The organism is Nesterenkonia cremea (assembly GCF_014642675.1).
Taxonomy (GTDB): Bacteria; Actinomycetota; Actinomycetes; order Actinomycetales; family Micrococcaceae; genus Nesterenkonia; species Nesterenkonia cremea.
The window spans coordinates 1-55,708 of the sequence record NZ_BMIS01000012.1 but is presented as its reverse complement, the minus strand read 5'-3'; the positions used below and the strand labels follow the sequence as shown (position 1 = coordinate 55,708).

Genomic DNA, 55,708 nt, shown 5'->3' with positions numbered 1-55,708 from the left:
CGGCCCGCTGCTCGACGTCATCTCCGACCGCAGCTCACCGCTGTCCAAGGAGCTCATCTCACTGCCCCCGACCTCCGCGCTGCAGCCGGGCGCACAGCTGATCGAGGTGCTGCTGACCGAGTCCGGGACGATCGGCCACTTCGGCGATCTGTTCAGCCTGCTCAGCCGCAACGGCCTGCCCACCCGCGTGGAGGCAGGCTCCATCGAGACCATCCAGGGCCGCCAGGTCGGCCGGCTGCACATCCGTCCTGAGGACTCCTCCACCGCGCAGAAGACGCTTCAGGTCCTCACCGACGCCGGACTGCACGCCGAGCTGACCACTGCCGCCGCTCTGGAGACCGAGGCCGGCCTGAAGGAGGAGGAGGCCTGATGCTGCTCGCCGAAGAACGCTGGCTCAACAACCCGGTGGTGGAGAACCAGCTGCTCGAGGCCGTCCTCGAGACGCTCTACATGACGCTGGCCACCGGCTTCTTCACCGTCCTGTTCGGACTGCCGCTGGGCGTGCTGCTGCACAACCTGGGGCCCAAAGGCCTGAACCCGATGAGCCCGCTGTACCGGGCGCTCAGCCTGGTGGTGGACTTCGGCCGCGCGGTGCCGTTCATCGTCCTGATGCTCTGGATCATCCCCTTCACCCGGTTGATCGTGGGCACCGCCATCGGCTGGGAGGCCGCCGTGGTGCCGCTGACCGTGGGCGCCATCCCGTTCTTCGCCCGCATGGTGGAGAACTCTCTGCGCGAGGTCTCCTGGGGCAAGGTGGAGGCGGTGCGCATGATGGGCGCCTCCGATCTGCACGTCACCTGGAACGTGCTGCTGCGTGAGGGCCTGCCCGGGATCATCGGCGGCCTGACCATCACCCTGGTGACCCTGATCAGCTTCACCGCCATGGCCGGCGCTGTGGGCGGCGGCGGCCTGGGCCAGCTGGCCATCAACTACGGCTACAACCGCTACCAGGCCGACGTCATGCTGATCTGCGTGATCCTGCTGGTCGTGATCGTGACCGCGGTCCAGTACACCGGAAACTTCATCGCCCGACGGCTCGATCACCGCTGATCCGGCCCTCGACTCCACGCATCACCATCCCTTCGTACGAAAGAGGTCCTGCTATGTCCCATACCCGCACCCACCGGAGGCTGAGCCTCGCCGCCGCATCCGCCGCGACCCTCGCCCTGACCTCCTGCGGTCTGGCCGGCGGCGACGATGAGTCCACCATCGGCGAGGCCGAGGACGGCATCACCACACTGACCGTGGGCGCCTCCCCCGCCCCGCATGCGGCCATCCTGGAGTTCGTGGACGAGAACCTGGCCGAGGAAGCCGGACTCGACCTGGAGATCGAGGAGTTCGACGACTACCAGATCCCCAATGAGGCCCTGAACGACGGCGACCTCAACGCCAACTTCTTCCAGCACGAGCCCTGGTTCGACAGCGAGGTGGAGGAGAACGGCTACGACATCGTCCGCTTCGAGGATGTCCACATCGAGCCCTTCGCGCTGTACTCCAGCCAGCACGAGGACGTCGAGGACCTCCCCGACGGCGCCACCATCGCGTTGAACAATGACCCCTCCAACCAGGCCCGGGGCCTGGTGCTGCTCCAGGAAGCGGGTCTGATCACCCTGGCTGAGGGCATCAACGTGGACACTGCCACTTTCAACGACGTGGAGGACAACCCGCAGAGCTTCGAGTTCACGGAGGCCGATGCCTCGTCTCTGACCCGCACTCTGGACGATGTGGACGCCGCAGTGATCAACGGCAACTTCGCCCTGGAGGCCGGGCTGACCCCGGCGGAGGACGGTCTGCTGGTCGAATCCGCTGAGGACAACCCCTACGCCAACTTCCTGGCAGCTCGTTCCGTGGACGAGGACCACGAGGCCATTCAGACCTTGGACGAGCTGCTGCGCTCCGACGAGGTCCGCGAGTACATCGAGGAGACCTGGCAGGACGACGAGGTCGTCGCAGCCTTCTGATCTTCAGAAGCTGCACTGAGCTCCGACTGAGCTGGTCCCTGTGGAGGAGGGGCGGTCCGCTGAATGCGGGCCGCCCCTCCTTTTTTGCGCTGCGGGCTGGTTTGAGTCGTGCTGAGGACGGAAGGTTTCCGCCACAGCCGGGCCGGCCGGCGTCGGGACACTCCCGGGGCTCCACAGATCAGGCCCGATCCCGCTGCGAGCACCGCTGCCGCGGTGATGCTGGAGGTGCTGTCCGCAGCCGCGGGCAGGGAACCCGATGGGAGAAGGAATGAGGGCGATGACAGAGAGCATCCGAGCCCCGGAGACGAGTCTGGCGCAGCTGCACACAGAGGAGGAAGGACTGGCCACCGCAGAGTACGGGATCGTCATGCTCGCGGCGGTGGGCTTCGCGGGCCTGCTGGTCACCGTGCTGTCCTCGGACACTGTGCAGGGCCTGCTGTCCGGGCTCGTGGAGAATGCGCTCAGCTACTGAGGCTGAGCGCCGTGGAGGGCAGGAGGACCGGCATGGGTGAGTTCGACGGCGCCTGCGAGCGCGGAGGCACCGGCGGGGAGGCTGATGACAGGTCCCGCTGCGCCGAGCCGGAGCGCGGCTCGGTGAGCACGGAGTTTGCTGTAGCCCTGCCCGGCGTCGTGCTGATCCTGGGCCTGCTGCTGAGCCTGGGGATGCACGGGGCCGCTCAGGTCTCCCTGGAGGAGGGCGCCCGGGCGGCGGCCCGTGAGCTGGCCCGAGGGGAGGATCCCGCCGCTGCGGAGCAGATTGCGTCACGCGTGGCGGGAGAGGAGGTCAGCACGGCCATCTCCCAGGACGGCAGCTACTCCCATGTGGAGCTGACCCGGCCGGTGCGGCTGCTGGGCCTGGTGGAGCTGGATATGGAGCAGACCGCCCAGGCCAGCGCGCGCACCGAGCATGTCCCGGCGGCGGAGGACTCACCATGAGCGGGCGGGAGACGGACACCGTGCCCGCCCGCGGCGGCACCGAGAGGGGTTCCGGGACCGTGATGGTCCTGGGGATGATCGCCGCCCTGGTGCTGCTGGTGGGACTGGTCCACCTGCTCAGCGCGTCGGCGACGGCCGCGGCCCAGGCTGCTCGTGCGGCAGACCTGGCAGCCCTGGCCGGCGCCGACGCCGCCCGTGGCCTGACCTCGGAGGACCCCTGCACTCTGGCCGAGGAGGTGGCCGCCGCCAACGGCGCACAGCTGAGCTCCTGCTCCGTGGGCGGAGAGTTCGACACCGAAGTCACCGTGGAGGTCAGCCGGGATCTGCTGGAGGTCAGCCCGCTGAATCCCTCCTGGCTGCCGCTGCCGGAGATCCCTGCCAGCGGAGACTCCCGCGCCGGCCCGCCTGAGGCCTTGGAATGAGCGGCGGTGCGGGGCGGTTGCCAGGAGTGTGAGTTCAGCAGCGGTCGGCACCTCGGCATCCCATACCCCGGCACCCCATACGCCGGATCCGGAGAATCCGACGCCGGCACCCCAGCGATCCGTCCTGCCGGTCCTCGCGATCGTGGTCACCGTCCTGATGTGGGCCTCCACCTTCGTGATCATGCGCTGGTCCGCCACCGACATCTCCCCCGGTCCGCTGGCGCTGATCCGCCTGCTGGCCGGCTCCCTGACGCTCACCGCACTGATCCTCTGGGTCCGCCGTGGACAGAGGCTGATCCCACGCGGCCGCGGCCTGGCCAATACGGCCGCCTTCGGCGTGATCTGGTTCGCCGTCTACACGCTGGTCTTCAACTGGGCCGGGCACTTCCTCGACGCCGGGACAGTGGCCATGATGGTCAACCTCGCCCCGCTGATGGTGGGCGTGGGCGCCGTGGTCTTCTTCAAGGAGGCCTTCTCGCGGCGACTCTTCCTGGGGATGCTGATCTCGCTCTCCGGCATCGGGTTCATCACTGCCGCCGGCAGCACCGGCCAACTGGCCTGGGCGGGCCTGATCATCGCCTTCGGCGCCGCCGTGCTCTACGCCGCAGGCATGATGGTCCAGAAGCTCGCCCTGCGGGACGTGGATCCGCTCAGCGCCACCTGGCTGGGCTGTGTGGCCGGAGCGCTGGCGCTGCTGCCCTTCCTGGGCCAGACCGCCGGGGAGCTCGGCGACATCAGCACCGGAACCCTCATCGGGGCGATCTACATGGGGATCGGCCCCTCAGCGCTGGGCTTCTGGTTCTGGGGCTACGCGATGAACCACTTCCCCACCGGGAAGGTGGCCTCGGCGACGCTGGCCGTGCCCGCCGTCGTCGTGCTGATGTCTGCGCTGACCCTGGGCGAGGTTCCCCCGCCGCTGGCCATCCTGGGCGGTGCGGTCTGCCTGGCCGGTGTCGCGGTGGCCCAGCTGCGCAGGCCCCAGCGGCGGCGCAGCGTGACCCGCGCCGCCTGAAGCCGGAGCCGCGCAGCTGAGGACAGCCCTGCTGAGCTCAGTGCTCCTGCAGGTAGTCCTCCACCCGCTGGACCTTCTCGGTGAGCTGGTTGTCGTGGCCGGGGCGGATGTCTGCCTTGACCACCAGGCTGACCCGGGAGCTGACGGCGGTGACCGCGTCGGTGGCCTCCCTGATCACGGCGAAGACCTCATCCCACTCACCCTCGATCGTGGTGAACATGGAGTTGGTCTCATAGGGCAGCCCGGAGTCCCGGACGATGCGCACGGCCTCAGCCACTGCCCGGCTGACGGAGCCGTCCTCGCTGGAGGATGCGGCCGGTGCTACGGAGAATGCGACGAGCATCTTCACTCCCTTCCTCGGGTCCCTCCCAGGCTACGCGCGTGCCCGGCGCAGATCGAGAGCCCTAAGATGCTCAGTGATGACCCTCTACATCGACCCGCCGGTCTGGCCGGCCCACGGGACCCTCTTCTCCCACCTGATCTCGGATGAGTCCCTGGCGGAGCTGCACGACTTCGCGGCCGCGTCCGGCATCAGCGAACGCGCCTTCGATGAGGACCACTACGACGTCCCGGAGTTCCGCCACCCCGAGCTGGTAGCCCGCGGGGCCGTGCCCGTCAGCGGCAACGAGCTGGCCCGAATCCTGACCCGCTCCGGACTGCGCGTCCGCTCACGCGATCGCAGCGGCAAGGTCCGGCCCCGGCTGAGCCGTGCCTGGTCCCGGCTGGGTGGTCGGCTGCTGGAGACCCCGGCGACCCCTGCGGAATGGGAGGACCTGGGCGAGGGCCTGCTGCTGCGCTGGTCCGAGCACCACCGCAGCTATCACGCGCTCCCGCATCTGGCCGCTGTGCTGCACGGGGTCGCGTTGTTGGAGCGCCACGGAGAGTGCGCCGCCGAACAGGGCCCTGCCCTGCTGCTGGCCGCCTGGTATCACGACGCCGTCTACGCGGGCACCGCTGGGGAGGACGAGGAGGCCTCCGCCCGGCTGGCCGAGGATCAGCTGAGCCGGATGCTGCCGGATCACCTCACCGCAGAGACGGCTCGGCTGGTCCGGCTGACCGCCTCGCACTCACCCGAGGAGGGTGACCACTCCGGGGCGGTGCTGGTGGATGCCGATCTGGAGGTCCTGGGGCGAGAGCGTGCGCTCTACCGGCGCTATGCCCAGCAGGTGCGTCAAGACTATGCCCATGTGCCTGAGGAGCAGTTCCGGGCCGGCCGCGCCCAGGTGCTGCAACGCCTGCTGGAAGCGCCGCCGCTGTTCCGCACGACCACCGGCCGGCGGCTCTGGGAGGGGCAGGCCCGGAACAACATGGAGCAGGAGCTGAGGGAACTCACCTCCGGCTGAGCGCCGGCTCCTCCTGCTCGTAGGCCTCCTGGGAGGACTCCTTCTGCTCGATGCGCTCCCGCTCGGCCTGCTGGGCGCTGCGTTCGCGACCCTTGCGGATGGTGGCCCGCACCCACTGGTGGGGCAGGGTGGCCAGCCAGATGATGCCCTCGCCGTAGCGGCGGATGCCCTTATCCCACAGGGGCAGAGCGAAGAGCCAGGTGGTCAGCGCCGAGAGGATGAAGCAGACGATCACCATGATGGGGCCGGGGACGACCTCCAGGATGTCGTCCAGCGGGCGGTTCAGCGCCCGGACCATGAAGCCGTGCATCAGGTAGACCGCCAGGGAGCGGCGGCCCACCGTGGCCCACATGCCGGCGCCCCGGGGGGCCCAGGCCAGAACAGCCAGCGTGCTGAGCATGGCGCAGAGCGCGATGATCCCGCGCAGGGCGGAACCTTCGGCGGCAGTGGCGTCCATGAACTCGAAGCCGCGGCTGCCGTAGAACCAGAGCTTGTCCACGTCGAAGTGGTAGAAGACGCCCACCGGCACCATCGCGGCGCCCAGCAGACCGGCCCGTCTGCCCAGGCCGCCCGACCCGGCCCAGGCGAGGATGCGGTGGCCGTAGAGCTTGCCGATCACGAAGAAGGGCCAGAATGCCAGGGCCCGAGCGATGGAGAGCTGATAGTCGTATTCGGGGATGAGCCCGCCGAAGAGGCCGGCGGCCAGCGAGAGGCTGAGCATCGTGCGCGGGAAGCGCTCGATCAGCGGCACCGTCAGCAGCCACCACACCAGGGCGAGCAGGAACCAGGTGATCCAGTAGGGCACCAGGAAGTCGAAGTCTGGATCCAGCCCCAGCATGCTCATCCACCCGTAGTACAGCGGCAGAGCCGTTACCAGCAGGATCAGCAGGAAGGCCACACGGTGCGGGATCTTTCCCGAGCGCGCCGTCATACCGGTCAGGAAGACGAACGCCGGCATGTGGAAGGCGTAGATGGCGGTCTGGAAGATCCGCAGCGAGGCGTCATCCCATGGGGTGACTGCGGCCATGATGTGGCCCAGCACCACCATGAAGATCAGTACGCCCTTGGCGGCGTCGAGTCTGTGGTCTCGCGAGGACATCCAGGGAACATAGCAACCGAGTTCAGACCTTGCCTCGATAGCTCCTCAACACTTCCTGAATGCGTGAGACTGCTGAATGACTCAGTCCATCTGCCCCAGAGCCTCCGGCACGAGCGCCAGGACCACGGGCACCACCCCCAGCAGGACGAAGGCCGGCAGAAAGCAGATGCCCAGCGGGATGACCATCTGGACCCCCAGACGAGCGGCGCGCTGCTCGGCCTGCTGACGGTGCTCCGCCCGGGCCTGCCGCGCCCCAGTCTGGAGCAGCTCCGCCGTGGGCGCCCCGGTGGCGTGGGCGAAGGCCAGCTGCCGGCCGAAGAGCCGCAGCTCGGGATGATCCCCGACGCCGGCCCAAGCCGTCTCCCACGGGGCCCCGGCGGTCAGGCTGCGGTGGACATGGGCCAACGGCTCCGCCCCGGGAACACAGGCCGCCAAACGGTCCAGGGCAGCCTCGATCCCCACACCGGAGGAGAGCAGGGCACCGGTGAGGTCCAACAGTCCGGCGGCGTCCACCGCCTGGGCGGCCTCCTGCTGAGCACCACGACGCCGGAGCAGCCGCCTCAGCAGGCCGGGTTCAGGGAGGTGCTGGGTGACCGGTGAACTCTGGTGGGCCGTGGGCCGGGCCGAACGGACTGAGGCGCTTCGGCGTCGGGCTGTTCGACCCCGGGCTGTTCTGCGCTGTGCTGCTGCGGAAGACCGGGCTGCTGCGGGAAGGAGCAGCAGCACAGCGGCCGCGGCCAGGAACATCCCGGCAGCGGCGGGCAGCAGCGAGGGGACCATCGGCGTGATCAGGGGTGAGAGCGGCCTTGGGGAGGCGCTCCCCATCATGACCTGGGCAGCCCCTGCCACCATCAGTGCGGGCTCAGACATCACTGACCACCCCGCGGATGAGCCGGGTGCTCCACCACCAGCCGAAGGCCAACAGGCCCAGACCCAGCAGCAGGCACAGCCAGCCCAGTGAGGTGCCCGTCAGTGTGGCCAGCGGACTGACGCCCATCAGCTGTCCCAGCCCCAGGCCGCCCAGGGGCAGCAGCGCCAACACCACCTGGGTGAGCTTGGGGCCGGCGGCGGCCGTCTGCACCGCGGCATGCAGCTCGGAGGCCTCATCCATCCCCTCGGCCAGCTGCTCCACCAGCCGCGAGAGCGGGGCGCCGGTCTGCTCGGAGAGAGAGGTGACCGCGATCAGCTGCTCCACGCAGCGCCTCACCTCCGGCGGGAGCTCCCCAGCGTCGGCTCGCAGGCAGCGGCGCAGACCGGCGGCACTGCCCTGCCCGAGCTGCTCACTGGTGGCCACCTGACCGCAGACCACGGCGAAGGGATGCTCCTCGGCAGGATCCGCAGCGCCCTCCAGGGGACCTCGGGCGATCCAGTGGCTGCGCAGATCGGCCCAGGCCTGGGCTTCGGCACGGCCTGACTGCAGCAGGGCGGAGAACTGACGCAGCAGCACGGCTCCGTCCCGGCGCAGCGCACCGCTGTGGTCTGCGCCCAGCGCCTGGAGCCTGGCCAGGATTCCGCGCAGCGTGATCGTCCTGGACCGTGGGCTCCGTGAGGCTCTGGCCGCCGGGAGCAGCAGGAGCACGGCCGCCGCGGCCACAGCGAAGACGGCGATGATGGTGAGCGGCTCAGACATCGAGACCACCACCCTGCAGTCCGGTCCGGGAGGCGAAGGCTCCCCATCCGGGTCCGCGGCGCGTCCGGCCCTGGTCTTGGATGAGCACCGGCTCCATGACCAGCCGCCCCTCGGCATAGCTGACCGCTGAGACGGCCACGGGCATCCGGGCCCCGGCCACCCGCTCCACATGGACCACCACGTCCAGGGCGGCTGCGGCCTGCAGGGAGACGGTCTCCGGGCTCAGCCCCGCCAAGGCGCCCATGGCCACCAGCCGGGCCGGCACCGACTCCGGAGAGTTGGCGTGCACCGTCCCGCCGGCTCCCTGATGTCCGGTGTTCATGGCCGTGAGGAAGTCCCTGAGCTCCGCGCCGCGGCATTCGCCGACCATGAGCCGGTCGGGACGCATCCGCAGAGTCTCGCGGACCAGACGTCCCATATCCACCCTGCCGGCACCCTCCACATTGCCCTGCCGGCCCTGAAGGTGCAGCACATGCGGGTGATCCGGGTGCAGCTCCGTGGTGTCCTCCACCACCACGATCCGCTCCTCGGCCCGGCACTCCCCCAGCATTCCGGCCAGCAGGCTGGTCTTCCCGGAGCCGGTGGCCCCGGAGATCAGCCAGTTCATCCGCCCGGCGATGATGCCCCGGACGGCGGGCACCCAGAGCTCGGGCTGGGCCCACTGCCGGGACAGCTCGGCCACGCTGGTCACCGAACTGCGCGAGACCCGCACCGAGATCATCGTCCCCTCCACCGCCACCGGAGGGATCACCGCGTGGATGCGGCAGTCACCGATCCGGCCGTCGGCACAGGGATGTCCCTCATCCAGCCGCCCACCGGACATCGCGATCAGCCGCCGGGCCAGCCCCCGCACCTGCTCCTCGCTGCCCACCTGCACCTCAGTGGACTGAAGGCCGGCTGTCCCATCGGTATAGATCCGCCCCCGCACGCCCACCAGAACATCGGTCACACCCTCCTGATCCACGAACTGTTGCAGCGGTCCCAGCCCCACCAGCTCATCGCGCAGCGAACGGACCAGCTGCTGGGTGGTCCCGGAGCCCAGGGCCAGTCCGGAGCTGCGCACGGCCTCGGCGATCCGGGCGGCGGTCAGCGGCTCCGAGGAGGCGGCCAGCTCCTCGCGCAGACTCTGCAGCTCATCCATCGACCACACCTGCCGCCTGAAGGATTCCGCCGATCATCGCCGCCCCGCGGCCCGAACGCAGCAGCTCGTAGCTCGCACCCAGCTCATCGGACCTCCGCAGCCAGCGCTGCTCCGGGATGTCCGCCGCGACCTCCACACCCAGGGCCTCGCGCATCTCGGCCGCCCGCCACCCGGGCCGGGCTCTGCCGTTGAGCACCAGCTGAAAGGACACTCCGGAGACTGCAGCCATCAGCTCATCGGCGGCATCCACGGATCGGGCCGAGGCCGGGGCCACCAACAGCGCACACTCCATGCGGTCCGCGGCGGCGCGCAGCAGCTCAGGCCGGCGGCCGGCGTCGAGGATCACCAGATCGAAGGCTCGCTTCCCCGCCCCGATGACCTCCTCCGCGGTGCGCAGCGGGGCCGGCTCCGCCTCCGCACCTGCTGTGGCCCCGGCAGCCGACTCGGTCTCGCTGACCACATGGATGCCCTCCAGAACGGGCAGGGCCGCCTGCAGCTGGGAGGAGGAGAGCTCACCCTCGATCTGAGCCAGGGCCGACCACCCCAGCGACTCATCGACCGAAGCCGACGGAACCTGCTCCCTGAGCAGGGCGCGGATCCCCGATCCCGGATGCGGGTCCCCGTCCACCAGCAGCGCACTCATCCCGCGGGCCGCAGCCTCAGCCGCGAGCAGATAGGACAGCGTGGTCGCTCCCACTCCCCCGAAGACCCCGGCGACGCCGAGCACACAGCCGGGCGCCCGGTCCATGACGCGTCCGCCCAGATGCTCGCTGAGCCACACCTCCGCCTGGGGCAGCGGCACCGCCTGCATCCCCGGGCGCGAGGCGGCCAGCCGCCAGAGCGCATCCGGCGGCGCCTCCGCATCCTCCCCGTGGCCCAGCAGCAGGATCTGCTCCGTGGGAGCCCCTGCGGGCGGCAGGGCATCCGGACCGCACATCACCGCAGCCCAGTCCTCCGGCGGAACCTCGGCCCAGCCGGGCCTGCAGTCCAGCCGACCTCCGACGACGGCAGCGATCAGCGCCACGTCATCGCGCAGCTCCTCATCTCCGGTCACCAGCAGAAAGGTCGGCTCCGCAGAGTCATCGGAGCCGGCACGGGCCGCCGAGGCCGGGAGGAAGGGGACGCGGGATGAAGCCATGGGCCCACTCTGCGGCCCCGGCCGGGACCGGGTGGAGAACTGGGGCTGATCTGTGGAGAGCCGCGCGCGGCGTCGGCGTCGTGGGTAGGGCTGTGGAGGAGACGAGCGCTGTACACATCAGCACGCCACAGCTCCGCGCAGCAGACGGGAGCTCAGCCCAACCGCTGGTGCTCCCGCGGATCGAGCGATCGGGACTCATCCCAAGGCTGACTCCAGCCCAGACGGTCCAGCACCCGGTCCAGCAGGATTCCGGTGAAACCCCAGATCAGCGCCCCGTCACAGAGGAAGGCCGGCGAGCGCCGCTCCACGCCCTTCCAGCGGATCGCCGCACTGCGGCGGTTCTGCGGATCGATCAGCGCCTGCAGCGGCACATGCAGCACCCGTTCCACCTCCCCGGCCTGCGGGGTGAGCACTCCGGGATCCGCTGCTGTGGCCACGATCGGGGTCACGATGAAGCCGCTGACCGGGACCGGGGCAGGCGGCAGCGTGCCCACCAGGCTGACCCGGCTGACATCCAGGCCGATCTCCTCCTGGGCCTCGCGCAGGGCACAGGCGGCGGGGCCGGCGTCGAACTCCTCCTGCTTCCCTCCGGGCAGCGAGACCTGGCCCGGGTGCTTGGCCAGGCCAGCCGACCGCTCAGTGAGCAGCAGATAGGGTTCCGCACCGTCCTCGGGCAGGCAGACGAGGAAGAGCACAGCGGCCCGGCGCCAGGAGCCGACCACGGCGGGATCCCAGTCCTCGTCGTCGGGGCGCAGCTGCCAGGAGGCGCTGCCGGGGCCGGGAAGCTCGGCGGGCATCCGCTCCCACCAGGCGCCCTCCGCGGCACCCTGAGGGTGCCGACTGCTGTAGTCGGCGGCGTCGCGCACCAATGCCTCCAGCTGGGACTCCAGCTGGCTGCGACTCAGGGCGTGGGCGGAGGGTTCAGGCACTCAGCGGATACCCCTCTTCGCGCAGCTGGCGGCGGGTACAGCCGGCGCGCATCTTCTCCAGCAGCTCCTCGCGGCCGGGGGCGAGCTCGTACTTCAGCAGGTCCTTCGCGGCCTCCTCGCTGACCTCGCCCATCCCATAGGAGGGGCACCATTTCGCGATCGGGCAGGCGCCGCAGGCCGGTCGACGCGAGTGGCAGACCCTGCGGCCGTGGAAGACCAGGCGGTGGGAGAGCATGGTCCAGTCCTTGGGCTCGAAGAGCTCGGCGACGTCGTGCTCCACCTTCACCGGATCATCCTGCTCAGTCATGCCCAGCCGACGGGCCAGCCGCCCGAAATGTGTGTCCACCGTCAGCCCGGGGCGGCCGAAGGCGTTGCCCAGCACCACGAAAGCGGTCTTGCGCCCGACGCCGGGCAGCTTCACCAGCTCGTTGAGCTCACCGGGGACCTCGCCGTCGTGCTGGTCCACCAGCGCCCCGGCCAGGCCCAGCAGCGCCTTGGTCTTGGACTTGTAGAAACCGGTGGGGCGGATGATCTCCGCGATGGCATCCTCCTCGGCCACGGCCATCGCATGGGCGTCCGGGCAGCGGCGGAAGAGCTCGGGGGTGATGGAGTTGACCCGCACATCCGTGGTCTGAGCGGAGAGCACAGTGGCCACCAGCAGCTCGAAGGTGTTGTCGAAGTCCAGCTCGGCCACGGCGTAGGGGTAGGTCTCCCCCAGGACGCGATTGATCTTCCTGACGCGGCGCTTGGTGGCCAGCGGTGTCTCCTCAGCTGTCATCGGCTTTATTCTACGGATCGGCGAAAACGGCCGCTCATCGCAGAAAAAGCACCGCTCGTCGTGACCCGACTCCGGCAGTCTTCCTCGGGCGACCTACACTCCTGACAGAACGTGACGCACGTCTCGCAGGATGTCAGTGCAAAGCTGTATGGTGATCGGCGACACAGTTCCCCGCCGACGCATTTCGTCAGTACCCAAGGAGGAGCGCATGGAGAGCATGCAGAAGGAGACCCGGGTCTTCCCACCGAGCGAGGCGTTCGCCGCGGACGCGGTCGCCAAGGCGGACAAATACGAGAGGGCCCAGGCCGACCGCCTCAGCTACTGGGCCGACGAGGCCCGTGCGGCGCTCAGCTGGGACAAAGACTTCGCCGAAGTCCTCGACTGGTCCGAGGCACCCTTCGCCAAGTGGTTCGTCGGCGGCGAGCTCAACGCCGCCTACAACGCCGTGGACCGCCACGTGGAGGCCGGCAACGGCGAGCGAGCAGCCATCCACTTCGAAGGCGAGCCCGGCGACAGCCGCACCTTCACCTACGCAGAGCTCAAGGACGAGGTCTCCCGCGCAGCCAACGCCTTCGAATCCTTGGGCGTGACCAAGGGCGACCGTGTGGCCATCTACATGCCGATGATCCCCGAGACCATTGTGACCATGCTGGCCTGCGCGCGCATCGGCGCCATCCACTCCGTGGTCTTCGGCGGCTTCTCCTCCGACGCCCTGCGCTCCCGCGTGGACGATGCTGAGGCCAAGCTGGTGGTCACCGCCGACGGCTCATACCGCCGCGGCAAGCCCTCCCCGCTGAAACCCAACGTCGACGCCGCACTCTCCGCACCGGGTCACACCGTAGAGAACGTGGTGGTGGTCAAGCGCAACGGCGAGGACGTGGAGTTCACCGCCGAGCGTCCCGACGGCGCCAAGGAGCTCTGGTGGCACGATCTGGTGGACGGCCAGTCCGCTGAGCACGCCTACGTGGCCCACGACTCCGAGCACCCGCTGTTCATCCTCTACACCTCCGGCACCACCGGGAAGCCCAAGGGCATCCTGCACACCACCGGCGGCTACCTCACCCAGACCGCGGTCACCCACCGGGACACCTTCGACCTGAAGCCCGAGACCGACGTCTACTGGTGCACCGCCGACGTCGGGTGGATCACCGGCCACTCCTACATCACCTACGGACCGCTGGTGAACGGCTCCACCCAGGTGATCTACGAAGGCACCCCAGACAGTCCGCATAAGGGCCGCCTGTGGGAGATCGTGCAGAAGTACGGGGTCACACAGTTCTACACCGCCCCCACCCTGATCCGCACCTGCATGAAGTGGGGCCGCGAGATCCCGGATGAGTACGACCTCTCCACCCTGCGCGTGCTGGGCACCGTGGGTGAGGCCATCAACCCCGAGGCCTGGATGTGGTTCCGCGAGGTCATCGGTGCCAACAACGGCCCGGGCAAGCCGCCCAAGGAGGACCCGGCGCCCATCGTGGACACCTGGTGGCAGACCGAGACCGGCGCCCACATGATCTCCCCGCTGCCCGGCGTCACCCACACCAAGCCCGGCTCCGCACAGGCCGCGGTGCCCGGCATCGACATCGGGATCGTGGACGAGCTCGGCGAGCCCCTGGGCGTGGGCGAGGCCGGCCTGCTGGTCGTCAAGGAACCCTGGCCCTCCATGCTCCGCGGCATCTACAACAACTCAGAGCGCTATAAGGAGACCTACTGGTCCCGGTTCGGCGATGTGTACTTCGCCGGCGACGGCGCGCGCACCGATGAGGACGGCGACATCTGGCTGATGGGACGCGTGGACGACGTCATGAACGTCTCCGGACACCGCCTCTCCACCACCGAGATCGAGTCCGCCCTGGTCTCCCACGAGGCCGTGGCGGAGGCGGCCGTGGTCGGCGCCAAGGATGCGACCACCGGTGAGGCCGTCGTCGCCTTCGTCATCCTCCGCGGAGACGCCGAGGACGCCACAGGTCTCGAGCAGGAGCTGCGCAACCACGTGGGACAGGAGATCGGCCCGATCGCCAAGCCGCGCAACGTCCTGGTGGTGCCCGAGCTGCCCAAGACCCGCTCCGGCAAGATCATGCGCCGCCTGCTCAAGGACGTCGCCGAGGGGCGCGAGGCCGGAGACGCCTCCACCCTGGCCGATCCCACTGTGATGCAGCAGATCGCAGAGGATATGCGGGCCAAGCACGGGGCGTAAGTCCCAGAACAGCGCGTCGGGGCCGCGGGACCTCTCCTCCCTGCTGAATGAAGCGCGCCGCGCGGGCAAGCCGCCCGCGTCGCTGTGAAGCTTCATTCAGAAGGGACCCTCCGAGGTCGCGCGGCCCCTTCTGCGCGTCCTCAGCTGTACGCTGAGGGGAGCATCGTCCCGTTCATGTCTTTCTGAGGAGTGTTGTCATGGCTGACAGTCCGTCGCGGATCCTGGTGGCCAATGGGCCGAACCTGAACCTCCTGGGAACACGGGAGCCCGGACTCTACGGTGCCGCCACACTCGCCGACGTCGAGACGCTCTGCGCGGAGACAGGACAGCGGCTGGGGCTGGAGATCGACTTCATGCAGTCCAACCACGAGGGAGCCCTGGTGGATGCCATCCAGGCCGCCCGTGGAACCGCCCAGGGGATCGTAATCAACCCTGCGGCCTACACCCACACCTCGGTGGCCATCGCCGATGCCCTGCGCGCAACGGAGCTTCCAGTGGTGGAGGTCCACATCAGCAACGTCCACGCCCGGGAGGAGTTCCGGAAGCACTCCTACGTCTCCCCGGTGGCGACGGCAGTGATCGCAGGCGCCGGGCTCAACGGATACCGCTTCGCGATCGAGCACCTGGCCTCTGTGCTGGAAGGCTGAGCGGTCCAGTCGGCCCGACAGCAGGACGACGACGCCGGCTCAGCGATCCACGCATCGGCCGGTGGAGACCGTCTCGGTGAAGCCCTCGGGGTTCGTCAGGACCTCCCCGGCCTCCTCCGCCGTCAGGGCGAAGCCGACTGCGCTGCCCTCCACCGCACGGGCGAAGACCACGCCGAGCAGACGGCCCTCCTCGTCCACCAGCGGACCGCCGGAGTTGCCCTGCCGGACATCGGCGTTGAGCTGATAGATCTCCACCTCAGAGGGTGAGCCTCCGTAGATGTCGTTGACCTGGGAGACGTCGCGGGCCTGGACGATGGCCGGGCCGGCCACGAAGGGGCCGCCGGCCGGATAGCCCATCACGAACCCGGAGGCCCCGGAGTCGGCCGGCTCGCCGATCTCCACCTCGGGGACGTCCAACGGGTCCACCGCCAGCACGGCCAGATCGTTGGCCGGGTTGAAGTAGACGGTGCGCCCGGTGACCACCTCGCCGGTGGCCATCTCCACCGAAGGCTCGGAGACTCCGGCGATCACATGGGCGTTGGTGACCACCCGGGTGGGGGTGATGGCGAATCCGGTGCCCGTCTGGCTCTGGCCGCAGTGCTCGGCCACACCGCTGATGCGCCCCACCGCACCTGCGGTGTGCTCCGCGGCCTCGGTGAGATCGACGTCGTCGGGAAGCTCGGCAGATTCGGGCACCAGCGGCTGAGCGAGCTCCGGGATGTCGGACTCCATCACCGCAGTGCGCAGCTGGGCGAACCATGCCTCAGTGCGCTCCGGGACCAGAGAGTTGATCCCCTGCAGCACGGCCGACTGCTTCATGTGCTGGTTCACCGTGGGGAAGCCCATGGCTGAGACGGAGAAGGACAGGGCGGCGATGACGAAGACGGCCACCACCAGATTGGCCAGGCCGCCCACCAGAGAGCCCAGCGTATGCAGCGTGGGCGAGCGGAAGAGGCGCTGGATCTCAGCACCTGCCGTGGTGCCCAGGGCATGGCCGGCGACCACCAGCACGATGGCGGCGGCCAGGACTGCCACCACCCGCCAGACCGGATCCGAGACCCATTCGGCCACCAGCGGCATGGCGAAGAAGGCCGCCACTGCGCCCACCAGGAACCCGGCGGCGCCGCCCACAGTGATCCACAGACCCTTGCGCAGGCCGACGGCCAGGAAGCCGATCAGCACAAGCACCAGAATCACATCGAGCAGGGTGATCCCCATGCCTCACTCCTGTCCGCAGTCTCTCCATCGTCAGGGCCGGGAGTCCTCGGCCAGACCTTGATCAGGATGACATACGCTCTGCAGAGAATCCTGGACGTTTCCCGGTCCGGGCTTGACCTGGTAACTTCGTAGGAAGTATCCGACGTCACGTTGCCGGAGTCGGACAGCAGTTCTCTGGCAACATCAGATATGCTTGACATCTTTTCTGTGCCTCGAGAGGAAGAACGGAAGACCTATGGATCTTGAAGTGCTGCGTCGCGCCCCCCTTTTCGCGACGGTGGATGACGACGTCTTCGCCGCTCTGACTGCGGAACTCTCCGAGGTGGACCTGTCCCGCGGCTCCTCGATCTTCCACGAAGGAGATCAGGGTGATCAGCTGTACTTCATCGTCTCCGGGAAGATCAAGCTCGGCCGCACCACCCCGGACGGCCGGGAGAATCTGCTGGCCGTGCTCGGCCCGGGTGAGATCTTCGGCGAGATGGCGCTGTTCAACCCCGCACCCCGCACCGCGACGGCGACGGCGGTCTCCGAGACCCGCCTGGCCGGCCTGAAGCATGACAGCCTCCGCGAGGTCATCAATCAGGCCCCGGACGTGTCGGTCCAGCTGCTGCGCGCCCTGGCCCAGCGCCTGAGCCGCACCAACGAATCCCTGGCCGACCTGGTGTTCTCCGATGTGCCCGGCCGTGTGGCCAAGGCCCTGCTGGACCTGGCCGACCGTTTCGGCCGCCCGGCACCGGACGGTGTCCTGGTCGCCCACGAGCTCACCCAGGAGGAGCTGGCCCAGCTGGTCGGCGCCTCCCGCGAGACCGTGAACAAGGCCCTGGCCGAGTTCGTCCAGCGCGGCTGGCTGCGCCTGGAGGCCCGGGCCGTGGTCATCCTGGACATCCAGCGCATCCGTCAGCGCAGCCGCTGACCTGTTGCGCACATGAAGAAGGGGCCGGAGGAATCATCCTCCGGCCCCTTCTTCATGCCGTGACCTTCACCGCCGTTGCCTTCACGCCCTTACGGCGTGAGTCCGGCTCAGAGTCCGTCGCGCCAGGAGGCCGAGGCGTACTTCTTGCGGTAGCGGGCCGCCCGCACCGCCAGCCAGGCCTTGCGCAGAAGGGACTTGTCCCCGCCATAGTGCAGCGGGTTGCCGATCTTCTTCTCGCGGATGAACCGCACGACGTCCTCGCGCACACCGGGCTCGGTGACATACTCCTTGAGGATGTACTGGGGCACCACGGTGAAGAGCACATCCTGATCCACAAAGGTGCACTCGCCGCCGCGCCGTCCGCGGACCAGGTCCTCCACCAGGTGCCGGGCCAGGTTCTGACCCTGCATCGTGGCGTAGTAGCTGGAGCGGCCCTGGCGCACGTTGACCTCGAGGACCTTGAAGACGCCGTCGCGGGAGTCGTACTTCAGATCGACGTTGGCGATCCCGGTGTAGCCGATGGCCTCCAGGAAGCCCTTGAGCTGCTCCATGACCTCGCGGTCGAACCGGGAGATGATGGCGGTGTAGTTGCCGATGGCGCTGGCCTCGTGCTCCTGCAGCACCACCTGGCCGAAGTTCACGAACTCGGCCTCGCCGTCGCTGTTGAGGTAGAGCACCGAGTCCCAGATGTAGGTGTCATCGCCGGGGATGAAGTCCTGGATGATCAGAGTGTCCCGGTAGCCGCTGGCCTCGATGGTGGCGATGACCTCGCGGACCTCCTCCATGGAGTTGACCCGGTAGACCTTCTCCTGGCCCTCAAACTTGTTCCGGTAGTACTCCACGCCGTTGCTGGGCTTCAGGATGGCGGGGAACCGAGAGATCTCAAGGTCCACCGGCTCGCCCACCTGGTGGATATGGGTCTCCGGGATGTTCAGCCCGTGCTTCTCAGCCAACGGGTAGAAGGCCTCTTTGACCTGCAGCTGGTTCAGCAGCTCCTCGTTCGGACAGTTGAACAGGAAGCGGGCGCTGAGCTCCTCAGCATGCTCGATGATCAGCCGGACGTAGTGGTCGTTGGTTCCCACCAGCACCAGCGGGGTCCGCTCGCCCTCTGCCGAACCGGCGTCGAGCTGTGCGGCGCAGTCGAGCAGCGCGGAGACGAAGATCTCGGCCTCGTCGAGGTTCTCCACCAGCGTCACCGACTCGATGATGGTGCTGTAGTGGGTGAACCCCATCTGCACCTTGCCGAGCACATGGGGCTTCACCCCGTAGGCCTCATGGAAGGAGGCCGCCATGTGGTACGCGTTGAGATCGGTCCCCACGATCACGGGGACAAAGTCAGTCTTCATCCTTCAGATGATCCCAGGCTCAGGCGAAATGAGCGATCAGATCGACTTCCACCGGTGTGTCCAGCGGAAGGACGTTCACACCCACAGCGCTGCGGGCATGCTGGCCGGCGTCGCCGAAGGCCTCCCCCAGCAGCTCAGAGGTGCCGTTGATGACCCGGGGCTGACCGGTGAAGTCCGAGGCTGAGGCGACGAAGCCCCCCACCTTGGCGATCCGCGTGATCCGGTCCAGGCCGCCGTCGTAGTCCTGCAGCGCGTGCTTCAGCGCGGCGATCAGGTTGACCCCGCACCGGCGCGCCAGGTCGAAGGCCTGCTCCTCGGTGACCTCGGCCCCCACCTTGCCGGTCAGCGGCAGAGAGCCCTCCACCAGCGGGAGCTGGCCGGAGACGTAGACGGTGCCGCCGCCGTCGGGATTCTCCACCACGACGGCGGGCTGGTAGGAGGCCACCGGGGGGACCACATCAGGGATGGTGATCCCCGCCTCGGCCAGACGCCGTTCGACCTGAGATGAGCCGTTCATCACACCCGCCGTTCAGCCCTTGGGGCGCTTGAGGTAGGCCACCGGCGCATTGCCCTCCGGGCCGGGCAGCACGGTGACGAGCTCCCAGCCGTCCTCACCCCACTGATCGAGGATCCCCTTGGTGTTGTGGATGATGAGCGGAATGGTGGCGTATTCCCACTGGATCGGTTCCGAATCAGACATGTCCACCACCCTAGTGGACTTGACCGTCCGGATACCATAGAGGCTATGGCGTCTCGTAAGTCCCCTCTCTTTGACACAGCCACCACGGTCGGCAAGATCATGTCCTTCCTGGGCGTGAGTGCGCTGTGCGGCCTGTTGGCCGCGGGGCTCATCTTCCCCCTGGCAGCCACCGGCGGCGCCGCTGCCGCCGCCGGTTCCGACATCCTCGACGAGCTCCCCACCGAGCTGCACGAGGAGCCGCTCTCGACGCCGTCGCGCATCTATGCCAACGACGGCGAGACCGAACTGGCCACCTTCTACGCGGAGAACCGCGAACCGGTGGGCATCGATGAGATCTCCCAGGACATGCAGGATGCGATGGTGGCCATCGAGGATGAGCGCTTCTACGAGCACGGGGGCGTGGACGCCCGGGGCGTCACCCGCGCCGCTGTGCACAACTTCACCTCGAGCAGCGAACAGGGTGCCTCCACCATCACCATGCAGTACGTGAACAACGTGCTGGTCAACGCCGCCTACCTGCGCGGCGAGTCCCGCCTGACCATCTCCGGCACAGGCGAGAAGACCTACGCCGACAAGCTGCAGGAGATGCGCCTGGCCGTCTCCGTGGAGAACGAGATGACCAAGGAGGAGATCCTCGAGGGCTACCTCAACATCGTTCTGCTCGGCGGCCGGAACTACGGCGTGGAGGCCGCCGCCCAGTACTACTGGGGCGTGCCTGCCTCGGAGCTGGACATCCAGCGCTCCGCCGTCCTGGCCGGCATGGTCCAGTCGCCCAACGGCTATAACCCCGAGGTCAATCCGGAGGCCTCCCAGACCCGCCGCGACGTTGTCCTGGACGCCATGCTGCGCACCGATAAGATCACCGAGGAGGAGCACGAGGAGGCCGTCGCCGTCGATGTGGCCGATGACCTCGAGATCAACCCGGAGGAGGCCGGCTGCGTCTCCGCAGACATGGCCCACTACTTCTGCGACTACGTCGAGGAGGTCATCCTCAGCGATGACACCTTCGGCCCGGACCGCGGATCCCGCGAGGAGCTGCTCAACCGCGGCGGCCTGCGGATCGTGACCACTCTGGACCCCGGCGCCCAGCAGGCGGCCGAGGAGGAGGCCCGTGAGGCCGTCCCAGCCGATGACCCGCAGGCCGTCGGCACGGCGCTGAGCACGGTGGAGCCGGGCACCGGCAACATCGTCGCCATGGCCCAGAACACCAACTACGATCCCGACGCCGAAGGCACGGGCAACACCACCATCAACTTCAACGCCGACTTCGACTATGGCAACAGCGGGGGCTTCGCGGCCGGTTCGACGCTGAAGCCCTTCGTGGCCGCCGCCTATGTGGAAGAGGGCGGCGCCATGGATGACGAGATCGACGCTTCCGAGGACCACTACCCCCAGTACGACTCCTGGGACGCCCACTGCCTGCCCAACGGCACCGCCACAGTCCTCGACGACGACGGATGGTCGATCGACAACGTCGCCGATGACGCCGAACGTGAGATGACCGTGGACTACGGCCTCTACTACTCGGTGAACACCGCGACGGCGGCCACCGCCAAAGGCGGCGACCTGTGCACGATCACGGAGCTCACCGACCGCCTGGACATCCACCACGCCTACAGCGGCGCCGGCCTGGACCCGTCCAACCCGTCCTTCGTGCTGGGTGCTGAGGAGGTCGCACCGCTGAACCTGGCCGCGGCCTACGCAGCCTTCGCCGCCGACGGCGAGTACTGCAGCCCGCGAGCGATCAGCGAGGTCACCGACACCCACGGCAACGAGTACGAGATCGCCGAGCCCAACTGCGAGCAGGTCCTGGACGAGGACATCGTGGCTCAGGTCAACGACTCGATGATCAACATCGCGGAGGGTCAGATCGCCAACAATGACCCGAACTTCCCGATGGCGGGCAAGACCGGCACCAACGACACCGCCTCCTCCACCTGGTTCATGGGCTTCTCCCGCGGCCTCTCCACGGCCGCCTGGGTGGGCCGCTATGACAGCAACGAGCAGCTCTACAACCGGACCATCGCCGGCGAGCACTACGAGGAGTTCTACGGCTCCACCATCGCGGGTCCGATGTGGCTGGACTACATGAACACTGTGGCGGAGGACTACAGCACCGAGGACTTCCCGGAGGCTGATGATTCGCCGTTCAGCGATCGCCGCGACATGAGCCGCTACGCCGGAGACGGCGGCGGCGGTGAAGGCGGCGGCGACGCCGATGATGATGACGACAACGGAGACGACGATGACTGATCTGGGGATCACCCGATGAGAGCATCCGCTCTGTTCACCGGCCTCGGCGCTTGCGCCGGGGCCGGTGCTCTGCTCGGAGGGGCCATACTGGTCTACGGCAACCGCGTAGGCCTGACCCGGTTCACCACCCGCGAGGTGCAGATCGGCCGACCGCGCACCCCTGACCAGCGGCCGCTGCGCATCCTGCACATCTCCGACATCCACTACGTCCCGGGTCAGCGGAAGAAGGCCGAGTGGATCCGCCGCCTGGCTGAGCTGGAGCCGGACCTGGTGATCAACACCGGGGACAACCTCTCCGACCACCAGGCCGGACCGGAGGTGCTCCGCGCCCTGGACCCGCTGCTGGATCTCCCCGGGGTCTTCGTCCCGGGCTCCAACGACTACTACGCACCCAAACGGAAGAACCCGGCGCGCTATCTGCTGGGCCCCTCCCAGCTGGATGAGGATCCGGTGGAGCTGCCCTGGCGGGAACTGTTCGACCAGCTGGGCGAGCGCGGCTGGGTGAACCTGGCCAACCGGACACATGTCGCCGAGGTCGCCGGCCACCGGCTGGAGTTCTCGGGCGTGGATGATCCGCATATCGACCTGGACGAGTTCCGGGGCTGGCCGGCCGATGAGTTGGGCGCTGGTGCGCCCGACGCCGGCGAGGCCAGCGGCGCTGAGCCGCACGGCCCGACGCTGCGGATCGGCGTCGCGCATGCTCCGGTGAGCTCGGCCCTGCAGAGCTTCGCCCAGCCGGACCAGGCCAGCGGGAAGCGGGCGGATCTGGTGCTCTGCGGTCACACCCACGGCGGGCAGATCTGTCTGCCGGGGGAACACGCCCTGGTGACCAACTGTGACCTCCCGCGCCGGCAGGCCAAGGGACTGAGCACCGTCCGCACTCCAGACGGGGATGCAGTGCCGCTGCATGTCTCCGCGGGCATCGGAACATCGGCCAAGGCACAGGTCAGATTGAACTGTCCGCCTGAATCCACCCTTCTGACCGTCTATCATTAGTTGTCATATGCAACAGAATGGTCTCTGGAGTACTCTGCGCCGACTCGGCCCCTACCTTGAGGGCCGCCGAGTCCGCTGGGCTCTGGGACTGTTCTCCGCCATCGGCGCCGCCGTCGTCGCGCTCACCATCCCACAGGTGCTGCAGGTGCTGGTGAACTCGGTGCTGGCCGAGGGCGCCGGAGCTGCGGCGGTATGGACCGCCGTCGGGATCATCCTGCTGCTGGGCGCCCTGGAGGCCGGGCTGATCTATATGCGCCGGTTCTTCGTGATCCCACCCTCCTCCGACGCCGAGACGGCCATGCGCACCCGGCTCTTCGACCGGCTGACCGACCTGCCCACCGCCTTCCACTCGGCCTGGGGCGCGGGTCAGCTGCAGTCCCGGGCCATCGCTGATCTGAACCTGCTGCGCCGCTGGTTCGCCTTCGGCGCGCTGATGCTGATCACCTCCATCGTAGCGATGCTGGTGGGATTCACCCTGATGCTCACCCTCTCCCCGCTGCTGACCCTGGTCTTCCTGGTGGCCGCGGTACCGATCCTGATCATCGGGCCAAGGTTCCGCCGGCTCTTCGTCCACTACTCGCGGGCCTCCCAGGACCAGGCCGGCGAGGTGGCCACCGCTGTGGAGGAATCTGTCCACGGCATCCGCGTGCTCAAGGCCTTCGGCCGCGGCGGCCATGCCCTGGAGGGCTTCACCTCCCGGGCCGATGAGCTGCGGAGCCTGGAGGTCTCCAAGGCCCATACGCTGGCCCGCTTCCTGGCCGCGATGGTGCTGCTGCCCGAAACCATCCTGGGCCTGTGCCTGCTGATCGGACTGTGGCAGGTGGCCAACGAGGAGACCACCGGGATCACAGTGGGCGCACTGGCCGCCTTCTTCGCCACTGCCGCGGTGCTCAAGCAGCCCATCGAGAGCGTGGGCATGCTGCTGGGCATGACCTTCACCGCCAAGACCGCCATCGATCGGCATATCGAGGTCATGGACTCCGAGAACACCATCGCCTCCCCCGCCGCCCACGGCGGCGAGCCGGTCAGCCCCCCGGAGCAGGGACGGATCGAGCTGAAGGACGTGCGCTTCAGCTACCCCGACGCCGAGCCGGACGCCCTCCCGGACGGCCGCAGCGAGCTGCTGGACGGGGCCACCCTGACCGTGGAGCCCGGAGAGACCATGGCCCTGGTCTCCGGCACCGGCGGCGGAACCTCCACCCTGCTGAACCTGATCCCGCGGCTCTATGACGTCACCGGCGGCAGCGTCCAGGTGGACGGCGCCGATGTGCGCGAGTTCGACCTGGCGGACCTGCGCTCCCGGATCGCAGTGGCCTTCGAAGACCCCACGCTCTTCTCCGCCTCAGTCCGCGGCAACGTCCTGCTGGGCACCGTCCATGAGCGCGATGAGGATGACTCGCAGCACCCGCCCCGGAGCCAGGCTCCGGGGCGCAAGGACCTGGATGAGGTCCTGGCTGAGGCGCTGCGGATCGCCGACGCCGACTTCGTGGAGAACCTGCCCGAGGGTGTGGACACCCGGATCGGCGAGGAGGGCCTGAGCCTCTCCGGCGGTCAGCGTCAGCGCCTGGCCCTGGCCCGGGCCATCGCCGCCAGGCCTTCCATCCTGCTGCTGGATGATCCGCTCTCCGCACTGGACGTCCGCACCGAAGAGCGAGTGACCGCCCGGCTGCGCGAGGCGCTTGAGGGCACCACTACGCTGCTGGTGGCCCACCGCCCCTCCACTGTGGCCCTGGCCGACCGGGTGGCCCTGCTGCACCAGGGCCGCGTGGTCGCCGTCGGGACCCATACCGAGCTGCTGGAGAGCAGTGCCCTGTACCGGAAGGTGATGAGCACCGGAGCCGCGGCCGCCGGTGTGGACGCCCTGCTCGAGGAGGCGCCCCATGGCTGAGCAGACTCCGCAGGACCAGACCGCACAGGATCCCTACCGACACCTGCGCGGCACTGCCGGCGAGGAGCGCGTGGAGCTCAGCCGCGAGGAGCGGAAGTTCATCCGGCGTCGTTCCTGGTGGCTGCTGGTGCGGCTCTCCGAGGGTGTGCGGCTGAAGCTGCTGCTGACCGCGCTGGCCGTGCTGGTCTCCCAGGCCTGCCAGGCGGCTACGCCGCTGATCGTGGCCTTCGCCATCGACTGGGGGCTGCCACGGCTCACCGAGGGCCAGAGCTCTGGGATGTGGCTGCCGGGCACCGCCTATATCGCCTGTGCGGTGATCGCGGCCGTGCTGATCTTCTTCTACACCCGGATGACCGCCGAGGCCTCCCAACAGATGCTCTACCGGCTGCGGCGCGAGGTCTTCCGCAAGACCCAGCAGCTGAGCCTGGACTTCCACGAGGACTACACCTCCGGCAAGGTCATCTCCCGGCAGACCTCCGATCTGGAGTCGCTGCGCGAGCTGCTCGACGGCGGGGTGAACTCGCTGGCCCAGGGGCTGGTGTTCATGACCTTCACCGCGGGGAGCATCTGGCTCATGGACTGGCGCTCCGGGCTGCTGCTGGTGGCCGCGATGATCCCCATCGCCTTCCTGGCCCGCTGGTATCAGAAGAACTCCGAGGTGGCCTACCGGCGCACCCGCATCTCCTCAGCCCGGATGATCGTGCACTTCGTGGAGACCATGACCGGCATCCGCGCTGTGCAGGCCTTCCGCCGTGAGGGCGCCCGCTCCCGCCAGTACCACCGGCTGGCGAAGATCTACCGGGATGACATGGTCCGCTCCATCAGTCTCTTCGGGATCATGCAGCCCTCCCTGGTGCTGATCGGCAACCTCACCGTCACGGCGGTGCTGCTCTGGGGCGGCTTCCGCGCCTTGGACGGGGACCTCGGCGTCGGGGTGCTGGTGGCGCTGGTCCTGGCCACCAAGCGTGCCTTCCAGCCGCTGGACATGATCGCGATGTTCTACAACTCCCTGCAGTCGGCCACCGCCGCGCTGGAGAAGGTCTCCGGCCTGCTGGAGGAGGATCCCACCGTCACCGAGGCGGAGCAGCCGCAGGGACTGGAGCAGGCGCGCGGTGAGCTGGAGTTCTCCGACGCCGAGTTCCGCTACCCGGCCCACGGAACCGACGACGCCGGCCCCGTGGTGCTGCAGCGCATGGACCTTCACATCCCAGCCGGCCAGACGGTGGCCGTGGTGGGACGCACCGGTGCGGGCAAGTCCACGCTTGCCAAGCTGTTGGCCCGGTTCTACGACGTCAGCTCCGGCAGCGTGAGCCTGGACGGCATCGATCTGCGCGAGCTGGCCGTGGAGGACCACCACCGGCATGTGGCCATGGTGACCCAGGAGGCCTTCCTCTTCTCCGGCTCCGTGCGGGAGAACATCGCGCTGGGCCGGCCGGATGCCACCGAGGAGGAGATCATCGCCGCGGCCCGCGCCGTAGGGGTCCACGAGTTCATCGAGGCGCTGCCCGCGGGCTACTCCACCGATGTGACCACCCGCGGCGGGCGGCTCTCCGCCGGGCAGCGGCAGCTGGTGTCCTTCGCCCGCGCGTTCCTGGCCGATCCGGCCGTGCTCATCCTGGACGAGGCCACCTCCTCGCTGGACCTGCCCAGCGAACAGCTGGTGCAGCAGGGCCTGGAGCGGCTGCTCGGCCGGCGGACGGCGCTGATCATCGCCCACCGGCTCTCCACAGTGGCCATCGCCGACCGTGTGCTGGTGGTGGATGAGGGGCGGATCGTCGAGGACGGCAGCCCGGATGAGCTCATCGCCGCCGGCGGGTACTTCGCGCGGCTGCATTCCGCCTGGCAGAACTCGCTGGGGTGAGGCGGCACCTCGGCGCGGATAAGCTGTCAGGGATGACCGAATCTTCTTCTGTTGTGACCTCTGGTGCCCGCAGCGCCTCCCGCGTGAGGCTGGGCGAGTGGATCGAGTCCACCCGCATCCAGCGCTTCATCATCCTGGTGATCCTGCTCAACGCAGCAGTCCTGGGCATGGAGACCTCCCCCGCACTGATGGCCTCCTTCGGGACGGTGCTGGTCAGCGTGGACACCGCGTGCCTGGCGATCTTCGTGGTGGAGATCGTGCTGAAGCTGATCGCCTTCGGGTGGCGGTTCTTCCGCGACCCCTGGAACGTCTTCGACTTCCTGGTGGTCGGCGTCGCACTGGTGCCGGCCGGAGCAGGCTTGGAGGTGCTGCGTGCGCTGCGCGTGCTGCGTGTCCTGCGGCTGATCTCCCAGCTGCCCCAGCTGCGCAAGGTGGTCGGCGCACTGCTGGCCGCCATCCCCGGGATCCTGTCCACGGGCGCGCTGCTGGCGCTGATCTTCTACGTCTCAGCCGTCATGGCCACCACGTTCTTCCGCGAGACTCTTCCGGAGTACTTCGGGGACCTGGGGGCCTCGCTGTTCAGCCTCTTCCAGATCGCCACCCTGAGTTCCTGGGAGACCATCGTCCGCCCGGCCATGGACGAACACTCCTGGGCCTGGCTGTTCTTCATCCCGTTCATCATCCTGGCGGCCTTCACCGCCCTGAACCTGATAATCGCGGTGATCGTCGACGCCATGAACACCCTGCACGACATGCCCAGCTCGAAGCTCGGTCAGGAGCCGGAGGAGGGCCTGGAAGGTGCCGCTGCGGAGGATGCCGAAAGCGAGCCCACCCGGGACAACGAGATCCTCTTCGAGGAGATCCGCGCGCTGCGGACCGAGGTCGCCCAGCTCAGCGAGTCGCTGCAGAACCGCTCAAGCGGTGCAGCCGCTGAGCTGAGCCGCCGGGGCTGAGCAGGCACTGAGCCCGCCCAGCCGCCGCGGCGCAGGTGTTCAGAGCTCCAGCTGCTGACCGGTGAGCCGCTGATAGGCGTCCAGGTAGCGCCCCCGCGTCGCGGTGACCACGTCCTGAGGAAGAGCGGGAGGCACGACGCCGGAGCTGCGGTCCCATCCCGAGGCCGGCGAGGTCAGCCAGTTCCGCACGTACTGCTTGTCGAAGCTGGGCTGAGCAGCTCCCTCGGCCAGATGCTGCTCCCAGCTTTCGGCGGGCCAGAAGCGGGAGGAGTCCGGGGTGAGCACCTCATCGGCGAGCACCAGCTGACCGTCGGCGTCCACGCCGAACTCGAACTTGGTGTCGGCCAGGATGATGCCGGCCTCGCGCGCCCGCTGTTCAGCCAGCGCGTAGACCTTCAGCGCCGCATCCCGCAGTCGGGCGGCCTGATCCACGCCGATGGTCTGCTCCAGCTGGGCGAAGCTGATGTTCTCGTCGTGGCCGCCCTGCTCCGCCTTGGTGGAGGGAGTGAAGATCGGCTCGGGCAACCGGGACCCGTCCTTCAGACCCTCGGGCAGCGCGATGCCGGTGACCGTCCCCTGCTCCCGGTACTCGGCATAGCCGGAGCCGGTCAGGTAGCCGCGGACGATAGCCTCGGCCTCGATCATCTGTAGGCGGCGCACGATGACGGCGCGGCCGGCCACCGCCTCGGGCACCTCGGTGGAGACCACCTGGTTGGGGATGCCCTCAGCGGCCAGCTGCTCAAACCACCACAGGCTCATCTGCGTGAGGATCCGACCCTTCTCCGGAATGCCGGGGCTCAGCGCGTAGTCGTAGGCGCTGATGCGGTCGGTGGCCACCATAAGCATGACGTCCTCGCCGTCCCAGGCAGAGCCGGGAGCCGGAGCGTAGAGCTCACGGACCTTGCCGGAGGACAGGTGCACCCAGCCGGGCAGCTGCGGGGCCACCTTGATCTGGCCGGAGAGCGCCTCGCGGGCGATGTCGCGGCGGTGCTGGGCACCCTCCCAGGAGATCTTCTCCACTCCTGCGTAGGAGCGCTGCACCGCCTCCTCCAGAGTGGCGCCGGTGCCGACCACGGCAAGCACCCGCCCGCCGGCGGTGACCAGCTGGCCGGCGTCGGGATCTGTGGGGTCCTCAGCGCGGGCAGTGCCGGCGTGGAGCACTGCCACGCCCTCCAGCTCCGCTGCCTCCTGCAGACCGCTGATCGGGTCGCCCTTCCGCGGGCTGTCCGGGTAGTTCTGGGCGGCCAGCACGACGTCGGCGGCGTATCCGTCCCGCCAGGCGAGCTCCTCTCCCTCGCGCTGGAGACGCTGCCCCAACGTCCCGGCGGCACAGTCCATCAGCAGCTGGCCCAGCGGAGTGGCCAGGCGCTCCAGGACCGCCTGGGTCTCCGGGTCGCCGAAGCGGGCGTTGAACTCCACCACGCGCACGCCGCGGGAGGTGACGGCCAGGCCGCAGTAGAGCACGCCCACAAAAGGAGTGCCGCGGCGGGCCATCTCGGCCACTGTGGGGCGGGCGACCTGGTCCATGACCACACCGACGAAGTCCCGGGTGGTGCCAGCCTCGTCAGTCTCCGTGTAGCCTTCCAGCCAGTCCAGCGGGGTGTAGGCGCCCATGCCGCCGGTGTTGGGGCCCTGGCCGCCGTCGAAGATGCGCTTGAAGTCCTGGGCGGGGCTCAGCGGGACCAGCTCCTCGCCGTCGGAGAGGACGAAGAGGGAGACCTCGGGGCCGTCCAGGAACTCCTCGATGACCACGGAGCCGCCGGCCTCGAAGCAGGCCTGCGCGTGGGCCACGGCCTCGGCGCGATCCTCGGTGACCACCACGCCCTTGCCTGCGGCCAGACCGTCGTCCTTGACCACATACGGGGCGCCGAAGCGGTCCAGAGCGGACTCGGCGGTGCTCAGCTCCTCGGCGTGCACGGAGCCGGCGGTGGGGACCTGCGCGGCCTCCATGATCTCCTTGGCGAAGGCCTTGGAGGCTTCCAGCTCGGCGGCCTGGGCGGAGGGGCCGAAGACGGGGATGCCGGCGGCGCGGACGGCGTCGGCGACGCCGGCGGCCAGCGGGGCCTCCGGACCGATGACCACCAGGTCATAGCCGCGCTCGGCGGCGAGTGCGGCCACGGCGTCGCCGTCGTTCGCATCGATGCTGTGACAGGTCACGTCCTGGGCGATGCCGGCATTGCCGGGGGCCGCTTCTACGGTCTGCACCGCCTGGTCGCGCAGAAGTGCTCGGATGATCGCATGCTCTCGGCCTCCGGGGCCCACCACCAGTACCTTCACAGGCACCAGCCTAACCGGAATGGGGCCGCCGCGAGGCCGGTTGAAGTGCGGCTGCCGGCGGGATGACGCCCGTAGACTGGAGCCCATGAGCAGCGCAGACACCGCAACCGTCGCAGAATCCGCCGAGCTCGCCGTGGCCACCCGAGCCGGGGCGGTGGAATCCCGGCATATCGGCTCCGCCGTGGTGATCGGCCCCGGAGGCGAGACCCTGCAGTCCGTGGGCGCCCCGCAGAAGCCGATCTTCCCGCGCTCCACGCTCAAGCCCTTCCAGGCCATCGCCTCGCTGCGCGCCGGCGCGCTGATCTCCCCGGAGGCCGTAGCGCTGGCCTGCGGCTCCCACGTGGGGTCGCGGAAGCACCAGGAGCTGGCCGCCCAGGTCCTGGCCGATGAGGGCCTGGAGGAGTCGGATTTGCGGTGCCCGGCCGCGCTGCCCACCCGTGACCTGGACCTGAAGGTCCACATCGAGGCCGGCAAGCAGAAGACACCTCTGGCCTTCAACTGCTCGGGCAAACATGTGGCCTTCCTTGCCGCCGCCCGCACCCAGGGCTGGCGCCTGGCCACCTACACCAAGCCGGAGCACCCTCTGCAGCAGTCGGCCCTGGAGGTCATCGAGGAGTACTGCGGCGAGACCCCCGGCGTGGTCGGTGTGGACGGCTGCGGCGCCCCCGCCCCCTCCATCTCGCTGGCCGGGCTGGCCCGCGGCTTCGGCACGGTCGCCTCGGCCACCTCCCGGCGCGACGCCGAGGTCCACGCCTTCACCGTCAATCAGGCGATGCTCGACTATCCCTGGGCTGTCCACGGCCGCAATGAGGCCAACACTGTGGTCATGGAAGACCTGGGCCTGCTGGCCAAGCTCGGCGCCGAGGGCGTGCTGGTGGTCGCCGCTCCGGACGGCACCACGGCCGCGGTGAAGGTCCTCGACGGCAGCCAACGCGCCTCCAATCTGGTGGCGCTGTCTCTGCTGGCCGGTCAGGGCGTGGTCGAGGTGGACGCGCTGGGCCCGGTGCTGAAGAAGATCATCAGGCCCATCACCGGCGGCATCGACGGCGAGCAGGTCGGCAGCATCCGCCTCTCCCCCGAGCTGCTCGCCCACCTGTGATGGCCCGACGCCGGATCAGCGCGGAACAGGGCCGGGCAGCAGTTCAGCAGTGGTCGGCGTCGCAGGCTTGCGGGGAGGATCCCGGACGCAAGGTGACCGCGGCCGCAGTGCGCCACCTGCTCGAGGAGCTGGCCGAGCGCGCCCCGGGCAACTCGGTGGAGGTCCGAGTGCCGCCCTTCGGCGTCACCCAGTGCATCGAGGGCCCCACCCACACCCGCGGTACGCCGCCGAACGTCGTGGAGCTCTCCGCTCAGACCTGGCTGGAGCTGGCGCTGGGCCGGCGCAGCTGGGAGCAGGCCGCTTCAGCCTCCGAGATCTCCGCCTCGGGCATCCGCGCGGACCTCAGCGACGTCATTCCGCTGCTGCGGCTGAGGATCGACGCCGACGACGCCGATGGGCGCGGCTCCGCCTGACCAGCAGCTGCAGACGCCGCCAGGTCAGCGAGGACACGAAGATGGCGTCGAAGGCAAGCATGGCCAGGGAGAACCAGGGCAGGCCCATCAGCACAGCGATGCCGCCATGGAAGAAGATGATCCCCAGCAGCGCCAGCCGGCGGGTCACCGGATGCAGCAGCCCCACAGCGAAGAACATCTGGACGAAGATGGAGCCGTAGGTCAGCACGGTGACCATATACGGATCCGCAGTGAGCACGCTGTTCAGCCAGGGGAACACCCCGTACTCGTGCAGGCTCAGCGGGTAGTGCAGCGCGGTGCCGTCCTGCCAGAGATCGCCCTGGACCTTGAACAGTGCAGAGGCCGTATAGAGGATGAAGATCTGGCAGGCCAGGGCTATCAGCCCCACATTGTGCAGCGGATCGGTGATCCACCGGGGCAGCACCGGCAGTCCGTGCCAGAGCTTCTGCCACACGCTCAGCTGCCCGCGGGACTGCGCCCGACGCCGGCGGCGCGCGTCCAGCGACCAATGGGCGGTCACGTTCATCAGCAGCATCAGGGTCAGGCCGATGCGCGCGATGTTGTCGCCCTGATCCCCCAGGGTGTCGGCGCGCTCCACCAGTCCGGCCATGCCCAGGACCAGCAGCAGGATCATCGGGCGGGTCCGCCAACCCAGGATCACCGCCACCGTCACGGCCATCAGCGCCAGGTAGAACACGGTGAACAGGGCCGGGCTCTGCGTGGAGAAGATCCCCAGCAGAGCTCCGAACTCGGAGGTCTCACGGTGGGGTTCGGCCCAGAACGACGCCGGCCCCCACAGCACATAACGATCGCCGAAGTTGCTGATCAGTAGGCCCAGCAGCGCCACACCCACCAGGATGCGTGCCGCCGAGAGCCCGTAGAGCGCGTGCTTGCCCAGCAGCAGCCAGGCCTGGGCGCGCAGGGACCATTCCTCGGCCGGGCGGAGCACAGAGGTCTCGGCGGCCTGACGCAGGGGGCTCTTCTGCGGCGCGCTCATCCGAGATCACCTGCCTGCCGGGCATAGGGCTCGAAGAGTTCGATCTGCTCCTCGGCGAGGTCGGCAGGGGCGCGCCAGCCGTACTCACGGATACCGCGATCGGTGTCATCCACGGTCATCTCCTCGCGCTGGGCGTAGCTGGGAGCCGGACGATGTGTGGTCCGGTACTGGACGTGGACGATCTCGCCCTCCCACGCGTGATGTGCCATCCCGGTGGCCAGGCTGACCGCCACCTCGTCCAGGGACATGTAGGCGTCCACCTGGTCGGCGTCGGCACCGCCGTCGATGGACAGGAGGTCGTCTCGCAGCTGCTCGACGGGGGCCTCCACGTAGTTCGCCTGCAGCTGGTTGAGCTGGTCATCGTTCATCGGCGACCGAGCGGAGTTCAGGTTGTCGGTGGTGCGCCGCGCGATCTTGGAGGTGCGCGGCGGGGCGGGGTTGTAGCGGACGATCTGGTCCTCTCCCTCAACCATGTCCACCCAGTCGGTGACGATCTCCTCGCCGGTCTCCGGGTCTTCGATCATGGCCCGGACCTCGAAGGTCACGGCCACCCGGCGGGGGTTGGGGGCGAAGATGGACCAGTTCTGCTCGAACCAGGGCAGCACATAGGACCGGACGTTCTCCGATCCGATCTCATCCTGGATGGGGGTCCGCGGGGCTGCCCAGACGCCGATGATGACAGTGTGCACCGCCATGACCAGCACCAACAGTCCGGCGAACAGCCGTGCTCCCAGCGGGATCCTCTTCAGGGCCCGCCTCTGTTCCGCTGAGCGATCGTCCACGTCTTCTCTCTTTCTGGCTACGGCCGAGAGCGGACGGGCGCACGGACCGAAAGTCTGTACAGCCACCCGCTGCGTGTGTGGCGCGGCCTCTGCCGAGCCAGCCTAACGCTCACTTCGCCATGTCTCCGGCACACATAGGCACTGCAGATTCCATGTATGCATTGAAGACTTTTCGCTGACCTCGAGACTTTAGTGGGTGGGTGCCGAATCCCAGACCCAGTGCTGAGCAAGCCGTCGCCTTCGGCGCGCGGCTGCGGCAGCTGCGCCAGGACCGGCATTTCTCCCTGGAGCACGTCGCCCTCGAGTCCGACATCTCCCTGCAGCACCTGAGCCTGCTGGAGCGCGGACTGAGCGATCAGGCCAAGCAGACCCCGGCCAACCCCCGCCTGGGCGCGCTGCTGCGGCTGGCCCAGACGCTGGAGACCGATATCGCCGAGCTCATCGCCCCACTGAGCGGCAGCCTCCTGGAACATGCGGAGCAGCAGGTCGACGACGCCGAGCGGCAGGCCGGCGAGGAGCCGCACCCCAACCGGCGCGCGGATCGCGGCTGAGCCGGCGTCGGAACGCGACCGGGCCCTCAGCGGCGCGGATGCTGGGCCGCTGACCGGGGACAGCAGGGATGCTCGCAGGCCGGTAGACTGAAGACATGTCTTCTCAGGTCCCAGCTGATCGCCAGGTGACGGTCCGCCCCACGCCCAAGCTGGTCCCCTTCCTGGTGGCCGGCGTGCTGGCAGCGCTGGTGGCCGCCGTCGTCGTCGTACTGGTCACCGGTCCGAGCGAGGACTACACAGTGGCCGCATCGATCGGCTACCTCACCTTCGTGCTCTCCCTGGCAACGGTGTCGGTCGCGGCCGGCATCTGGTTGTTCCTGGAACGGCGCTCCCGCCGTCGCACCCGCACCTACACCGCGACAAGGACTCAGAATGACCCGAGCTGACGGCCGGCTCAACCACAATCTCCTCGACGAGGACCCGCTTCCGCAGGATGAATGTGGGGTCTTCGGCGTCTGGGCCCCGGGCGAGGAGGTCTCCAAGCTCACCTACTACGGGCTCTACGCCCTGCAGCACCGCGGTCAGGAGTCGGCAGGCATCGCAGCCTCCGACGGACAGTCCATCCGGGTGTATAAGGACATAGGCCTGGTCTCGCAGGTCTTCGACGAGTCCACGCTGAATGCTCTGAACGGCCATATCGCCGTCGGGCATTGCCGCTACTCCACCACCGGCGGCAACCAGTGGTCCAATGCCCAGCCGACGCTGGGCGACAGCCCCTTCGGCACGGTGGCGCTGGGGCACAACGGCAATCTGACCAACTCCGCCGATCTCTACGACCGACTGGTGGAGCGCCACGGCACCAAGCCCTCCTTCGGGGAGCTGGGCCACGGCAACACCACCGACACCGCCCTGGTCACCGCGCTGCTGAAGGATCAGCCCGGCGAGGACCTGGAGGAGCAGGCGCTGAACCTGCTGCCCACACTGAAGGGCGCCTTCTGCCTGGTCTTCATGACCGAGAACACGCTCTACGCCGCCCGCGATCCGCAGGGCGTGCGCCCGCTGGTGCTGGGCCGGCTGGAGCGGGGCTGGGTGGTCGCCTCCGAGCAGTCGGCACTGGCCACTGTGGGAGCCTCGGTGATCCGTGAGATCGAGCCCGGTGAGTTCATCGCCATCGACGCCGACGGCGTGCGCTCCCACCGGTTCGCCGACTCCGCACCGGCCCGCTGTGCCTTCGAATACGTCTACCTGGCCCGTCCCGACGCCGCCATCAACGGCCGCTCGGTCTACGAATCCCGTGTGGAGATGGGCCGCCAGCTGGCCCGCGAGGACTCCCACGACGCGGACATCGTGATCCCGGTGCCGGAGTCCGGCACCCCCGCGGCGGTGGGCTACGCCGAGGAGTCCGGGCTGACCTTCGCCCAAGGCTTCATCAAGAACTCCTATGTGGGCCGCACCTTCATCCAGCCCTCCCAGACGCTGCGGCAGCTGGGCATCCGGCTGAAGCTCAACGTGCAGGCCCATGTGGTCAAGGACAAGCGCGTGGTGGTCGTGGACGACTCCATCGTCCGCGGGAACACCCAGCGGGCCATCGTGCGGATGCTCAAGGAGGCCGGGGCCAAGGAGGTCCACGTGAAGATCTCGTCCCCGCCGATCAAGTGGCCCTGCTTCTACGGGATCGACTTCGCCACCCGCGCGGAGCTGATCGCCAACGGCGCCACCATGGAGGAGATCACCCAGGCCGTGGGCGCGGACTCGCTGGCCTACATCTCCGAGGACGGCATGATCGCCGCCACCGGCCAGCCGCGCTCCAGTCTGTGCACCGCCTGCTTCTCCGGGGAGTACCCGATCGAGCTTCCTCCGGAGGAGCGCCGCGGCAAGCTGCTGCTGGAACAGCCCAGTGCCGGCAAGCCCGCCCAGACCGGCTGCGAGCCGGGCCCGGACGCCGAATTCGAACTGGATGAGAACGAACGCCCCTTGAAAGAGAAGGTCTGACCCTTGAGCGAACCCATCACGTATGCCTCCGCCGGTGTGGACGTGGAGGCCGGGGACCGTGCCGTCGAACTGATGAAGGCCCATATCGAGGCCACCCACGGTCCCCAGGTGATGGGCGGCGTCGGAGCCTTCGCCGGGCTGTATGACGCCTCGGAGCTCAAGCGGCTCCCGAGCCCGCTGCTGGCCACCTCCACCGACGGTGTGGGAACCAAGGTGGCCATCGCCCAGGCCATGGACAAGCACGACACCATCGGCTTCGACCTGGTGGGCATGGTGGTGGACGACATCGTGGTCATGGGCGCCAAGCCGCTGTTCATGACCGACTACATCGCCTGCGGCAAGGTGGAGCCCACGCGGATCGCCGACATCGTCTCCGGCATCGCCAAGGCCTCCGCAGAGGCCGGCACCGCGCTGGTGGGCGGGGAGACCGCTGAGCACCCAGGCCTGCTGGGCGAGCATGAGTACGACGTCGCCGGTGCCGCCACCGGCGTGGTGGACGCCTCCGCCGTACTCGGCCCGGAGCGGGTCCGCGCCGGTGACGTGGTCATCGGCATGAAGGCCTCCGGCATCCACTCCAACGGCTACTCACTGGTCCGTCGCGTCATCTCCTCGGCAGGCTGGGACTGGAGCCGCGAAGTTCCGGAGTTCGGCCGGACCCTGGGTGAGGAGCTGTTGGAGCCCACCCGCCTCTACACCCAGCCCTGTCTGGACCTGATCACCGCACTCAACGGCGACCCGACAGAAGGACCGCTGGGCGAGGACCTGCCGGTGCGCGGCTTCAGCCACGTGACCGGCGGCGGTCTGGCCGCAAACCTGGCCCGCGTGCTGCCCCACGGCCTGATGGCCACTGTGGACCGCTCCACCTGGTCCTGGCCTGCCGTGTTCAGCGTGGTGGCCGAGCTGGGCGGGGTGCCCCAGGCCGATCTGGAGCGCACGCTGAACCTGGGCGTGGGCATGGTGGCCGTTGTGGCCCCAGAGAAGGCCGATGCGGCCGTGGCCCACCTGAACGCCGCAGGTCAGAGCGCCTGGGTCATGGGTGAGGTCAGCGAGTACTCCCCGGAGGACGTCTCCGGCGCGGACGATGACTTCGTCCAGGGCGCCAAGGGCGTGGACGGCGGCGGCGTGCTGCTGCGCGGCTCCTACGCCTGAGTTCCTCACTTTCGGATTCGAGCGAGGCTTCGGCTCTTCTGATGCGGCTGCCGGCCGCCAGAAGGGCCACAGCCTCGCTCGAACTGCATTCGGACGCCGTCGTGACAGCATCGTTATGGGGCTTTTCCCTGACACCTCTTGTTCCGAGCGCGCTCGGTCGGGGAGCGTGGGAGGCGGCCGACGCAGTCGAGACGAACGGAGCGTGACCACGCTATGGCCACTCGTACGACCAACGGCATCTGGATCTCTGCCGCAGCAGCCGGAGCCCTCACCCTGTCCGCCGCAGCTCCGGCAGCGGCCGCCGGCTCCGCCGAGCAGGAGGACCACCTGGAGACCTCCCTCAGCGCCACCCTGGACAGCCAGGAGCTGACCTTCGAGTGGGAGGGCGACGCCGAGTCCTACGACTGGGGCATCTCCTACGTCGGCACCGACGCTGTGCTCACCGACGGAGACACCCGCGACTCCGAGGTGACCGTGGACCTGGAGGAGCTCGCCAAGGGCGACTACTTCGGGCAGGCTGACCAGTCCTTCTACTTCTCTGGCCCTGACGGGGAGGTCGAGAGCGTCCAGTTCTTCGTCTACGAGGACTCCGACGGCCAGCTGTCCGTGGGCCCGCCCGAGTCGGGGACCGAGGAGCAGGTCGAGCTCTATGAGGAGGTCTTCACCGTCGTGCAGCCCTTCGAGCCGGTCTTCTGATCCGGCCCAAGCAGTTCTCCTGATTCGAGCGGGGTTTCAACCCTTCTGACCGTGAGGAACGGCCGGAAAGGGCAGAAACCCCGCTCGACCCGTCAGAATGGGGTCATGACCTCCATCCCGCTGTTCCTGGACTGTGACCCCGGCATCGACGACGCCGTCGCCCTGGGCTACCTCTTCTGTCGACCCGATGTGACGATCACCGGCATCGCAGCCAGCGGCGGCAACGTCTCCACCGCGCAGGTCGCGAAGAACACGCTGGGATGGCTCGAGCTGGCCGGCCGCCGCGACCTCCCGGTGCACATCGGCGCCGAGCATCCGCTGGCCGAGACCAGCGACTACGCCGAGGAGACCCACGGGGACACCGGCGTGGGCTACGCCCAGCTCCCCCAGATCCCCCTTCCCGACGCCGGCCCCCAACCCTCCGAGAGCAGCGACTCACCCAGCAGCACCTCCCCCGACGCCGCCCGGGCCTGGGTGGAGGCGGCCCGGCAGCACCCGAGCGAGCTGATCGGCGTCGTGACCGGCCCCTGCACCAATCTGGCCCTCGCCCTGGACCTGGAGCCCGAGCTGCCGCGGCTGATCCGGCGGCTGTTCATCATGGGCGGGGCCTTCAACCACCGCGGCAACACCCGGCCCACCACCGAATGGAACATCACCTACGACCCCGAGGCCGCCCAGCGCGTGCTCGACGCCTTCGGAGAGGCCGCCCAGCACGACGGCGCCCACCTGCCGGTGATCGGGCCCATCGAGGCCACCGAGGCCGTAGCGCTGACCCCGCAGCGCCTGGAGCAGATCACCTCGGCGGCGACCTCCCCTCAGTGGGCCGCCTTCCTGACTCAGCTGGCCGAGGCGCTGCGCTTCTACTTCGAGTTCCACCAGGCCGACGGCCACGGATACCTGGCCCATATCCACGACCCCTACGTCCTGGCCGCCGCCGTGGAGTGGGCGCGCAATTCGCCAGCCCGCCCGGAACCCGGCATAATCCCTTGGGCTGAGAGCGCCCTGGCGCCGGTCGGCGTCGAACTGACCGGAACGCTGACCCGCGGTGAGACCGTCGCGGATTGGCTGGGCCGCTGGGACCTTCCCGCCACCGCCGAGATCATACGCAGCATCGACGCCGAGACCTTCCTCAACCACCTGACCGCATCCCTGACGAGAGGACCACGATGACCTCCCCTGCCAGCGCCTCTGGGCAGGGGTCCGCCGCCACGGCCGCGGATCCCGGAGAAACCACGATCCCCGCCCCGCTGTGGGCACACGCCCTGGTGGCCGCCGGAGCCGCCGCCATCATCGCCACCTATGTCACGGTGCTGATGACCCAGCCCGCCACTCTGGGCCACGACCTCGGGCACACCACTCTCTGGGTGATGCTCGGCTATCTGACCGGCGGCCTGCTGATCGCCGCCGGCGCCCTCCCGCTGATCCCGCGCAGCTTCCTCGCGCTGATGCCCGCGGCCATCGCGCTGAACATCGTGGTCGGACAGATCGTCGGCACGATGACCCCCATCCCCCTCTACCTGGACGCCCTGGGCTCCGTGGTGGTCGGCGTGATCGCCGGGCCCGCCGCCGGAGCGCTGACCGGGGTCCTCACCAATGTCATCTGGGGCGTGACCATCAACCCAACCGTCATCGCCTTCACCGCAGGGGCCGCCTTCATCGGCGCCGCCGCCGGCTGGGCCGCCCGGATCGGCGCCTTCCGCGCCATCTGGTCCGCGGTGCTGATCGGCCTGGTGGCGGGCATCCCGGCAGGTGCGCTGGGCGCGCCGGTGGCCGCCTTCGTCTTCGGCGGCGGGCTCGGCGTCGGGACCGGCGGTGTGGTGGCCACGATGCAGGCCGCCGGACTGGAGATGCTCTATGCGACCACGCTGCAGAGCCTGCTCTCCGACACCGCCGATAAGGCGCTGATCTTCCTGCTGGCCCTGCTGGTGCTGCGTGCGCTGCCGCTGCGCCTGCTGGGACGGCATCCCTTCACCCGGCATTCGCTGCCCACAGGCTGAATGCCCCGTCCGAACGGGCTGCATCCCGCCACTGAGCTGGTCCTGCTGCTGTGCGGACTGCTGGTGGTCTTCGGGATCCCCTCACCCCTGATTCCGGCCGCTGTGCTGCTGTGCGCCGCGGCCTGGGCTGTGCTGTCCTCCTCAGTCAGCCTGGCGCGCTGGCTGCTCACGCTGACAGTGCTGGCCGGTCCCATGCTGATCATGGTGGGCATCATCCAGGGACTCTTCTACCCGGGGCAGGAGGTCACCGTGCTCTGGAGCGCGGGACCGGCCGCGGCCACCGCGGAGGGCCTGGCCGTGGCACTGCAGCTGTGGCTGCGGGTGGCCGCGATGATCGGAGTCTGCGCGCTCTTCGCCTTCAGCGCCGACGCCGCCCGGGTCTTCGACGGGATGCTGCGGCTTCGCCTGCCCCTGAGCATCGCCTATGTCTGCTCCGCGGCGATGAGCCTGATCCCGCTGCTGCGGCGTCGCACCGCCGAGGCCCTGACCGCCCGTGCCGCCCGCGGCTGGGACACCGAGCGGCTCTCAGTGCGGCTGCGCCTGCTGCCCGGGATCCTCGGCGGACTGTTCACCGCCGCACTGGTTCAGCTGGATCAGCGCCACGACACCCTCACCCAGCGCGGGTTCGGGCGTTCGGCACGGCCAGCCCCGCTGCAGGATCACCACGACGCCGGCCCCCAGCGGCTGCTGCGCTGGGCAGCACCGCTGCTCAGCGTGGGCCTGGTGACGGCGTCGGTGGCGGGTGTTCTGGTGCTGCCCACTGCGGGGGATCTGTTGTCTCTGGTGGGGATCGAGCTGCGGGCAGAAGGTGATTCCAGTGCGTGATGATGAAGCTGGGCTGGCGAGTTCCAGGCAGGAGAGGGCCGCGCCTGTGCTGGAGCTGGCCGGGGCGGGCTTCCACCATCGCGGTGCGGAGTCGGCTGCGCTGAGCGGCGTGGACCTGCAGATCCTCCCCGGGCAGATGGTGGCGGTGCTGGGCCCGCAGGGCTCCGGGATCTCCACGCTCTGCCGGCTGGCCGCAGGACTCCTGGAGGACCGGGGCAGGATGAGCGGCACCCGCCGAGCCAGTGCGGCAGGGGCCGGCCTCGTGATGTTGGGCGATGACCCCGAGGCCCAGCAGACCGGGATGACCAGCTATGTGCGCGATGAGCTGCGGCTGCCCGGGCGGTTCCTGACGGCTGGTTCTGTCGCGAGAACTGGGTCTGCGGACCAGGGGCGGCGTGCCTCCGATGCCGCGGCGGAGGCGGCGCTGGCCGCGCTCGGCGGGGAACACCTGTTGGACCGGCGGCTGGATACGCTCTCCGGCGGAGAGCGGCAGATCGTGGCCCTGGCCGGGCTGCTGGGGCTGCGCCCTGAGCTGCTGGTGCTGGATCAGCCGGGGCTCTCCCTGGATGGGCGGGCCCGAGGGCTTCTGCTTCAGGGACTGCGGCAGTATTGCCGGGACGGCGGCGCTGTGCTGATCGCTGGCCACCAGGAGGATGAGCTCAGTGCGGCCGGCGAGCGCCGGGCCTTCCTGCGGAAGGGTCGGCTGGTGGAGGCTTGCGAGGACGAGGACTCCCTGGAGGATCACGGCGTGTGGTGCACTCTGCCGCGTCAGTCGCAGTCTGAGCCCCAGCTTCCGCCGATGTGTTCAGTTCCGGAGAAAGACCCCGACGCCGAGCCCAGTTCCCGGGATCTCAACACATCGGGCAGCGGGGAGACCGGCGAGGCTGCGCCCCCGCTGCTCTCCGTGGAGAAGCTCAGCGTCTCCCGCGGGGGCACCCCCATCCTCGAGGATTTCCGGCTGGAGCTGGCTCCGGCCGAGATCGTCGCCCTGGAGGGGCCGAACGGATCGGGCAAGTCCACGCTGCTGCGCGCCCTGGCCGGGCTGCTGGACCGGGAGGCCGAGATCACCGGCTCAATCCGGGCCAGGCCCGTCCGGGCTGAAGCGGACCGGACTGGGCAGGACGTGGCTGGGCAGGACGTGGCTGGGCAGACCTGGACCGGACAACCTCAGATCGGGCAGACCGATGGACCGGACCTGGCCCTGGACGACCTGCCGGCCCACCGCCGCGCGGGGACTCTGGCCTGGGTGGGCCAGGACCCGAGCGCGCAGCTCTCGGCCTCCACAGTCCGTGCAGAGCTGGAGCGTTCCGTGCCGCTGCCGCGCCACCGCCGTCGGGACCGTGCCGCTGTTCGGTCCGCACGGGCCGGCGTCGTCGCGCAGCTGCTGGAGCGCACCGGGCTGACCGAGGCGGCGGAGTCGCACCCCTATGACCTCTCCCCCGCTCGGCAGAAGGACCTGGTGATCGCCACGGCGCTGCTGCTGCGTCCGCAGGTTCTGCTGCTGGATGAGCCCACCCTGGGCCGTGACCAGGCCGGGATGGAGCGGCTGAGCCGGTTGCTGCGCACGGTGGCCGAGGCCGGGGCCGCCGTACTGACCACCACCCATGACCAGGCCTGGGCCGAGCAGATCGCGCACCGACGCCTCCGGCTGGCGCCGCAGGATCGCGGGCCGGACCACGACCACTGACCACCACATCCTGAACGGAAAGGACCCTGATGACCTCCTCCGAACCTGAGTCCGCCGAGTGCTCCTCATCAGAGCGGAGCAGCGCCTCCTTCGCGCATCCGGGCAGCCAGTTCTACGCCGTGCTGGTCTCCCTGCTGGCGGCGTTCTATCTGATCTCCAACATCGCGGCGACCAAGCAGATGGACTTCGGCGGCTGGGTGGTCGACGGTGGCGTCTTCCTCTTCCCACTGACCTACCTCCTGGGCGGCATCATCTCCGAGGTCTACGGTTTCCGGGCGGCCATGCGCGCGGTGCTGGTGGGCTTCGCAGTGATGGTGATCGGCGCGGCGGTCTTCGGCCTGGTCACCGCCTCCCCCGCCCTGGGCGATGCGGAGAACCAGGAGGCCTTCGAGGTGCTCTTCGGCTGGGACGGGATCTACATCCGGATCCTGGTGGCCTCTCTGGCCGGCTTCCTGGTGGGGCAGCTGATGAACAGCATGGTGATCGTCTGGGTGAAGCGGCGCTTCGGCGAATCCGGCCTGTGGGCGCGCATCATGTCCTCCACCGTCTTCGGCCAGACCCTGGACACCGCGATCTTCGGCCTGATCGCCTTCAGCACCGTGCCGATGATCCTCAACGTCATCCCCGGTGTGGACCTGTTCCCGCTGATGAGCTGGGGCGAGTTCGGCAGCTACGTGGTGCTCGGTGTGGTCTATAAGTGCCTGGTGGAGTTCATCCTGTTCCCAGTCACCTTCACCGTGGTGCGGGCGCTGAAGCGTCGCGAGCCCAGCTACCAGGGCTGAGGCGGGGCACCGGGGGCTGCGAACTTCGGGACTGCGCTGGCCGGCGTCGGGAGTTCCACCATCGATTCCCTCGTCCACACACCTATCGGGCGTGGAAACCTGCACCCACAGTGGAAGCTCGGCGAGCGGCACGCTTCCTCTCGGCCTGCCGGGCGTAGAAGCCCTGCTCCGTGAGCTCGTGATGCTTCACACAGATCACCATGCCGAAGGGGATGAGGAACGCCGTGAACGCCAAGTGCAGGACGAAGAACACGCTCGAAGCGACCCCATCAGGCGGGTAGAAGCTCATCGAGTTGTAGAAGAAGATCACGAAGACGACGATCGACCACCCGATGTGGAACTTCGCCCGTGTCGGCGTCTTGACGACGTCGCCGAAGAACCAACGCTCAGCACGCGACCGGCCGAAGGGCGTCTCCGACTCCTCAGCGGTGCTCCGCGCGCGGCGGGTCTCCTCGGTCATCATCACTCCTGGTCGGTAGGGGTGCGCCCAGCCTACCGAGGATGAGCACCGCTGTGCAGGGACGCGACCACCCTTGTCCACAGCCCTGCCGGGCGTGGCGACCTGAACCAGCTGTGCAAGCCCGGTGCCGGAGCAGCAGCAGCCCCTCGCACCCGGCCCTCAGTCGCCGGAGGTCATCCGGAGCATCTCGCGCAGCAGGCGCTCGCGCAGCCCCTCATCCAGGCCCTGTCCCTCCAGAGCCTCGTAGAGCCAGAATCCGTCGGCGGCCAGCCGAGCCAGGAAGGCCCGGACCTCAGCGTCGTCAGCCCCAGCACGAGAAGCTCCCCGCTCCGGAACCGGCGGCGCCCAGCGATGATGCACTGCATCCCACACCGCGCCGGCCGCCTCATCCTCGCTGGCCTCCAGCATCAGCAGCAGCTCGGCCCGGGCCGGGGTGTCGTGGAGTCGGGCGTAGGCGAGGAAGCGGGACTCGGCGTCGACCTCCCCTGCCGGACCGCCGGCGTCGGCCTCCATGGCGGCCTCCCACCGCCCGGCCACATGCTCGTGCAGCGCCAGCAGCAGGGCATCGCGCGAGGGGAAGTGGTACAGCAGCCCGCCCTTGGTGACCCCTGCCTCCTGGGCCACGGACTCGTAGGTCAGCGCGGTGACGCCGTCGCGCTGGACCACCCGGCTGCCGGCTTCGAGGATCAGGGTTCGCTTGGACTGTCGCATAGGGACCTCAGTGGTTGTCGGGGTATTCCTGGGACTCGGTGCCCGGGGTGTAGCGGCGCAGGATCCAGGAGACGCCGGCTGCGCCCAGAGCGGTGACCACCGCAACAGCGACCAGCACCACCAGATACGCATCGTCGAAGGCCGCCGCGGCGGCCGCGGTGACGGCCTCGTCCCCGGAGGACAATGCTCCCGACGGCGAGGCGGAGGCCCACTCCCCCGCACCCTCGGGCAGCACCAGCATGCGGGTGTAGACCAGGGTCAGCAGCCCGCCCAGCAGGGCCACGCCCAGCAGATTGCCGAACTCGTAGGAGACCTCCTCGGTGGAGGCCGCCATCCCGGCCCGATGCGGCGGGACGTTGCCCATGATCGCGGTGGAGGCAACGGAGACCGAACAGCCCATGCCCGCTCCCATGACCACCAGAGCCGCGGCCAGGCCGGGCAGGGAATCCGCCAGTGCGCCCAGCACGGCACCGGTGGCGCCCACCGCGGCCAGGCCCATGCCGCCGCCGATGAGCAGCAGCAGACCCAGCCGGTGCAGCAGCGCACCGCCCAGCAGGGTGAAGGGCACTGACCCGACGGCGACGGCGGTCACCAGCAATCCCGCCTGCAGCGGGGTGAAGCCCTCCATCAGCTGGAAGCGCTGGGTGATCACCAGCTGCACTCCGGCGGTCAGGAAGGTGGTCAGCCCCGCGCCGATGAACCCGCCGGAGAAGCCGGCGTTGCGGAACATCGCGAAGTCCACCAGGGGCTCAGTGCTGCGCGCCAGGCGCAGCTGGCGCCGGCTGAACAGGCTCAGCACCACGACGGCGACCACCGTGGAGACCACCGCCAGGGTCCAGTTCAGCGGCGCCTCGGCCCAGGTCTTGATGGCCAGCACCGCTGCGGCCAGACCCACCAGAGCCTGGGCGGAGGAGAGCGCGTCCCAGCGGCGGGCTGGGTCGGCCAGGTTGGCCGGGCCCAGCAGGGCCATCAGCACTGAGGCGGCCAGGACGATGGGCACGTTGACCAGGAAGACCGAGCCCCACCAGAAGAACTCCAGCAGCGTGCCGGAGACGATGGGGCCCAGCGCCATGCCCAGGGTGAAGGTGCCGGCCCAGACCGCGATGGCGATGTTGCGCTCGCGCACCTGGGAGAAGGTGATGCGGATCAGCGCCAGCGTGGCGGGAAGCATGAGCGCCCCGCCCACCGCGAGCAGCCCGCGGGCGCCGATCAGCGATTCCGGTGCGGTGGAGAAGGCCGCCCAGGTTGAGGCCGCTCCGAAGATCACCAGGCCGACCTGGAAGATCCGTTTATGCCCGAACCGGTCTCCCAGGGCGCCGGAACCGGGCAGCAGGCCCGCCATGAACAGCGGGTAGATGTTGAGGATCCACAGCTGCTGAGAGGCGCTGGCGCCCAGATCGGAGGTCAGCACCGGCAGCGCCGTGTACAGGATGGTCATATCCAGGGAGATCAGCAGCAGCCCCGTGGAGACCAGTGCGAGCACCGTCCAACGTCGGCCGCGGCTGAGCTCCGGGGTGCGGCTGAGGCGGGGGTCGGCGTCGGGTGCGCTGACCACCGGCATCTGGCCGGACAGCGGTCCGCTGGGGTACTCGGAGAAGGTGCTCACAGGGTCAAACTATAACGTTTGTAAGGCTTGCCGCCGTCATGGGGTCAGCAGCTGCTCCAGCTCCTCCAGGGCCGGGGTGATCCGCGTGCGCCAGCGCCATTCGGCCTTGGCGTCGGCGCGGGAGGGGCCGCCGTTGATGACGGCCACGGGCTTGCCGGCGCGATGCATGGTCAGCGCGATCTTGAATCCACTCATCACCGCCATGGAGCTGCCCACCACCAGCAGGGCGGAGGCCTGCTCCGTCAGCCGGTCTGCGGCGGCCTTGCGCTCAGCGGGGACGTTCTCGCCGAAGTAGACCACATCGGGCTTGAGCTTCTGGGATCCGCACACCAGGCAGGAGACCATCACGAACTCCTGGACCCACGAGTCGGCCAGGGTGACGTCGCCGTCGGGGTTGATGTTCTCCGCAGCTTGCCAGGCGGCCTCGGCGTAGCCGGGATTGGCCTCCTCCAGCCGGATGTCCAGGCTGGGGCGCTGCTCGGAGTTCCCGCAGACCAGGCACACCACAGTGTCCAGGTCTCCGTGGAGGGTGACGATGTCGGCGTCGGAGGCCAGGGACTCGGCCGCCTGACGGTGCAGACCGTCCACGTTCTGGGTGACCAGGCCGGTCAGGATTCCGCGGGGCTGCCATTGAGCCAGCAGCTCATGCGATCGGTTGGGCGCCGCGCCGTGCATCTGGCGCCACCCGACGAAGCTGCGCGCCCAGTAGCGGTGGCGCGCTGCGGCGTCGTGCTGGAACTCCTGATAGGTCATCGGCCGATGCCGATGCAGCGAGCCCTGCGGGCCGCGATAGTCGGGGATCCCCGAATCGGTGGAGACCCCGGCCCCCGTCACACACAGAACATCGCCCGTTTGGAGGAGGGAGAGGATGCCGCTGCGGGCCCTCTCAGGTTCCTGCGGCAGAGCCGTCTCCGTCACCACTCGGGCGATGGACCGCAGAGCCGCCCGATGCGCGCGCTCTGCAGAGGTGGGGAGGTTCAACGACCGTAGGGGTCGTAGTCGTCGTCGTAGTCGTCCGACTCCTGGGCGCCATCAGTGTCCTCACCACGCGCCTCTGCCAGCTCCCGCTCGAGAGCCGACAGATCAGTGTTCGGGGTGAAGTACTTGATTTCCCGCGCCTGCTTGGTTGCTTTCGCCTTTTGACGGCCGCGCCCCATGAGCGAGACCCCCTCTGTCATCTCTAGGTCCGCGCGATGCCGGGCAGGGTTCACCGCGGGAGGAACTGTACTGTCTGGTGTTTCGTGCTAACAAGGTTATCAGCATTCTCATTCCTCGTTCCACGACGCCACGGGACACCTCCGGACCGATCTCTGAGCAGCCCCCGGCGGACCCTTCCCGCGGCACAGCGCGGAACGGCCGATCCCCCGCAGACTGCACTGTGAGATGCGACTACCATAGGAGGTCAGCACCAGCGGGACCCTCGGGAGGAACAGGAGACTATGACGCAGCCCGGAGGAGAGCACCACCGCGACGACGCCGAGAAGCAGCCTCCGCTGCACGGCTCGGAGGATCAGAGCTCAGGGGATCTCAGCACTGACGATCAGTCGGCTGAGGAGGAGTCTGCTGAAGAGCACAGCGCGGAGAACCCCGACGCCGGCTCGAAGGGCGGCGCTGATCACGACGCCGACTCCGACGCCCCGCTCGAGGAGGAGACCGAGCTGCTCGGCGCGGACTCCGAGAGCCGCGCGGAGGATCCCGATGCCTCCGATGAGGCGGCCCCTGAGGATTCGGCAGACAGCTCTGAAGAGGGCAGCTCTGATGAGGCGGCTTCCGCTGGGACTGCGGCGGCCGGCATCGCGAGCTCCGATGACAGCTCCGGCTCCGGCTCCGGCTCCGGCTCCGGCTCCGGCTCCGGCTCCGGCTCCGGCTCCGATGACGATTCTGACGCCCCTGTTGAGAAGGTCGCCGCTGCCGCGACCTCCCGCAGAAGCCGCCGTGAAGCCTCCGGCGATGTGCCCTCCAAGCGGCTGAACGCCCTGCCCTTCGTGCTGGCCGCCGCACTGGTGATCGTCCTGACCGGCGGCGTGCTCTGGTGGCTCCTCGGCCGCGAAGACGAGGAGCCGATGGACTACACCCGCGCGGAGAACCCCACCAACGGCATCATCCTCTCCGAGGCCCCGCCGGAGGAGTGGCTGACCGGCGACTGCCTGCGCGACTTCGATCCTGAGGACGACCTGGCTCCGGTGACCATCATCGATTGCAGCTGGGACTATGACGCCCAGCTCATCCACTGGGAGGACCTGGAAGGTGAGGAGCACCCCGGCGAGGAGGCCGCCCAGGAGCAGGCCATGAGCGTCTGCCACGCGGCCCAGGAGGAGGTCCTGGACCAGGAGGCCGTGGATGAGTACCACGCGTTGGAAGGTGTGGTGGCCCACCCGGATGAGAGCACCTGGGAGGATGATCGCCGGGTGAACTGCCTGCTCCAGCGCGCCGACGGCGAGCAGATGAACGGCAACTTCGTGGTGGAACCGGAAGAGGACTCCTCCGCCGAGGTCGGCGATGAGGACGTCGCCGAAGAGGGCGCACAGGATGACGCCGAGCAGCAGACTGAGCAGGGCGAAGCCGACGAGGACGCCCAGGACGAGGATCCCGAGAACGGCGGCGGCGAGGCCGGCGCCGAGGAAGCCGAGGACACCGCATGAGAGAAGCCGAGTTCCTGCCCGAGCTGCGCTGGTCCTCCGCCACCCTGGGCGATGACCTGGGATCCGTAGTAGTGATCCACTCCCCCGAGGATGACACCATCCGCGCGGCCGGGCTGGCCCGGCCTCAGGGTGCCGAGCCTGAGGTGGCCGCGATCGGCAGGCTCCTGGAACATCTGATGGACCGCCTGGAGGACATCGCCCCGCTGACCGCCGCGCGGGAGATGAACCCGCTGCCCACCGATAAGGGCACCGTGGCCCAGGCGGTTCTCGCCTACAGCGAGGGCGACTCCACCGCCTTCGACCAGATCGACGTGGAGCAGCCGGGCTCGGCCTACCGCCAGGACGTCTGGGCGGCCATGCGCGAGGTCCCCGCCGGAGAGACCGTCTCCTATGCGGAGCTGGCCCAGATGGCGGGCCGGCCGCAGGCGCACCGGGCCGCCGCCAGCGCCTGCGCCAACAACTTGGTGGCCTTCGCCGTGCCCTGCCACCGGGTCATCCGCTCAGACGGCGGCCTGGGCGGATACCTCTACTACGGCACTGACACCAAGCGCCGCCTGCTGGCCCGCGAGGGCGTCCGGCTGTGAGCCGGACGCCGCTCTGCCGCATTCTCCTCTACTGCTGACGGACCACCGACAAGCCGTGCACTGAATCCTCATCCAACGAGAGGTCGGAGCGGTCCACCAGGACTGTGTCGCCGTCCTCGACCTGCCCGGACAGCAGGGCCTTGGCCAGCTGATCGCCGATCTCCCGCTGCACCAGGCGCCGCAGCGGACGGGCGCCGTAGGCCGGGTCGTAGCCGGTGAAGCCCAACCATTCCTTGGCGGCGTCGGTGACATCCAGGGTGAGCCGGCGCGAGGCCATGCGGTCCTGCAGCGAGCCGATCTGGAGATCCACGATCGAGGTCAGCTGATCCATGGACAGCGGCTCGAACATGACGATGTCGTCCAAGCGGTTCAGGAACTCCGGTTTGAAGGAGGCGTTGACCACGCTCATGACCTTCTCGCGGCGGGCGTCCTCCTCCTCGGACTGGTCCACCAGGAACTGGCTGCCCAGGTTGGAGGTCAGGATCAGCACCACATTGCGGAAGTCCACGGTGCGCCCCTGGCCGTCGGTGAGGCGGCCGTCGTCGAGGACCTGCAGCAGGATGTCGAAGACCTCGGGGTGGGCCTTCTCCACCTCATCCAGCAGCACCACGGAGTAGGGACGACGCCGCACAGCCTCGGTCAGCTGGCCGCCCTCGTCGAAGCCCACGTATCCGGGAGGTGCACCCACCAGCCGGGCCACGGAGTGTTTCTCCGAGTACTCGGACATGTCGATGCGGATCATGGAGCGCTCGTCGTCGAAGAGGAACTCCGCCAGCGCCTTGGCCAGCTCTGTCTTGCCCACGCCGGTGGGGCCCAGGAAGAGGAAGCTGCCGGTGGGACGGTCCGGATCGGCCACCCCGGTGCGGGCTCGGCGGACGGCGTCGGAGACTGACTGCACGGCCTGGTGCTGGCCGATGAGCCGGGAGCCCAGGAGCTCCTCCATCTGCAGCAGCTTCTCGGTCTCGCCGGCCATCAGGCGCCCGGCAGGGATGCCGGTCCAGGCGGAGATGACCTCGGCGATGGCGTCTGAGTCGACCTTCTCGGGGACCATGCGGTCGGCGTCGTCGCCTGATGATTCGGCCTCCTCAGCGGCGGCCAGCTCCTTCTCCAACTCCGGGATCTCCCCGTAGAGCAGGCGGGAGGCTTCGGCGAAGTCGCCGTCGCGCTGGGCCTTCTCCGCCTGGGACTTCAGCTCGTCACGCGTGGCGCGCAGCTCGCCGGCCCGGTTGTGGGCGCCCTTCTCGGTCTCCCAGCGGGCCTCGAGCTCACCGAGCTGCTCCTTCTTGTTCGCCAGCTCCTCCTTCAGGGCGGCCAGGCGTTCGCGGGAGGCGGGGTCCTCCTCCTTGGTGAGCCACTGGCGCTCGACCTCGAGGCGTTGGACGGCGCGGCGGAGCTCGTCGATCTCCACCGGGTCGGAGTCGATCTCCATCTTCAACCGGCTCGCGGCCTCGTCCACCAGATCGATCGCCTTGTCCGGCAGCTGGCGGCCGCTGATGTACCGGTCGGAAAGGCTTGCGGCGGAGACCAGGGCGGCGTCAGAGATCTCGACGCCGTGGTGGGCCTCGTACTTCTCCTTGATGCCGCGCAGGATGGCGACGGTGTCCTCCACCGAGGGCTCGCCCACGTAGACCTGCTGGAAGCGGCGCTCCAGGGCGGCGTCGGACTCGATGTTCTCCCGGTATTCGTCCAGGGTGGTGGCACCGATGAGCCGCAGCTCACCGCGGGCCAGCATGGGCTTGAGCATGTTGCCGGCATCCATGGAACCCTCGGAGCTTCCGCCGGCACCGACCACGGTGTGGATCTCATCGATGAAGCTGATGATCTGGCCGTCGGCGGACTTGATCTCGTCCAGGACGGCCTTGAGCCGCTCCTCGAACTCGCCGCGGTACTTGGAACCGGCCACCATCGCCCCGAGGTCCAGGCTGATCAGGGTCTTGCCCTTCAGGGCGTCCGGGACGTCGCCCTGCTCGATGCGCTGGGCGAGGCCCTCGACCACGGCGGTCTTGCCCACACCGGGCTCTCCGATCAGGACCGGGTTGTTCTTGGTGCGGCGGGAGAGGACCTGGATCACACGGCGGACCTCAGCATCGCGTCCGATGACCGGGTCCAGCCTGCCGTCCTTGGCGAGCTCGGTGAGGTCGGTGCCGAACTTGCCCAGGGCGTCGAAGGTTCCCTCCGGGTCCGGGGTGCTGACCTTGCGGTCGCCGCGGAGGCCGGGCAGGGCAGCCTTCAGCGCCTCCAGGGAGGCCTCGTTCTCGGAGAGGGCACGGCCTGCGGGGCCGCGGTCGGCGGCCACGCCGAGCAGCAGGTGCTCGGTGGATACATAGTCGTCGCCGAACTGGTCGGCCTCGGCCTGGGCGGCCTTGATGACGTTGAGCCCGGCCTGGGAGAACTGCGGGGTGGAGACAGAGTCTCCGCTGGTTGAGGGCAGGGACCGGATGGCCGCGGAGGCGCGGGTGGAGACGGCGTCGGGGTCTGCGCCGGCGGCCTTGAGCAGCGCCACGGCGACGGACTCCCGCTGGTCCATCAGGGCCTTGAGGATGTGGGCCGGTTCGATCTGCGGGTTGCCCGCGGTGTTTGCATTCATCGCGGCAGCGGAGACCGCTTCCTGAGACTTGGTGGTGAGCTTGACGTCCATACGTTTCCTCCCGTGGAACGAGCGCCTAAAAACTTGAGTCACTCATGCTCAACTTTATCTCATGGGGAGTTATTCCGGGAGTGGGGAGGCGTGACCTCTCCTGTAGGTTCCAGTTAAGTTGTCAGTAATGCCATGTATCTGTCAGTGGCGTGTCAGTAGTCTCATCTTTCTGACAGTAGGTCACACTGAGGATATGGGCACGCGCGGGGCCTCCTTGCGATACTGCACCGTCGCCGGTGATGAAGTCACGACGACGTGGGAACAAGCGCGTGCTGACCTTATCGTTGAGGGCCTCCCGATTCGGATACCTCCTGCCTACAGGGGCCAGCGGAACTACCCCGGTCTATTCTGGGCATCGACGAATCATAGGACTTTAGTCTGAACCGCACTGGGATTCTTGGAGACTCCATCGTTTGGAAAGGATGATGGAGACATGCCACAAGAGATCAAACCGGGCAACGCGACCACGCGCCGATACTCGGAACAGGAGAAGGCCGCAGCGGTGCGAATGGTCCGCCAGCTACGCCAGGAGCTGGGCACCGACCGCGGCACCGTGAAGCGGGTCGCTACTCAGCTCGGCTACGGCCCCGAGTCAGTCCGGTCCTGGGTCCGCCAAGCAGACATCGATGAAGGTCACGCCCCCGGTGTCAGCACCGAGCAGTCGGCCCGCGAGAAAGCCCTGGAACAAGAGAACCGTGAGCTGCGGCGCGCCAACGAGATCCTGAAGCGGGCCGCGACTTTCTTCGGGGCGGAGCTCGACCGCCAGTCACCGAGATAGTCGCCTTCATCGACGCCAACAGAGACGACGTCATCGACGGTCGTCGACTCGGAGTCGAGCCCATCTGCGCAGTGCTGCAGGTGGCTTACGAGCACCTACTACGCAGCGAAGAACCGGGCCCCCTCGGCCCGGAGCGTCAGGGATTCTGAGCTGATGCCGGAACTGGTGGCCCTGCATGCGCAGAACTATGGGGTCTATGGAGCCAGGAAGCTCTGGAAGGCCGCGAACCGAGCCGGCCTACGCATCGGCCGGGATCAGACGGCGAGACTGATGCGTCACGCTGGCCTGGAGGGTGTTCTCCGGCGTAAGAAGGTTCGCACCACCTCAACTGACCCGGAAGCCCCGCGGCATCCGGATCTGGTCAATCGCGAGTTCACTGCGGTCGCGCCGAACAGGCTCTGGGTCACGGATCTGACCTATGTGCCGACCTGGGCCGGTGTGGCCTATGTCTGTTTCATCATCGATGCGTTCAGTCGGGCGATCGTCGGCTGGCGGGTCGCTTCTACGATGCGCACCGAGACGGTGCTCGATGCCATCGAGATGGCCCGCTGGTCTCGAGGCCCGCGCCACGAGCAGCTACGGTGCCACAGCGATGCAGGATCTCAATTCACCTCCATTCGCTACGGCGAAAGACTGGCCGAAATCGGGGCCACTCCCTCGATCGGAACCGTCGGGGATAGCTACGACAATGCTCTGGCCGAGACCGTCAACGGTTACTACAAGGCCGAGCTCATCCGAGGACCGGTGCGCACCCATCGCGGTCCATGGAAGACAGTCGAAGATGTGGAGCTGGCGACTCTGGGGTGGGTGCACTGGCACAACACTGAGCGGCTTCATGGGTACCTCGGTGACCGGCCGCCGGCTGAGTTCGAGGACCTGTTCTACGATGACAACATCAGACCCAATGAGCTGGTGGAATCCCTATAGCCGGAGTCTCCATCAATCCCAGTGCGGTTCAGGACTTAAATATCCAGAGGGTTAGCTCTCGTGGATGACGTCGAAGCTCTCGCCACCGTCGGTGCTGTGAAGAATGCTGCCCCCGACAGCCGCCCATACTTCGTCCTGGTCCACAGCGTGGAGCGCCTCAGGGTAGCCCTTCACACCCGCATCGACCTCACCGACGTGTTCCCAGGTGAATCCGTTGTCCTTACTTCGGTGCACCCCGGCATCGGGGTCGAGGGCGAAGATCGTCCCGTCAGGGGCCCAGTCGACATGGTGAAGGATCGGAGCCTCAGCTACAGGCGTGAAACTTTGTCCCCCGTCTGTGCTGATGACAGGGCCACTCTCGGTGGTACCCAACACGGTGTCGGCGTCGCGAGGATCTATGGCGAGGCTCGCCATCGCTGGCGCACCCGGACTTTGCCAGGTTTCGCCGGCGTCGTCGCTGATCAACAGCTCTTGCCCTGAGGTGGCATCCACCCCGTAAATGCGGTCTCCCATCGCATCCAGCGCATGGAAGTCTGCTTCGCCGCTCAGCGAGACGTCCTCCCACGTAGCACCGCCGTCAGCGGAGGCAATCAACCCTAGGTTGGCCGGAGCGTCTTGCCCTTCGCCCGGGTGGCCGCTGGCCAGCAGCAGGTCTTCATCCGCCACAGCGAAGCCCATGAAATCCTGGATCTCGGAGACGCGGCGGGGGCCATCGTCGTGAAGCCGAAACAAACCGTAGTGACTGGCAATCATAAGCGAACCATCGGAAGGATCGACGTCTAAATCATGGACATGCTCCAGGTTTTCACCCTCTCCGCCCTCCGCAGGACCTTCCGGATCGGCACCGTTGGTTTCAGCGCCGCACGCGGTAAGCACTAAAGCTGAGACGGCGAATAGCGTCAATGACCGCATACCCGACCAGCCATCCGGATTCCCCAAAGACGCACGCCTCAGGTTGGGCGTTTTCCTGCACATGGTCAGCTCCTCCATCTCGGGGTGTCGGATGCCCAATTCTACGCAGCGTAGAAAACACCCTCCAGCTCCGAACCAACATCGACTGGTCAGCAGTCTTCGGGCCCAGCAGTCTTCGCGCCGACGTCGTTTCTGATGGTGCTCAACCCCGTTCACAATGAGTCGAGGAACTACCTTTAACGGTCATCTTCCACCACGCCGCAGGCAAGCCGAGGCCCGGCATCGCCAGTAGCGGCGGTGTCTTCATCGGGTTCACCATCGGGATCCAGATAGCGCTCAGGGACGTTGCCGTAGTTGTCCTCATCGGCGTGAACGATCACCGCTGCCCCGTCATCGTCGGTGAGCATCTGCTCGTCGACCCGGTCGGTGACCACGCTCATCGTGGCGGTGCCATCCTGCTTGACCAGCAGCACCGGCAAGTCACCGGCATGGTCAGGGTGGTCGGCGTCGTCTTCACCGCTGATATGTCCGCCGGCTGATAAGAAGTCTCCGGTGTCTTCGGGGTCATCGGGCGCTTCGCTGTCGGGTTCGCATTCTGCGATCTCGTGGAGGTGGAACCCGTAGAAACCCGGTTCCATGTTCTCTGCGGTCACGCTGACCTCGAGGTCGCCGTCCACGGGCGTGAAATCGACGTGCCCCAGCGTGTTCCCATCTGCATCAGCCAGTTCGGCGGTTGCCACCACCGCCTGCTGCGCAGCCGGATCGCTGTCCTCATCGGGAGCGGCAGCCCCCTCGGGGCCCTCGGCCTCATCCTCGTCGGGTGAGCCAGCGTCGGTCTCACTCTCGGCTGCCGCTTCCTCATTGGCCCCGTTGGCCTCATCGCCTGCGCCGCCATTGGCGCAGCCAACCAGCCCCAGGCCGGCCATCAGGGCGGCCGTGACGAAGAGAAAACGGGGGCGAGAGATCTGTGGTTCACCGATTATCATGACGCGTCCCTTCTCTGATGAGCTGTTCAGCGCGATGCCGAAGGTCGGGTTACCCGGCACCGACCGTATCCTGGTGGCGGGAAGCGCCTCAAATGCAGCCTGTCCTCGGACCGGGTTAGGCTACACGCAATGGCCGGGGTTCGAGCCCACGCGGCGCTGCCCAACCATCACCGTCTCACCGAGTTGAGCTACCCACATCGATATCGGAGGACCCTTATTACTCACTCCCGTTGACAGCCTCTCGGGGAACTAGGGCGTGAGGAACGAACTGGTGACAGGTTCGGTTTAGGCCGCGAGCGTGTGCGGCTCGGCTAGCTTGGCTTCGAACTCGATGGGCGTCAAGCCGCCGAGGGTGTCCTGGGCGCGTTGGCGGTGATACTTCCGCTCGATCCACACGACAATCGCGAGCCGGAGTTCCTGCCGGGTGGCCCACCGCTGCTGGTTGAGCACGTTCGTCTGCAGCAGTGACCAGAACGACTCCATGGCAGCGTTGTCTCCGGCGGCGCCGACTCTTCCCATCGATCCGACCATGTCATGGCGGCGCAACTCGCGGGCCATGGCCCGGGAGCGGAACTGNGACTCCGTGCAGTAGCGCTGCTGCTCGGTATGTGGTGGCCAGCTTGTCGCAGCGGGTGGCGATGCCGCGCCATTGCTTCAAGTGGCAGAACCCGCGTTCGACGATGTTGCGGCCCTTGTATCGCTGGGCGTTGAACTTCGGGGGCCTGCCGCCCTTGGTGCCGCGGTTTCTGCGGTGTCGTTTCTGATCGTCAGGCTCTGCGATGGTGGCGATGATCCCGCGTTCCTGCAGGTAGGTGCGGATCGCGCGGGAGGAGTAGGCCTTATCGCCTAGCAGCTCATCAGGTCGGGTACGGGCCCTGCCGGGTCCCAGGCGCGGGACTCTGATCTGTTCGACCAG

The 55,708-nt window shown here is 68.4% G+C and carries 54 protein-coding genes and 2 pseudogenes (1 of these 56 cut by a window edge); 31 read left to right on the top strand and 25 right to left on the bottom strand.

Going from position 1 to position 55,708, the window contains the following annotated elements; all coding sequences use genetic code 11:
- The 7 genes from IEW85_RS11805 to IEW85_RS11775 all read left to right on the top strand — a co-directional run.
- Positions 1 to 370 carry the 3' end of a methionine ABC transporter ATP-binding protein gene (locus IEW85_RS11805; RefSeq protein ID WP_188685962.1) on the top strand. It extends 656 nt beyond the left edge of the window, so only the last 370 of its 1,026 coding nucleotides appear in the window; the start codon falls outside the window, past its left edge; the stop codon is at positions 368 to 370.
- Positions 370 to 1,050 (top strand): methionine ABC transporter permease, encoded by a 681-nt coding sequence (locus IEW85_RS11800; protein WP_188685960.1) that lies wholly within the window; start codon positions 370 to 372, stop codon positions 1,048 to 1,050. Before IEW85_RS11805 ends, IEW85_RS11800 begins: the two co-directional genes overlap by 1 nt.
- A gap of 53 nt (positions 1,051 to 1,103) precedes the next feature.
- Positions 1,104 to 1,961: a MetQ/NlpA family ABC transporter substrate-binding protein gene (locus IEW85_RS11795; RefSeq protein WP_188685958.1), complete on the top strand. Its 858-nt coding sequence runs from the start codon at positions 1,104 to 1,106 to the stop codon at positions 1,959 to 1,961.
- 277 nt (positions 1,962 to 2,238) lie between these two features.
- Positions 2,239 to 2,433, top strand: a complete 195-nt coding sequence (locus tag IEW85_RS11790) for a DUF4244 domain-containing protein (protein WP_229658995.1) — start codon at positions 2,239 to 2,241, stop codon at positions 2,431 to 2,433.
- Positions 2,434 to 2,465: 32 nt separating this feature from the next.
- The gene (locus tag IEW85_RS11785; protein ID WP_188685954.1) at positions 2,466 to 2,897 is read left to right on the top strand and encodes a TadE family type IV pilus minor pilin; all 432 of its coding nucleotides are present in this window, start codon (positions 2,466 to 2,468) and stop codon (positions 2,895 to 2,897) included.
- Entirely contained in the window at positions 2,894 to 3,319 is a 426-nt protein-coding gene (locus IEW85_RS11780) for an Rv3654c family TadE-like protein (protein WP_188685953.1), read from the top strand. The genes IEW85_RS11785 and IEW85_RS11780 overlap by 4 nt, the downstream gene beginning before the upstream one ends.
- A gap of 28 nt (positions 3,320 to 3,347) precedes the next feature.
- Positions 3,348 to 4,331, top strand: a complete 984-nt coding sequence (locus tag IEW85_RS11775; RefSeq protein ID WP_188685951.1) for a DMT family transporter — start codon at positions 3,348 to 3,350, stop codon at positions 4,329 to 4,331.
- Between the two features lie 37 nt (positions 4,332 to 4,368).
- On the opposite strand, the gene IEW85_RS11770 is transcribed toward IEW85_RS11775, so the two are convergent.
- Complete coding sequence (locus IEW85_RS11770; RefSeq protein WP_188685948.1) at positions 4,369 to 4,674, bottom strand: MTH1187 family thiamine-binding protein; 306 nt, start codon at positions 4,672 to 4,674, stop codon at positions 4,369 to 4,371.
- A 76-nt stretch (positions 4,675 to 4,750) separates the two neighbouring features.
- Between IEW85_RS11770 and IEW85_RS11765 the strand changes: the two genes are divergently transcribed.
- Positions 4,751 to 5,674: a DUF4031 domain-containing protein gene (locus IEW85_RS11765; RefSeq protein WP_188685946.1), complete on the top strand. Its 924-nt coding sequence runs from the start codon at positions 4,751 to 4,753 to the stop codon at positions 5,672 to 5,674.
- Here the strand turns inward: IEW85_RS11765 and IEW85_RS11760 are convergent.
- From IEW85_RS11760 to nth, 7 genes are all read right to left on the bottom strand, one after another.
- Positions 5,661 to 6,773 (bottom strand): acyltransferase family protein, encoded by a 1,113-nt coding sequence (locus IEW85_RS11760; RefSeq protein WP_188685944.1) that lies wholly within the window; start codon positions 6,771 to 6,773, stop codon positions 5,661 to 5,663. The genes IEW85_RS11765 and IEW85_RS11760 overlap by 14 nt on opposite strands.
- 81 nt (positions 6,774 to 6,854) lie before the next feature.
- Complete coding sequence (locus IEW85_RS11755; protein ID WP_188685942.1) at positions 6,855 to 7,643, bottom strand: type II secretion system F family protein; 789 nt, start codon at positions 7,641 to 7,643, stop codon at positions 6,855 to 6,857.
- Entirely contained in the window at positions 7,636 to 8,403 is a 768-nt protein-coding gene (locus IEW85_RS11750) for a hypothetical protein (protein WP_188685940.1), read from the bottom strand. The genes IEW85_RS11755 and IEW85_RS11750 overlap by 8 nt, the downstream gene beginning before the upstream one ends.
- Entirely contained in the window at positions 8,396 to 9,544 is a 1,149-nt protein-coding gene (locus tag IEW85_RS11745; protein ID WP_188685938.1) for a TadA family conjugal transfer-associated ATPase, read from the bottom strand. The genes IEW85_RS11750 and IEW85_RS11745 overlap by 8 nt, the downstream gene beginning before the upstream one ends.
- Positions 9,537 to 10,682 carry a CpaE-like family protein gene (locus tag IEW85_RS11740; RefSeq protein ID WP_188685937.1) on the bottom strand — a complete coding sequence of 382 codons (1,146 nt, stop codon included), beginning with the start codon at positions 10,680 to 10,682 and terminating at the stop codon, positions 9,537 to 9,539. The genes IEW85_RS11745 and IEW85_RS11740 overlap by 8 nt, the downstream gene beginning before the upstream one ends.
- A gap of 152 nt (positions 10,683 to 10,834) precedes the next feature.
- Complete coding sequence (locus tag IEW85_RS11735) at positions 10,835 to 11,611, bottom strand: NUDIX hydrolase (protein WP_188685935.1); 777 nt, start codon at positions 11,609 to 11,611, stop codon at positions 10,835 to 10,837.
- A complete protein-coding gene (gene nth, locus IEW85_RS11730) occupies positions 11,604 to 12,389 on the bottom strand; it encodes an endonuclease III (protein WP_188685932.1) in 786 nt (261 codons plus the stop codon). The genes IEW85_RS11735 and nth overlap by 8 nt, the downstream gene beginning before the upstream one ends.
- 208 nt (positions 12,390 to 12,597) lie before the next feature.
- On the opposite strand from nth, the gene acs reads away from it, so the two are divergent.
- Together acs and aroQ are read left to right on the top strand one after the other, a co-directional pair.
- Positions 12,598 to 14,586: an acetate--CoA ligase gene (gene acs, locus IEW85_RS11725; RefSeq protein WP_229658994.1), complete on the top strand. Its 1,989-nt coding sequence runs from the start codon at positions 12,598 to 12,600 to the stop codon at positions 14,584 to 14,586.
- A 197-nt stretch (positions 14,587 to 14,783) separates the two neighbouring features.
- Complete coding sequence (gene aroQ / locus IEW85_RS11720; protein ID WP_188685930.1) at positions 14,784 to 15,233, top strand: type II 3-dehydroquinate dehydratase; 450 nt, start codon at positions 14,784 to 14,786, stop codon at positions 15,231 to 15,233.
- A 39-nt stretch (positions 15,234 to 15,272) separates the two neighbouring features.
- Here aroQ and IEW85_RS11715 read toward each other — a convergent pair whose 3' ends face one another.
- Entirely contained in the window at positions 15,273 to 16,451 is a 1,179-nt protein-coding gene (locus tag IEW85_RS11715) for a MarP family serine protease (RefSeq protein WP_188685928.1), read from the bottom strand.
- Between the two features lie 235 nt (positions 16,452 to 16,686).
- On the opposite strand from IEW85_RS11715, the gene IEW85_RS11710 reads away from it, so the two are divergent.
- Entirely contained in the window at positions 16,687 to 17,364 is a 678-nt protein-coding gene (locus tag IEW85_RS11710) for a Crp/Fnr family transcriptional regulator (protein ID WP_188685926.1), read from the top strand.
- Positions 17,365 to 17,471: 107 nt separating this feature from the next.
- Here the strand turns inward: IEW85_RS11710 and IEW85_RS11705 are convergent, their stop codons facing one another.
- Genes IEW85_RS11705 through sp36 form a run of 3 tightly spaced genes read right to left on the bottom strand, consistent with a single transcriptional unit; the run spans position 17,472 to position 19,410 of the window.
- Positions 17,472 to 18,710: a carboxylate--amine ligase gene (locus tag IEW85_RS11705; RefSeq protein WP_188685924.1), complete on the bottom strand. Its 1,239-nt coding sequence runs from the start codon at positions 18,708 to 18,710 to the stop codon at positions 17,472 to 17,474.
- Between the two features lie 19 nt (positions 18,711 to 18,729).
- Complete coding sequence (locus IEW85_RS11700; RefSeq protein WP_188685922.1) at positions 18,730 to 19,227, bottom strand: RidA family protein; 498 nt, start codon at positions 19,225 to 19,227, stop codon at positions 18,730 to 18,732.
- Between the two features lie 12 nt (positions 19,228 to 19,239).
- A complete protein-coding gene (sp36, locus tag IEW85_RS11695) occupies positions 19,240 to 19,410 on the bottom strand; it encodes a Sp36 family protein (RefSeq protein WP_188685920.1) in 171 nt (56 codons plus the stop codon).
- A 45-nt stretch (positions 19,411 to 19,455) separates the two neighbouring features.
- On the opposite strand from sp36, the gene IEW85_RS11690 reads away from it, so the two are divergent.
- The 5 genes from IEW85_RS11690 to IEW85_RS11670 are packed head-to-tail and all read left to right on the top strand — an operon-like array spanning position 19,456 to position 27,361.
- Positions 19,456 to 21,663, top strand: a complete 2,208-nt coding sequence (locus IEW85_RS11690; protein WP_229658993.1) for a transglycosylase domain-containing protein — start codon at positions 19,456 to 19,458, stop codon at positions 21,661 to 21,663.
- 15 nt (positions 21,664 to 21,678) lie between these two features.
- Entirely contained in the window at positions 21,679 to 22,659 is a 981-nt protein-coding gene (locus IEW85_RS11685) for a metallophosphoesterase (protein WP_188685918.1), read from the top strand.
- A 7-nt stretch (positions 22,660 to 22,666) separates the two neighbouring features.
- Entirely contained in the window at positions 22,667 to 24,547 is a 1,881-nt protein-coding gene (locus IEW85_RS11680; RefSeq protein WP_188685915.1) for an ABC transporter ATP-binding protein, read from the top strand.
- A complete protein-coding gene (locus IEW85_RS11675) occupies positions 24,540 to 26,408 on the top strand; it encodes an ABC transporter ATP-binding protein (protein ID WP_188685913.1) in 1,869 nt (622 codons plus the stop codon). The genes IEW85_RS11680 and IEW85_RS11675 overlap by 8 nt, the downstream gene beginning before the upstream one ends.
- A 32-nt stretch (positions 26,409 to 26,440) precedes the next feature.
- Entirely contained in the window at positions 26,441 to 27,361 is a 921-nt protein-coding gene (locus tag IEW85_RS11670; RefSeq protein WP_188685911.1) for an ion transporter, read from the top strand.
- Between the two features lie 39 nt (positions 27,362 to 27,400).
- On the opposite strand, the gene purD is transcribed toward IEW85_RS11670, so the two are convergent.
- The gene (gene purD, locus IEW85_RS11665) at positions 27,401 to 29,638 is read right to left on the bottom strand and encodes a phosphoribosylamine--glycine ligase (protein ID WP_188685909.1); all 2,238 of its coding nucleotides are present in this window, start codon (positions 29,636 to 29,638) and stop codon (positions 27,401 to 27,403) included.
- Between the two features lie 85 nt (positions 29,639 to 29,723).
- Here purD and IEW85_RS11660 point away from each other — a divergent pair, with 85 nt between their 5' ends.
- On the top strand, positions 29,724 to 30,737 hold the full coding sequence (locus IEW85_RS11660) for an asparaginase (protein ID WP_188685907.1): 1,014 nt from the start codon (positions 29,724 to 29,726) through the stop codon (positions 30,735 to 30,737).
- Positions 30,737 to 31,150, top strand: a complete 414-nt coding sequence (locus IEW85_RS11655; protein ID WP_188685905.1) for a sterol carrier family protein — start codon at positions 30,737 to 30,739, stop codon at positions 31,148 to 31,150. The genes IEW85_RS11660 and IEW85_RS11655 overlap by 1 nt, the downstream gene beginning before the upstream one ends.
- On the opposite strand, the gene IEW85_RS11650 is transcribed toward IEW85_RS11655, so the two are convergent.
- Positions 31,089 to 32,147, bottom strand: coding sequence for an HTTM domain-containing protein (locus IEW85_RS11650; RefSeq protein ID WP_188685903.1), 1,059 nt, complete (start codon positions 32,145 to 32,147; stop codon positions 31,089 to 31,091). The genes IEW85_RS11655 and IEW85_RS11650 overlap by 62 nt on opposite strands.
- Complete coding sequence (locus IEW85_RS11645; RefSeq protein ID WP_188685902.1) at positions 32,144 to 32,929, bottom strand: DUF5819 family protein; 786 nt, start codon at positions 32,927 to 32,929, stop codon at positions 32,144 to 32,146. The genes IEW85_RS11650 and IEW85_RS11645 overlap by 4 nt, the downstream gene beginning before the upstream one ends.
- Before the next feature lie 200 nt (positions 32,930 to 33,129).
- On the opposite strand from IEW85_RS11645, the gene IEW85_RS11640 reads away from it, so the two are divergent.
- The 10 genes from IEW85_RS11640 (at position 33,130) to IEW85_RS11595 (ending at position 42,548) form a co-directional block, all read left to right on the top strand.
- Positions 33,130 to 33,480 carry a helix-turn-helix domain-containing protein gene (locus tag IEW85_RS11640; RefSeq protein WP_188685900.1) on the top strand — a complete coding sequence of 117 codons (351 nt, stop codon included), beginning with the start codon at positions 33,130 to 33,132 and terminating at the stop codon, positions 33,478 to 33,480.
- 95 nt (positions 33,481 to 33,575) lie between these two features.
- A complete protein-coding gene (locus tag IEW85_RS11635) occupies positions 33,576 to 33,866 on the top strand; it encodes a hypothetical protein (RefSeq protein WP_188685898.1) in 291 nt (96 codons plus the stop codon).
- On the top strand, positions 33,853 to 35,412 hold the full coding sequence (gene purF / locus IEW85_RS11630) for an amidophosphoribosyltransferase (RefSeq protein ID WP_188685896.1): 1,560 nt from the start codon (positions 33,853 to 33,855) through the stop codon (positions 35,410 to 35,412). Before IEW85_RS11635 ends, purF begins: the two co-directional genes overlap by 14 nt.
- 3 nt (positions 35,413 to 35,415) lie before the next feature.
- The gene (gene purM, locus IEW85_RS11625; protein WP_188685895.1) at positions 35,416 to 36,561 is read left to right on the top strand and encodes a phosphoribosylformylglycinamidine cyclo-ligase; all 1,146 of its coding nucleotides are present in this window, start codon (positions 35,416 to 35,418) and stop codon (positions 36,559 to 36,561) included.
- A 213-nt stretch (positions 36,562 to 36,774) separates the two neighbouring features.
- Entirely contained in the window at positions 36,775 to 37,257 is a 483-nt protein-coding gene (locus IEW85_RS11620; protein WP_188685893.1) for a hypothetical protein, read from the top strand.
- 105 nt (positions 37,258 to 37,362) lie between these two features.
- A complete protein-coding gene (locus IEW85_RS11615) occupies positions 37,363 to 38,427 on the top strand; it encodes a nucleoside hydrolase (RefSeq protein WP_188685891.1) in 1,065 nt (354 codons plus the stop codon).
- The gene (locus IEW85_RS11610) at positions 38,424 to 39,254 is read left to right on the top strand and encodes a histidine kinase (protein WP_188685889.1); all 831 of its coding nucleotides are present in this window, start codon (positions 38,424 to 38,426) and stop codon (positions 39,252 to 39,254) included. Before IEW85_RS11615 ends, IEW85_RS11610 begins: the two co-directional genes overlap by 4 nt.
- Positions 39,255 to 40,079, top strand: coding sequence for an energy-coupling factor transporter transmembrane component T family protein (locus IEW85_RS11605; protein WP_188685887.1), 825 nt, complete (start codon positions 39,255 to 39,257; stop codon positions 40,077 to 40,079).
- Positions 40,080 to 40,125: 46 nt separating this feature from the next.
- Positions 40,126 to 41,766: an ATP-binding cassette domain-containing protein gene (locus tag IEW85_RS11600; RefSeq protein ID WP_229658992.1), complete on the top strand. Its 1,641-nt coding sequence runs from the start codon at positions 40,126 to 40,128 to the stop codon at positions 41,764 to 41,766.
- 29 nt (positions 41,767 to 41,795) lie between these two features.
- Positions 41,796 to 42,548, top strand: coding sequence for a queuosine precursor transporter (locus IEW85_RS11595; RefSeq protein WP_188685876.1), 753 nt, complete (start codon positions 41,796 to 41,798; stop codon positions 42,546 to 42,548).
- A gap of 82 nt (positions 42,549 to 42,630) precedes the next feature.
- On the opposite strand, the gene IEW85_RS11590 is transcribed toward IEW85_RS11595, so the two are convergent.
- From IEW85_RS11590 to IEW85_RS11570, 5 genes are all read right to left on the bottom strand, one after another.
- Complete coding sequence (locus tag IEW85_RS11590; protein ID WP_188685874.1) at positions 42,631 to 43,008, bottom strand: hypothetical protein; 378 nt, start codon at positions 43,006 to 43,008, stop codon at positions 42,631 to 42,633.
- 159 nt (positions 43,009 to 43,167) lie between these two features.
- Entirely contained in the window at positions 43,168 to 43,719 is a 552-nt protein-coding gene (locus IEW85_RS11585; protein WP_188685873.1) for a TetR/AcrR family transcriptional regulator, read from the bottom strand.
- Between the two features lie 7 nt (positions 43,720 to 43,726).
- Positions 43,727 to 45,325, bottom strand: coding sequence for an MFS transporter (locus tag IEW85_RS11580; RefSeq protein ID WP_308420887.1), 1,599 nt, complete (start codon positions 45,323 to 45,325; stop codon positions 43,727 to 43,729).
- 36 nt (positions 45,326 to 45,361) lie between these two features.
- A complete protein-coding gene (locus IEW85_RS11575) occupies positions 45,362 to 46,159 on the bottom strand; it encodes a Sir2 family NAD-dependent protein deacetylase (RefSeq protein WP_308420886.1) in 798 nt (265 codons plus the stop codon).
- 143 nt (positions 46,160 to 46,302) lie between these two features.
- Positions 46,303 to 46,482, bottom strand: a complete 180-nt coding sequence (locus IEW85_RS11570) for a DUF3073 domain-containing protein (RefSeq protein WP_188686006.1) — start codon at positions 46,480 to 46,482, stop codon at positions 46,303 to 46,305.
- A gap of 282 nt (positions 46,483 to 46,764) precedes the next feature.
- On the opposite strand from IEW85_RS11570, the gene IEW85_RS11565 reads away from it, so the two are divergent.
- Together IEW85_RS11565 and IEW85_RS11560 are read left to right on the top strand one after the other, a co-directional pair.
- Entirely contained in the window at positions 46,765 to 47,967 is a 1,203-nt protein-coding gene (locus IEW85_RS11565) for a hypothetical protein (protein WP_188685869.1), read from the top strand.
- The gene (locus tag IEW85_RS11560) at positions 47,964 to 48,551 is read left to right on the top strand and encodes a methylated-DNA--[protein]-cysteine S-methyltransferase (protein WP_188685867.1); all 588 of its coding nucleotides are present in this window, start codon (positions 47,964 to 47,966) and stop codon (positions 48,549 to 48,551) included. The genes IEW85_RS11565 and IEW85_RS11560 overlap by 4 nt, the downstream gene beginning before the upstream one ends.
- Before the next feature lie 28 nt (positions 48,552 to 48,579).
- Here the strand turns inward: IEW85_RS11560 and clpB are convergent, their stop codons facing one another.
- Positions 48,580 to 51,189, bottom strand: a complete 2,610-nt coding sequence (clpB, locus tag IEW85_RS11555) for an ATP-dependent chaperone ClpB (protein ID WP_188685864.1) — start codon at positions 51,187 to 51,189, stop codon at positions 48,580 to 48,582.
- A gap of 433 nt (positions 51,190 to 51,622) precedes the next feature.
- On the opposite strand from clpB, the pseudogene IEW85_RS11550 reads away from it, so the two are divergent.
- Positions 51,623 to 52,894: pseudogene (locus IEW85_RS11550) on the top strand (IS3 family transposase).
- Between the two features lie 51 nt (positions 52,895 to 52,945).
- Here the strand turns inward: IEW85_RS11550 and IEW85_RS11545 are convergent.
- The 4 genes and pseudogenes from IEW85_RS11545 to IEW85_RS11530 form a co-directional block, all read right to left on the bottom strand.
- On the bottom strand, positions 52,946 to 53,884 hold the full coding sequence (locus IEW85_RS11545) for a F510_1955 family glycosylhydrolase (protein ID WP_188685854.1): 939 nt from the start codon (positions 53,882 to 53,884) through the stop codon (positions 52,946 to 52,948).
- Between the two features lie 158 nt (positions 53,885 to 54,042).
- The gene (locus tag IEW85_RS11540; RefSeq protein ID WP_229658991.1) at positions 54,043 to 54,792 is read right to left on the bottom strand and encodes a superoxide dismutase family protein; all 750 of its coding nucleotides are present in this window, start codon (positions 54,790 to 54,792) and stop codon (positions 54,043 to 54,045) included.
- Between the two features lie 285 nt (positions 54,793 to 55,077).
- A pseudogene (locus IEW85_RS11535) lies at positions 55,078 to 55,368 on the bottom strand (integrase core domain-containing protein); the annotation flags it as partial.
- Positions 55,325 to 55,708 (bottom strand): transposase (locus tag IEW85_RS11530; RefSeq protein ID WP_188685852.1); only part of this gene is annotated, 384 nt, incomplete at its 5' end. The gene IEW85_RS11530 and the pseudogene IEW85_RS11535, both read right to left, overlap by 44 nt.

Bases quoted from the DNA above. Each gene is read 5' to 3' on its own strand.
- IEW85_RS11800 (WP_188685960.1), top strand. From the start codon at position 370: ATGCTGCTCGCCGAAGAACGCTGGCTCAACAACCCGGTGGTGGAGAAC.
- IEW85_RS11795 (WP_188685958.1), top strand. From the start codon at position 1,104: ATGTCCCATACCCGCACCCACCGGAGGCTGAGCCTCGCCGCCGCATCC.
- IEW85_RS11790 (WP_229658995.1), top strand. From the start codon at position 2,239: ATGACAGAGAGCATCCGAGCCCCGGAGACGAGTCTGGCGCAGCTGCAC.
- IEW85_RS11785 (WP_188685954.1), top strand. From the start codon at position 2,466: ATGGGTGAGTTCGACGGCGCCTGCGAGCGCGGAGGCACCGGCGGGGAG.
- IEW85_RS11780 (WP_188685953.1), top strand. From the start codon at position 2,894: ATGAGCGGGCGGGAGACGGACACCGTGCCCGCCCGCGGCGGCACCGAG.
- IEW85_RS11770 (WP_188685948.1), bottom strand. From the start codon at position 4,674: ATGCTCGTCGCATTCTCCGTAGCACCGGCCGCATCCTCCAGCGAGGAC.
- IEW85_RS11765 (WP_188685946.1), top strand. From the start codon at position 4,751: ATGACCCTCTACATCGACCCGCCGGTCTGGCCGGCCCACGGGACCCTC.
- IEW85_RS11760 (WP_188685944.1), bottom strand. From the start codon at position 6,773: ATGTCCTCGCGAGACCACAGACTCGACGCCGCCAAGGGCGTACTGATC.
- IEW85_RS11755 (WP_188685942.1), bottom strand. From the start codon at position 7,643: ATGTCTGAGCCCGCACTGATGGTGGCAGGGGCTGCCCAGGTCATGATG.
- IEW85_RS11750 (WP_188685940.1), bottom strand. From the start codon at position 8,403: ATGTCTGAGCCGCTCACCATCATCGCCGTCTTCGCTGTGGCCGCGGCG.
- IEW85_RS11745 (WP_188685938.1), bottom strand. From the start codon at position 9,544: ATGGATGAGCTGCAGAGTCTGCGCGAGGAGCTGGCCGCCTCCTCGGAG.
- IEW85_RS11740 (WP_188685937.1), bottom strand. From the start codon at position 10,682: ATGGCTTCATCCCGCGTCCCCTTCCTCCCGGCCTCGGCGGCCCGTGCC.
- nth (WP_188685932.1), bottom strand. From the start codon at position 12,389: ATGACAGCTGAGGAGACACCGCTGGCCACCAAGCGCCGCGTCAGGAAG.
- acs (WP_229658994.1), top strand. From the start codon at position 12,598: ATGGAGAGCATGCAGAAGGAGACCCGGGTCTTCCCACCGAGCGAGGCG.
- aroQ (WP_188685930.1), top strand. From the start codon at position 14,784: ATGGCTGACAGTCCGTCGCGGATCCTGGTGGCCAATGGGCCGAACCTG.
- IEW85_RS11715 (WP_188685928.1), bottom strand. From the start codon at position 16,451: ATGGGGATCACCCTGCTCGATGTGATTCTGGTGCTTGTGCTGATCGGC.
- IEW85_RS11710 (WP_188685926.1), top strand. From the start codon at position 16,687: ATGGATCTTGAAGTGCTGCGTCGCGCCCCCCTTTTCGCGACGGTGGAT.
- IEW85_RS11705 (WP_188685924.1), bottom strand. From the start codon at position 18,710: ATGAAGACTGACTTTGTCCCCGTGATCGTGGGGACCGATCTCAACGCG.
- IEW85_RS11700 (WP_188685922.1), bottom strand. From the start codon at position 19,227: ATGAACGGCTCATCTCAGGTCGAACGGCGTCTGGCCGAGGCGGGGATC.
- sp36 (WP_188685920.1), bottom strand. From the start codon at position 19,410: ATGTCTGATTCGGAACCGATCCAGTGGGAATACGCCACCATTCCGCTC.
- IEW85_RS11690 (WP_229658993.1), top strand. From the start codon at position 19,456: ATGGCGTCTCGTAAGTCCCCTCTCTTTGACACAGCCACCACGGTCGGC.
- IEW85_RS11685 (WP_188685918.1), top strand. From the start codon at position 21,679: ATGAGAGCATCCGCTCTGTTCACCGGCCTCGGCGCTTGCGCCGGGGCC.
- IEW85_RS11680 (WP_188685915.1), top strand. From the start codon at position 22,667: ATGCAACAGAATGGTCTCTGGAGTACTCTGCGCCGACTCGGCCCCTAC.
- IEW85_RS11675 (WP_188685913.1), top strand. From the start codon at position 24,540: ATGGCTGAGCAGACTCCGCAGGACCAGACCGCACAGGATCCCTACCGA.
- IEW85_RS11670 (WP_188685911.1), top strand. From the start codon at position 26,441: ATGACCGAATCTTCTTCTGTTGTGACCTCTGGTGCCCGCAGCGCCTCC.
- IEW85_RS11660 (WP_188685907.1), top strand. From the start codon at position 29,724: ATGAGCAGCGCAGACACCGCAACCGTCGCAGAATCCGCCGAGCTCGCC.
- IEW85_RS11655 (WP_188685905.1), top strand. From the start codon at position 30,737: ATGGCCCGACGCCGGATCAGCGCGGAACAGGGCCGGGCAGCAGTTCAG.
- IEW85_RS11650 (WP_188685903.1), bottom strand. From the start codon at position 32,147: ATGAGCGCGCCGCAGAAGAGCCCCCTGCGTCAGGCCGCCGAGACCTCT.
- IEW85_RS11635 (WP_188685898.1), top strand. From the start codon at position 33,576: ATGTCTTCTCAGGTCCCAGCTGATCGCCAGGTGACGGTCCGCCCCACG.
- purF (WP_188685896.1), top strand. From the start codon at position 33,853: ATGACCCGAGCTGACGGCCGGCTCAACCACAATCTCCTCGACGAGGAC.
- IEW85_RS11620 (WP_188685893.1), top strand. From the start codon at position 36,775: ATGGCCACTCGTACGACCAACGGCATCTGGATCTCTGCCGCAGCAGCC.
- IEW85_RS11615 (WP_188685891.1), top strand. From the start codon at position 37,363: ATGACCTCCATCCCGCTGTTCCTGGACTGTGACCCCGGCATCGACGAC.
- IEW85_RS11610 (WP_188685889.1), top strand. From the start codon at position 38,424: ATGACCTCCCCTGCCAGCGCCTCTGGGCAGGGGTCCGCCGCCACGGCC.
- IEW85_RS11605 (WP_188685887.1), top strand. From the start codon at position 39,255: ATGCCCCGTCCGAACGGGCTGCATCCCGCCACTGAGCTGGTCCTGCTG.
- IEW85_RS11595 (WP_188685876.1), top strand. From the start codon at position 41,796: ATGACCTCCTCCGAACCTGAGTCCGCCGAGTGCTCCTCATCAGAGCGG.
- IEW85_RS11590 (WP_188685874.1), bottom strand. From the start codon at position 43,008: ATGACCGAGGAGACCCGCCGCGCGCGGAGCACCGCTGAGGAGTCGGAG.
- IEW85_RS11585 (WP_188685873.1), bottom strand. From the start codon at position 43,719: ATGCGACAGTCCAAGCGAACCCTGATCCTCGAAGCCGGCAGCCGGGTG.
- IEW85_RS11570 (WP_188686006.1), bottom strand. From the start codon at position 46,482: ATGGGGCGCGGCCGTCAAAAGGCGAAAGCAACCAAGCAGGCGCGGGAA.
- IEW85_RS11565 (WP_188685869.1), top strand. From the start codon at position 46,765: ATGACGCAGCCCGGAGGAGAGCACCACCGCGACGACGCCGAGAAGCAG.
- IEW85_RS11560 (WP_188685867.1), top strand. From the start codon at position 47,964: ATGAGAGAAGCCGAGTTCCTGCCCGAGCTGCGCTGGTCCTCCGCCACC.
- clpB (WP_188685864.1), bottom strand. From the start codon at position 51,189: ATGGACGTCAAGCTCACCACCAAGTCTCAGGAAGCGGTCTCCGCTGCC.
- IEW85_RS11545 (WP_188685854.1), bottom strand. From the start codon at position 53,884: ATGGAGGAGCTGACCATGTGCAGGAAAACGCCCAACCTGAGGCGTGCG.
- IEW85_RS11540 (WP_229658991.1), bottom strand. From the start codon at position 54,792: ATGATAATCGGTGAACCACAGATCTCTCGCCCCCGTTTTCTCTTCGTC.